45 protein-coding genes (1 of these 45 running past the window's edge) are annotated in these 57,671 nt (G+C 65.7%); 15 read left to right on the top strand and 30 right to left on the bottom strand.

Going from position 1 to position 57,671, the window contains the following annotated elements:
• The 4 genes in view from nrfB to ACIPZ8_RS25625 are tightly spaced (at most 60 nt apart) and all read left to right on the top strand, a layout consistent with a single transcriptional unit that may run on beyond the window.
• Positions 1–1,332 carry the 3' portion of a cyclic di-3',5'-guanylate-activated glycosyltransferase NrfB gene (gene nrfB, locus ACIPZ8_RS25640; protein WP_400729299.1) on the top strand. Its footprint begins 843 nt before the window's first position, so the window shows 1,332 of its 2,175 coding nt (coding positions 844–2,175); its start codon lies off the left edge, out of view; its stop codon occupies positions 1,330–1,332.
• Complete coding sequence (locus ACIPZ8_RS25635) at positions 1,329–4,331, top strand: phage receptor (protein ID WP_400729296.1); 3,003 nt, start codon at positions 1,329–1,331, stop codon at positions 4,329–4,331. The genes nrfB and ACIPZ8_RS25635 overlap by 4 nt, the downstream gene beginning before the upstream one ends.
• The gene (locus tag ACIPZ8_RS25630) at positions 4,331–5,170 is read left to right on the top strand and encodes a DUF4434 family protein (protein ID WP_400729292.1); all 840 of its coding nucleotides are present in this window, start codon (positions 4,331–4,333) and stop codon (positions 5,168–5,170) included. Before ACIPZ8_RS25635 ends, ACIPZ8_RS25630 begins: the two co-directional genes overlap by 1 nt.
• 60 nt (positions 5,171–5,230) lie before the next feature.
• The gene (locus ACIPZ8_RS25625) at positions 5,231–6,322 is read left to right on the top strand and encodes a diguanylate cyclase domain-containing protein (RefSeq protein WP_400729289.1); all 1,092 of its coding nucleotides are present in this window, start codon (positions 5,231–5,233) and stop codon (positions 6,320–6,322) included.
• On the opposite strand, the gene ACIPZ8_RS25620 is transcribed toward ACIPZ8_RS25625, so the two are convergent.
• Both ACIPZ8_RS25620 and ACIPZ8_RS25615 read right to left on the bottom strand, forming a co-directional pair.
• Positions 6,297–7,595, bottom strand: coding sequence for an ATP-binding protein (locus ACIPZ8_RS25620; protein ID WP_400729286.1), 1,299 nt, complete (start codon positions 7,593–7,595; stop codon positions 6,297–6,299). The genes ACIPZ8_RS25625 and ACIPZ8_RS25620 overlap by 26 nt on opposite strands.
• 6 nt (positions 7,596–7,601) lie before the next feature.
• Positions 7,602–8,303: a response regulator transcription factor gene (locus ACIPZ8_RS25615; RefSeq protein ID WP_060507321.1), complete on the bottom strand. Its 702-nt coding sequence runs from the start codon at positions 8,301–8,303 to the stop codon at positions 7,602–7,604.
• Positions 8,304–8,488: 185 nt separating this feature from the next.
• Between ACIPZ8_RS25615 and ACIPZ8_RS25610 the strand changes: the two genes are divergently transcribed.
• The 3 genes from ACIPZ8_RS25610 (at position 8,489) to mobA (ending at position 13,429) form a co-directional block, all read left to right on the top strand.
• The gene (locus tag ACIPZ8_RS25610; RefSeq protein WP_400729283.1) at positions 8,489–9,658 is read left to right on the top strand and encodes an efflux RND transporter periplasmic adaptor subunit; all 1,170 of its coding nucleotides are present in this window, start codon (positions 8,489–8,491) and stop codon (positions 9,656–9,658) included.
• Positions 9,659–9,669: 11 nt separating this feature from the next.
• The gene (locus ACIPZ8_RS25605; protein ID WP_400729281.1) at positions 9,670–12,792 is read left to right on the top strand and encodes a multidrug efflux RND transporter permease subunit; all 3,123 of its coding nucleotides are present in this window, start codon (positions 9,670–9,672) and stop codon (positions 12,790–12,792) included.
• Positions 12,793–12,853: 61 nt separating this feature from the next.
• Positions 12,854–13,429: a molybdenum cofactor guanylyltransferase MobA gene (mobA, locus tag ACIPZ8_RS25600; RefSeq protein WP_400729278.1), complete on the top strand. Its 576-nt coding sequence runs from the start codon at positions 12,854–12,856 to the stop codon at positions 13,427–13,429.
• Between the two features lie 66 nt (positions 13,430–13,495).
• On the opposite strand, the gene ACIPZ8_RS25595 is transcribed toward mobA, so the two are convergent.
• The 5 genes from ACIPZ8_RS25595 to peaA form a co-directional block, all read right to left on the bottom strand.
• Positions 13,496–15,169 (bottom strand): fatty acid CoA ligase family protein, encoded by a 1,674-nt coding sequence (locus ACIPZ8_RS25595; RefSeq protein WP_400729275.1) that lies wholly within the window; start codon positions 15,167–15,169, stop codon positions 13,496–13,498.
• A 119-nt stretch (positions 15,170–15,288) separates the two neighbouring features.
• Positions 15,289–16,410 (bottom strand): quinohemoprotein amine dehydrogenase subunit beta, encoded by a 1,122-nt coding sequence (gene peaD / locus ACIPZ8_RS25590; RefSeq protein ID WP_400729273.1) that lies wholly within the window; start codon positions 16,408–16,410, stop codon positions 15,289–15,291.
• Positions 16,411–16,442: 32 nt separating this feature from the next.
• Positions 16,443–16,766 (bottom strand): quinohemoprotein amine dehydrogenase subunit gamma, encoded by a 324-nt coding sequence (gene qhpC / locus ACIPZ8_RS25585; protein WP_027916687.1) that lies wholly within the window; start codon positions 16,764–16,766, stop codon positions 16,443–16,445.
• A 1-nt stretch (position 16,767) separates the two neighbouring features.
• Positions 16,768–18,198 (bottom strand): quinohemoprotein amine dehydrogenase maturation protein, encoded by a 1,431-nt coding sequence (peaB, locus tag ACIPZ8_RS25580; RefSeq protein WP_294338378.1) that lies wholly within the window; start codon positions 18,196–18,198, stop codon positions 16,768–16,770.
• A 49-nt stretch (positions 18,199–18,247) separates the two neighbouring features.
• Positions 18,248–19,813: a quinohemoprotein amine dehydrogenase subunit alpha gene (gene peaA, locus ACIPZ8_RS25575; protein ID WP_400729268.1), complete on the bottom strand. Its 1,566-nt coding sequence runs from the start codon at positions 19,811–19,813 to the stop codon at positions 18,248–18,250.
• A gap of 493 nt (positions 19,814–20,306) precedes the next feature.
• On the opposite strand from peaA, the gene ACIPZ8_RS25570 reads away from it, so the two are divergent.
• The gene (locus ACIPZ8_RS25570) at positions 20,307–21,800 is read left to right on the top strand and encodes an aldehyde dehydrogenase family protein (protein ID WP_400729266.1); all 1,494 of its coding nucleotides are present in this window, start codon (positions 20,307–20,309) and stop codon (positions 21,798–21,800) included.
• A gap of 35 nt (positions 21,801–21,835) precedes the next feature.
• Here ACIPZ8_RS25570 and ACIPZ8_RS25565 read toward each other — a convergent pair whose 3' ends face one another.
• Genes ACIPZ8_RS25565 through ACIPZ8_RS25550 form a run of 4 tightly spaced genes read right to left on the bottom strand, consistent with a single transcriptional unit; the run spans position 21,836 to position 27,430 of the window.
• Positions 21,836–23,128, bottom strand: a complete 1,293-nt coding sequence (locus tag ACIPZ8_RS25565; protein WP_400729263.1) for an NAD(P)/FAD-dependent oxidoreductase — start codon at positions 23,126–23,128, stop codon at positions 21,836–21,838.
• A complete protein-coding gene (locus ACIPZ8_RS25560) occupies positions 23,121–23,792 on the bottom strand; it encodes a S8 family serine peptidase (protein ID WP_400729260.1) in 672 nt (223 codons plus the stop codon). The genes ACIPZ8_RS25565 and ACIPZ8_RS25560 overlap by 8 nt, the downstream gene beginning before the upstream one ends.
• Positions 23,782–25,515, bottom strand: a complete 1,734-nt coding sequence (locus ACIPZ8_RS25555; protein WP_400729258.1) for an ABC transporter ATP-binding protein — start codon at positions 25,513–25,515, stop codon at positions 23,782–23,784. Before ACIPZ8_RS25555 ends, ACIPZ8_RS25560 begins: the two co-directional genes overlap by 11 nt.
• Position 25,516: 1 nt before the next feature.
• Positions 25,517–27,430, bottom strand: coding sequence for a sigma-54-dependent Fis family transcriptional regulator (locus tag ACIPZ8_RS25550; RefSeq protein ID WP_400729255.1), 1,914 nt, complete (start codon positions 27,428–27,430; stop codon positions 25,517–25,519).
• Between the two features lie 561 nt (positions 27,431–27,991).
• Between ACIPZ8_RS25550 and ACIPZ8_RS25545 the strand changes: the two genes are divergently transcribed.
• The 6 genes from ACIPZ8_RS25545 (at position 27,992) to ACIPZ8_RS25520 (ending at position 35,406) form a co-directional block, all read left to right on the top strand.
• Positions 27,992–29,320, top strand: a complete 1,329-nt coding sequence (locus tag ACIPZ8_RS25545; protein WP_400729252.1) for a hypothetical protein — start codon at positions 27,992–27,994, stop codon at positions 29,318–29,320.
• A 32-nt stretch (positions 29,321–29,352) separates the two neighbouring features.
• Positions 29,353–31,587 carry an Ig-like domain-containing protein gene (locus tag ACIPZ8_RS25540; protein WP_400729249.1) on the top strand — a complete coding sequence of 745 codons (2,235 nt, stop codon included), beginning with the start codon at positions 29,353–29,355 and terminating at the stop codon, positions 31,585–31,587.
• Between the two features lie 15 nt (positions 31,588–31,602).
• Entirely contained in the window at positions 31,603–32,073 is a 471-nt protein-coding gene (locus ACIPZ8_RS25535) for a curlin (RefSeq protein ID WP_400729247.1), read from the top strand.
• 16 nt (positions 32,074–32,089) lie between these two features.
• Complete coding sequence (locus ACIPZ8_RS25530; RefSeq protein WP_400729244.1) at positions 32,090–33,535, top strand: curlin; 1,446 nt, start codon at positions 32,090–32,092, stop codon at positions 33,533–33,535.
• Between the two features lie 258 nt (positions 33,536–33,793).
• Positions 33,794–34,438, top strand: coding sequence for a DNA oxidative demethylase AlkB (gene alkB, locus ACIPZ8_RS25525; protein ID WP_400729241.1), 645 nt, complete (start codon positions 33,794–33,796; stop codon positions 34,436–34,438).
• A 152-nt stretch (positions 34,439–34,590) separates the two neighbouring features.
• Positions 34,591–35,406: an RHS repeat-associated core domain-containing protein gene (locus ACIPZ8_RS25520; RefSeq protein WP_400729238.1), complete on the top strand. Its 816-nt coding sequence runs from the start codon at positions 34,591–34,593 to the stop codon at positions 35,404–35,406.
• Between the two features lie 39 nt (positions 35,407–35,445).
• Here ACIPZ8_RS25520 and ACIPZ8_RS25515 read toward each other — a convergent pair whose 3' ends face one another.
• The 19 genes from ACIPZ8_RS25515 to mnxG all read right to left on the bottom strand — a co-directional run bounded on the left by ACIPZ8_RS25515 (position 35,446) and on the right by mnxG (position 56,607).
• Positions 35,446–36,297 (bottom strand): CsgG/HfaB family protein, encoded by an 852-nt coding sequence (locus tag ACIPZ8_RS25515; RefSeq protein ID WP_400729235.1) that lies wholly within the window; start codon positions 36,295–36,297, stop codon positions 35,446–35,448.
• Between the two features lie 34 nt (positions 36,298–36,331).
• Positions 36,332–36,745, bottom strand: a complete 414-nt coding sequence (locus ACIPZ8_RS25510) for a curli assembly protein CsgF (RefSeq protein WP_400729232.1) — start codon at positions 36,743–36,745, stop codon at positions 36,332–36,334.
• A complete protein-coding gene (gene csgE, locus ACIPZ8_RS25505) occupies positions 36,742–37,143 on the bottom strand; it encodes a curli production assembly/transport protein CsgE (protein ID WP_400729229.1) in 402 nt (133 codons plus the stop codon). Before csgE ends, ACIPZ8_RS25510 begins: the two co-directional genes overlap by 4 nt.
• Positions 37,140–37,667 carry a type II secretion system protein gene (locus ACIPZ8_RS25500; RefSeq protein WP_400729227.1) on the bottom strand — a complete coding sequence of 176 codons (528 nt, stop codon included), beginning with the start codon at positions 37,665–37,667 and terminating at the stop codon, positions 37,140–37,142. The genes csgE and ACIPZ8_RS25500 overlap by 4 nt, the downstream gene beginning before the upstream one ends.
• Positions 37,642–38,016 (bottom strand): type II secretion system protein, encoded by a 375-nt coding sequence (locus ACIPZ8_RS25495; protein ID WP_085676884.1) that lies wholly within the window; start codon positions 38,014–38,016, stop codon positions 37,642–37,644. Before ACIPZ8_RS25495 ends, ACIPZ8_RS25500 begins: the two co-directional genes overlap by 26 nt.
• A 5-nt stretch (positions 38,017–38,021) precedes the next feature.
• On the bottom strand, positions 38,022–38,495 hold the full coding sequence (locus tag ACIPZ8_RS25490; protein WP_159410170.1) for a type II secretion system protein: 474 nt from the start codon (positions 38,493–38,495) through the stop codon (positions 38,022–38,024).
• On the bottom strand, positions 38,492–40,384 hold the full coding sequence (locus ACIPZ8_RS25485; RefSeq protein ID WP_400729223.1) for a secretin N-terminal domain-containing protein: 1,893 nt from the start codon (positions 40,382–40,384) through the stop codon (positions 38,492–38,494). The genes ACIPZ8_RS25490 and ACIPZ8_RS25485 overlap by 4 nt, the downstream gene beginning before the upstream one ends.
• Positions 40,381–40,890, bottom strand: a complete 510-nt coding sequence (locus ACIPZ8_RS25480; RefSeq protein ID WP_400729220.1) for a hypothetical protein — start codon at positions 40,888–40,890, stop codon at positions 40,381–40,383. Before ACIPZ8_RS25480 ends, ACIPZ8_RS25485 begins: the two co-directional genes overlap by 4 nt.
• Positions 40,890–41,453: a type 4a pilus biogenesis protein PilO gene (gene pilO, locus ACIPZ8_RS25475; RefSeq protein ID WP_400729218.1), complete on the bottom strand. Its 564-nt coding sequence runs from the start codon at positions 41,451–41,453 to the stop codon at positions 40,890–40,892. The genes ACIPZ8_RS25480 and pilO overlap by 1 nt, the downstream gene beginning before the upstream one ends.
• Positions 41,440–41,982: a PilN domain-containing protein gene (locus ACIPZ8_RS25470; RefSeq protein ID WP_400729216.1), complete on the bottom strand. Its 543-nt coding sequence runs from the start codon at positions 41,980–41,982 to the stop codon at positions 41,440–41,442. Before ACIPZ8_RS25470 ends, pilO begins: the two co-directional genes overlap by 14 nt.
• A 1-nt stretch (position 41,983) precedes the next feature.
• Positions 41,984–42,763, bottom strand: coding sequence for a hypothetical protein (locus tag ACIPZ8_RS25465; RefSeq protein WP_400729215.1), 780 nt, complete (start codon positions 42,761–42,763; stop codon positions 41,984–41,986).
• On the bottom strand, positions 42,747–44,429 hold the full coding sequence (locus ACIPZ8_RS25460; protein WP_400729213.1) for a GspE/PulE family protein: 1,683 nt from the start codon (positions 44,427–44,429) through the stop codon (positions 42,747–42,749). Before ACIPZ8_RS25460 ends, ACIPZ8_RS25465 begins: the two co-directional genes overlap by 17 nt.
• Before the next feature lie 60 nt (positions 44,430–44,489).
• Positions 44,490–45,023, bottom strand: a complete 534-nt coding sequence (locus ACIPZ8_RS25455; RefSeq protein WP_400729211.1) for a response regulator — start codon at positions 45,021–45,023, stop codon at positions 44,490–44,492.
• A 237-nt stretch (positions 45,024–45,260) separates the two neighbouring features.
• Positions 45,261–45,902: a SurA N-terminal domain-containing protein gene (locus tag ACIPZ8_RS25450; RefSeq protein WP_400729209.1), complete on the bottom strand. Its 642-nt coding sequence runs from the start codon at positions 45,900–45,902 to the stop codon at positions 45,261–45,263.
• A gap of 12 nt (positions 45,903–45,914) precedes the next feature.
• A complete protein-coding gene (locus ACIPZ8_RS25445) occupies positions 45,915–47,432 on the bottom strand; it encodes an ABC transporter substrate-binding protein (protein WP_400729206.1) in 1,518 nt (505 codons plus the stop codon).
• Positions 47,433–47,435: 3 nt separating this feature from the next.
• Positions 47,436–48,071 (bottom strand): SCO family protein, encoded by a 636-nt coding sequence (locus tag ACIPZ8_RS25440; protein WP_400729393.1) that lies wholly within the window; start codon positions 48,069–48,071, stop codon positions 47,436–47,438.
• A 23-nt stretch (positions 48,072–48,094) separates the two neighbouring features.
• Positions 48,095–48,751 (bottom strand): SCO family protein, encoded by a 657-nt coding sequence (locus ACIPZ8_RS25435; RefSeq protein WP_400729203.1) that lies wholly within the window; start codon positions 48,749–48,751, stop codon positions 48,095–48,097.
• A complete protein-coding gene (locus ACIPZ8_RS25430; protein ID WP_400729201.1) occupies positions 48,748–50,736 on the bottom strand; it encodes a cytochrome D1 domain-containing protein in 1,989 nt (662 codons plus the stop codon). Before ACIPZ8_RS25430 ends, ACIPZ8_RS25435 begins: the two co-directional genes overlap by 4 nt.
• Positions 50,737–50,754: 18 nt before the next feature.
• The gene (mnxG, locus tag ACIPZ8_RS25425) at positions 50,755–56,607 is read right to left on the bottom strand and encodes a manganese-oxidizing multicopper oxidase MnxG (RefSeq protein WP_400729198.1); all 5,853 of its coding nucleotides are present in this window, start codon (positions 56,605–56,607) and stop codon (positions 50,755–50,757) included.
• A gap of 312 nt (positions 56,608–56,919) precedes the next feature.
• On the opposite strand from mnxG, the gene ACIPZ8_RS25420 reads away from it, so the two are divergent.
• Positions 56,920–57,671, top strand: a 752-nt coding sequence (locus ACIPZ8_RS25420; protein ID WP_400729195.1) for a T6SS effector BTH_I2691 family protein, incomplete at its 3' end; no start/stop codon positions are given.

Here is a 57,671-nt window from a genome sequence, read left to right as displayed (position 1 = left end):
TGCATCTTCGCCCGCTACTCGGTCACCGACCCGGCGCTGGCCCTCAAGCACGAGTGGCGGCCGGGCATGAGCCGCGAGTTCGCCCAGGTGATCTGCGTGCGCGAGCACTTCCCGCGCGACTGGCAGCACGCCATCCGGCAGAAGTCGCGGTGGATCGTCGGCATCGTCTTCCAGGGCACCAGCAACCTTGGCTGGAGCCGCACTGGCGCGCTCAACTACTTCCTCTGGCGTGACCGCCGCGGCCTGTTCGCCTACCTGCTGAGCTTCCTGGTCAACCTGTTGCTGCTGGTGCTGCTGGCCATGTGGCTGGTGACCGTGATTGCCCCGGACTCCTGGCGCTTCATGTCGATTCTCAGCGACAGCCAGCTGCTCACCACCCTGCTCTGGCTCAATGGCCTGATGCTGGTCAACCGCCTGTTCCAGCGCGGCTGGTTCGTTACCCGCTACTACGGCATCTTCGAGGGACTGCTGTCGGCGCCACGGATGATGTGGAGCAACTTCGTCAACTTCTTCGCCAACCTGCGCGCCCTGCGCCAGGTCATGGAGATGGGCGATTCGCGGCGGGTGGCGTGGGACAAGACCACCCACGAGTTCCCCGCCCTCGCCTCGCCAGCGCGCACGCCACTGGGCCATCGCCTGGTGGAAAAGGGCTACATCACCGAGGAACAGCTGGAGCAGGCGATCACCAGCCCGGTGCGCCGGCGCCTGGGCCGCGAATTGCTGCTGCGGGGCTGGCTGAACAGCGAGCAGCTTGTGCAAACGTTGGCCGAGCAGCTGGACCTGCCCTGGGCCCCGCTCAACCCGTTCAAGCTCGATGCACACCTGATAGCCCAGCTGCCGCGTCGGCTGGCCACGCACTATGGCGTGCTGCCGGTCGCCGAAGACGGCAACACCCTGGTGCTGGCCAGCGAAAGCCCTGTCAGCCAGGTGTCGCTGGGGGTGATCAGCCGCCAGCTGAAACGCCCGGTCAGTTGCCGCCTGGCCCCCCAGGGCCGGGTCACCCTGGGCCTGCGCTATCACTACCCGAGCCCCTGGCAGACACCCGAAACCCACGACATGCTCGCCGTGCTGGAGCGGCATCAGAATGATGCCGAACTGCTCGAGCGGGTCAGCCACCACCAGGTGATGCTGGGCGCCCTCTTGCAGGTCCGCGGCATGGTCCCGGTCACCCTGTTCAACCAGGCACTGATCGATTTCGACTCCGAGCAGCAGAGCCTCGGCGAGCACCTGATCGCCCGCGGCATCATCACCGAAGAAGTGCTGCAACAGGCCCTCGCCGAACAAACCAGCGAACAGCAGGCTGCCTTTGACCTGATCCGGGAGGTGGCATGAAGCCGCGTCTGTCCCTCACCCTTTCCGGGCTGTTGCTGTGTTCCACCGCGCTGGCGACCCAGGCGGCCCCCATGACCGAATTCCAGCGTTTCACCAGCTACCCGTTCATGGAACGCAGCTACCGCGAAGCGAAGAAGGACAACTGGGCCGAAGTCGAACGCCTGACCCGCCATGTGCTCAGCCGCGTGCCGAACAACGACGAAGCCCGCTCGCTGCTGGTCGAAGCCCTGGCCCACCAGCGACGCTACAAGGACGCCGAAGCCATGGCCGAGCAGCTAGGCAATGGCCCTGAATACGCCAATGCCCTGCAGGCGCTGCGCCTGACCTGGATCGAGCAGGACCCGCCAGCGGCCAGCCAGGTGGAAGGCTGGCTGGCCAGCGTCGATGGCACCCAACGGGTACGCCTGTGGCAGGCCTACAGCCTGAGCCTGGCCAAGTTCGGTGGTGCCGGCAAAGCCCTCGAGTGGCTCAACCAGCTGCCGCCCCGCGACGATGGCCAGGTGCTGCGCCTGGCCCGGGCCAACTTCGCCGAGCAACTGCGTAACTGGAAGGAAACCATCGACCAACTGCAACCCTTGGCCGACAAGGGGCAATTGCCGCCCGAAGACTGGCAGCGCCTGGCCAACGCCTATGTCCAGCAGGTCGACGAAAAGGGCCTGGAAAAGCTGCTGCAAAGCGCCCCCTCCCCCGAAGTCGCCAACCAGACGCGCCTGGCCATGGCCAATCGGGCCATCGCCGTCGGCCACAACCAACTGGCGCAGCGCTGGTTGGAAAAATTGCCCACCGAGCAGTTGCAGCAACCTGAGCAACGCCAGCAGTTGTGGGAGCTGGCCCTTGAAGGGGATGACGCGCCGCTGGTACGGCAGCTGAGCAACGAGCTGCAGCGCCCTTGCCTGGAGACCGTCGACTGGTTGTCACGCCGTGACCCAGACGTTGCCCGCGAACAATTCAAGGACTGCCCGGCCAGCGCAGACCCGCGCGCTTATGCAGTGCTCAAGCAGCGTCTGTATGGCGACCCGGTGCAGCCGCCACAACCCCGCACAGCCACCGAGTGGGAAAAACGCTACCGCCAGAACGGTGACCTGGCTGCGCTTGAGCAAGCAACCTATCTGTTGCTGCAACAAGGCCAGAGCGAGCACGCCCGCACCTTGCTCGAGCAGGCCTATGACCGTCGCCAAGGGCGATTGACACCCTCCTTGCTGCAGCGCTTGGGTAATATCTATGCCCGAAACGATGGCCCGCTCAACAGCCAGCGCATGCTCGGGCTGATCCCCAGGGTCGACGCCAATACCCGCGCCCAGTTGCTCGGCCGCCTGGCTGAAAACGGCCAGTGCGACGCCGTGCGCCGGGCCATCCCGGCGAACCCGACCGAAGCCGGTCAGTTCCGGGCCCTGGGCCGCTGCGCCATGCCTGATCAACCCGGCGAAGCGGTGGTTTACTACCAGGCCGCCGAACGTCTGGGTGACAGTGGCAACCGCCTGCCCCTGGCCTACGCCCTGGAAGCGGCCGGCGATTCCGAAGCGGCCATGCCGATCTGGCGCAACCTGCCGGCCAGCGCCTGGAACGACAACGCCCGCCTGACCGCCGCCCGTGGTGCCTTGAATGCAGGCGACGCCGACGCCGCCCGCCGCTACTGGGACGCCGCCGCACACAACAGCGCCGATGACTGGGCGCTGGGTGCCGCCATCGCGCAACGTCAGGGCGACCTGCACGCGGCGCTGGGTTTCCAGCGCCAGGCCCTGGCGCACAACCCGCGTGCCGACCACTATTACGCCGCCGCCAGCACGGCACAATTGGCCGGCGACAGTGAGCAGAGCACCGCCTGGCTGGCCGAAGCCGTGCGCCTTGAGCCCAACCAGCCGCGCTATCGTGCCGACTACGGCATGCGCCTGGCCGGCTCCCAGGACAAGGCCCAGCGCCAGCAGTCGATCCCTTATCTGGAACGCGCCACCCACGATTTCCCCGAGGACTATCGCCTGGGCGAGACCCTCGCCCTGCGCTACGACGAAGCCGAGAACAGCGCCGCCGCACGCCGCGAGCTGCGCCGGGTGATCGACGTGGAAGAGAACCTGGTCGATGGCGACGACGAATACGGCAGCCTCGAAGCCCGCAAGTACCGCCAGCGCCGCGCCCACGAAACCCTGTCACGGCGCGACACCATCACCCTGGCCAGCACCTGGTCGCCCGCCGGTACCTCGACCAACGACAAGTTCCTCGATAACGGCGAGCGCAGCGGCACCTCGCGGCGTGCGCAATCGCAGAACGTGCAGCTGGCCATGTGGGACCACGCCCTGGGCGAGGAGCCCAGCCGCAACGGCAGCACCCTGTCGGTCTATGGCCGTGTGCTGTTCGGTGGGCAGAGCCGTACCGACTACGCGCAAAGCATGGGCACCGGCGTCGGCCTGCGCTACAAGCCGCTGGGCCAGGCCAACCTCAACCTGTATGCCGAGCTGTACCACCAACGGCAGATCGACGACGACCACTACAGCGGCCTGAGCCTTGGCGAACTGCTGAGCCCGGCCAAGGTCGGCGGCAACTGGGGCGACTTGCGCCACCACGCCGAATCGAGCAACGACCTGCTGCTGCGCGCCACCGCCTCGTTCCTCGACCAGGGCGACTGGCGCAACGACTGGCGGGTCGACGAAGACGACTGGAACGAGCGCTTCCTCTACCTCGATGCCGCCTGGTGGACCCGCGCCGGCGACCACGCCTGGCTGTCGCGCTACCAGCAGGGCCATGCCTGGAAGCTGCCCGGCAACTCGCCACAAACGCTCATGCCTTACGGCTTCTTCGAGTTCTCCAGCCAGGACCCGAGCAACGACTGGCGCCAGGACGCCCGTGCCGGGGTCGGTGTGCGCTGGCAATGGTGGTTCGACGACGACCGCTACAACGCCTACCGCGGCTCGCTGAAAGTGCGTGCCGAGTACCAGCAGTCGCTGGGTGGCAACCTCTACAAGAGCGCCAATGGCGTGCTGGTTGGCGCGGAGATGACCTTCTGATGCGTACGTTCCTGGCCATCTGCATGCTCGTCCTTTGCCTGCCGGCCGTGGCCGACCAGCGCCTGTTCTACCAGCCGCTCAATCGCGATGCTGCCGTGACCCCGGCGCAGTGGCAGCAACTGTGGCGCGCCACCAGGGCGCAAGGGGGCAAGACCCTGATCGTGCAGTGGAGTGCCTACGGCGACAGTGATTTCGGCGGTGCCCAGGGCTGGCTGGCCAACAGCCTGCGCGAGGCCCGCGCCCAAGGCCTGGAGCTGGTGCTCGGGCTGTACCTGGACCCGGCCTATTACCAGCGCATCGAGGAACTGGACGGTGACGGCCTGAACAACTACTGGAAATCGCAACTGGGCCGTTCGCTGGGCCAATACCAAAAGGTTCGCACGGACTGGCAGCTGCCTGTCGTCGGCTGGTACCTGCCCATGGAGCTGGACGACCTGCATTTTCGCGATGCCGATCGCCGAGAGGCGTTGTACAGCCAGTTGCAGGCCTTCAACCGGCGGCTGGACAAGCCGCTGCACATCAGTGCGTTCAGTGCCGGCAAACTGGCACCGCGGGTCAATGGCGCCTGGCTGGATCAACTGGCCGGGTTGGGCTTGACCGTGTGGTGGCAGGACGGTGCCGGGACCGGGCGCTTGCCGCCGCTGGTGCGCCAGCGTTACGAACAGGCGCTGCCGTGCCGGGTGGGGATAGTGCGCGAGGCGTTTCGCCAGATGAGTGCGCCGGGGCAGGTATTTCGGGCTGAGGCTGCGGAGCCGAAGCTGAATGCAGGGTGCCATGTCGAAGCGGTGTTTGCGCTGCGCTACCGGCCGTGGGCCCGGGGTGTTCTGCCACAGAATTGAGTCAACCTGTACCCGCGAAGAGGCCCGAACAGGCCATGCAGTACTCCCAGGAGCCCACCGATGTTCAAGACCATCGAAGAGCACGTGCGCAAGCAGGTCGCCCCCGCCGCCCTGCGCGCCGAGTTCCGCCAGCACGAATTCGAATCCATGCGCCCGTTCTGCATGCTGGTGTTCTGCGTCAGCACGCTGATCTGGCTGATCTTCGACCTGATCGTCAGCTTCCTCGGAGACCAAGGCTTCAGCGGGCTGTCCTACCTGTTCATCGCCCTGCTCGGCAGCCTCACCGTGGTGCTGCGCTTCACCCGTCGCAGTCACCATTTCGACGTGCTCAACCTGCTGTTCATCAGCGTCATCACCCTGGGCATGCGCCTGGTGATCGATGGCATTCCCGAGCCCCAGCGCCCGGTGTGGCTGGTGCTCGGCGTATCGACCGTGCTGTATGCCGTGTCGGTGCTGCCGGTGCGGCGCTGGTCGTTTTTTTGCGCCATGGTCATCACCTGGGTGATGCTCAACCCGTTCTACCACACCCGTATCGACGCCGATCAACTCGAAGGCGCCATGCTCATCAGCTACGCGGTGTTCCTCAGCGGCCTGGTGATCTACAGCTACCTGCAGATGCGCCAGGCCAAGCTGCACAACTTCTACCTGTCCAAGGTGCTGCTGGAGCAAGCCTACGTCGACGCCCTGACCGACATCCCCAACCGCCGCTCGTTCATGGCCAGCGTCGAGCGCCGGCTGCAACAGGCAACAGCCAGGCAGTACCTGGCGATGATCGATATCGACAACTTCAAGCGGGTCAATGACCGCTTCGGGCATGATATTGGCGATGAAGTGCTCAAACGGGTGGCGATGCATATCAAAGCAGGCGTGGCCGGCCATGAGTTCGCCCGCCTGGGTGGCGAGGAATTTGCGATCTTTTTCGAAGGGCTGGACCAGCAAGGGGCCGAGCAACGGGTCGGCGCGCTGTGCGAGCGCGTGCGCGACGACCTTGGCGTGCCGCCCGTGACCATCAGTATCGGCCTGGCGCGGGTCGAAAGCGGGGAAAACCTGAGCATGGCGCTGGTACGCGCCGACCAGGCGCTGTACCAGGCCAAGCACAACGGCAAGGACCGGTTCGTGCTGTGGACTAGCCCGCTGGCAAGCGAATCCTGAACTGCGCCCCACCCAAGGCAGACTGCGCCACGCTCAGCGTCCCGCCCTGCCCTTCGATTGCCCGGCGGCTGATCGCCAGGCCCAGGCCGAAGCCGCCGGTATTGCGGTCGCGGCTGCGGTCCAGGCGGTAGAACGGCTGGAAAATCCGCTCGCGCTCCTCGGCCGGGATACCGATCCCGTCATCTTCCACGGTCAACAGGCAGGCACCGTCCGCCTCCAGGCGCAACCTCAGCAACAGGCTTTCATCGCAATAGCGCATGGCGTTGCGCACCAGGTTCTGCACGGCCCGGGCGGTCAGTCGCGGGTCCAGCACGAAGCGTGGCAAGTTGTCCTCGGCCTGCACTTCCCACTGGATACCCCGCGTATCGAGCTCCTCGGCAAACCCGCCGAGCACGCTGTCAACCAGCTCCAGCAACGACACTTCGACCCGTTCCCGCACCTGGTCGGCATTGTACAGGCGGCTGTACGACAGCAGTTCGAGCACCAGCTCGTCCAGCTCGCGTACATGCCCGACCAGTTCCAGCAGGCGCTTGCGACTGGTCGGTGGCACCTCGTCGAACAACAGCACCAGGCCGAAATCCAGCCGGGTCAGCGGTGTGCGCAGCTCGTGGGAGACCGCGTTGAGCAGCTCGCGCTGCTGGTTGACATGGCGTTCGAGGTCGCTGGCCATGGTGTCGAACACCCCTGCCAGTTCGCCGATGTTCGAGTGCGGCGAGATGTGCGTGCGCTCGGCCATCTGCCCCTGGCCCAGGCGCCGGGCGGTTTCCTTCAGGCGCTCCAGGTCACGCCAGTGCGGCCACACCCACAGCAGCAGGCAACCGAGCATCGCCGCGCCGATCAGCACGGTCACGCCCCAGGACAACACGTTGATGTCCAGTGGATCTGGCGGCGAATGCAGGCTGACCAGCCAATCCTTGTCCAGTGGTGCCAGCACGGTTTGGTAGTAGCCCCAGTCACCGATGCGCACGGCGTACTGGCCCTGTTCCAGGCGCGCCTGTTCCTCCGGGCTCAGGCCTGCCTTCTCGCTGCGCAGCAGCTTGACTTCCAGTGGCGCGAAGGCCCTGGCCAGGTCCTCCTCCACCGCTGGCCATTGCGCTTCTGGCGCCTGGCGGAACTGACGGACGATCAGCGACTGCACACCTTTGGCCTGGTCCAGGTTGTAGGCCATGAAGCGGTCGTGGAACAGGCCGACAATGGTGTCCGGAATCAACAGCAGCGCCCCGGCGTAAGCGACGATGATCACCAGATACAGGCGCACCAGGATCTTCAACATGGTGCGTCAGCACTCCCACTCGACACGGCTGAACAGGTAACCCTTGCCCCACACGGTCTTGATCTTGCGCGCCTCGCCGGCACTGTCGTCGAACTTGCGGCGCAGCTTGGAAATGGCCACGTCCACCGAGCGGTCGGTGCCGTTGAACTCGATACCGCGCAGTTGCTGGAGGATACGGTCACGGCTGAGCACCACACCGGCATTGCGGGCCAGCACCACCAGCAGGTTGTATTCACCGCTGGACAGTTCCACTTCCTCGCCGCGCCAGCTGACCAGCCGCTCGGCGAGGTCGATGCGCAGGCCACCGATGAGGATCTGGTGGTTGTCCAGGCGCGGTTCGTTGACGCTGCTGCGGCGCAGCAAGGTGCGCACGCGGGCCAGCAATACCCGTGGTTCACAGGGCTTGGTCACGTAGTCATCGGCGCCCATCTCCAGGCCCAGCACCTGGTCGTGGCTGTCGTCGCGGGCAGTCAGCATCAGGATCGGCAGGCTCTGTGATTCCTGGCGCAGCAGGCGGCACAGTTGCAGGCCATCGATGCCGGGGAGCATCAGGTCGAGAATCACCAGGTCGGGGTTGTCTTGCCGAAAAGCATCCAGCACGTGGTCGCCACGGGCGATCACCCGGACATGGAAATCGTTGCGTTGCAGGTAGCTGGCGATCAGCTCGGACAGCGCACTGTCGTCTTCGACCAGGAGAATGTTGGGCATAGAAGTTTGCTTGTGTAGGAGCGGATTTATCCGCGATAAGGCCAGCACTGGTCTATGCAGAATATAGAAACCCACAAATTGGTAGGACTGTTCTTAACACTTTTTCACACAGGTCCTACAGGTGTTAACAGCCGTCCGAGGAACGGTTGCCTTAGGATAGGCACGGTCATCATCGGAAGATCCGCATGCCTATTACCCTCCCCCCGCGCCTGCGCCCCTTGGCGCTCGTGGCGCTGCTTGCCCTGCCCCTGGCCGGTTGCGACGACGCGGCCGAGCAGGACGAAAAACAACCCGTACCCCAGGTCCGGGTCGAGACCCTGCAACTTCAGCCCCTGGCCATCAGCACCGAGCTGAGCGGGCGCATCCTCGCCCCGCGCACGGCAGAAGTGCGCGCGCGCGTCGCGGGCGTGGTGCTCAAGCGGGTGTACCGCGAAGGCAGCGACGTCAAGCAGGGCGATGTGCTGTTCCTCATCGACCCGGCGCCGTTCAAGGCCGACCACGACAGCGCCCGTGCGACCCTGGCCAAGGCCGAGGCCACGCTCTACCAGGCGCGCCTGCAAGCGCAGCGCTACCGCCAGCTGGTCGACGACAAGGCAGTCAGCCGCCAGGAATACGACAACGCCCACGCCGCCTTCCTCCAGGCCGACGCGGCGGTTGCCGAAGCCAAGGCGGCGCTGGAGCGCGCCCGCCTGAACCTGGGTTATGCCACGGTCACCGCGCCGATCTCCGGGCGCATCGGCCGTGCCCTGGTCACCGAAGGCGCCCTGGTCGGCCAGAACGAGAGCACGCCGCTGGCGACCATCCAGCAACTGGACCCGATCCACGCCGACGTCACCCAGTCGACCCGCGAACTCAACGCCTTGCGCCGCGCCTTGCGCGCGGGTGAACTGCAGCAGGCCGGCGATGGTCAGGCCCGCGCCACGCTGATCCAGGACGATGGCAGCGCCTACCCGCTGCCGGGCAAGCTGCTGTTCTCCGACATCAGTGTCGACCCGAGCACCAACCAGATCACCCTGCGCAGCGAATTCCCCAACCCGGACCTCGACCTGCTGCCGGGCAGCTACGTGCGCGTGCGCCTGGAGCAGGCGGTGCAGCCCAAGGGCCTGAGCGTGCCACAGCGCGCCATTCTGCGTGACAGCGCCGGGGTGCCGAAGGTGCTGGTGGTCGATGCCCAGTCGCGCATCAGCGAACGCCAGGTGGTGCTGGGCAACGCCCAGGGTGATCGCTGGCGGGTCACCGAGGGCCTGGCGCCGGGCGAGCGGGTGGTGGTCGAAGGCCTGCAGCACGTCAAGGCGGGCGACCAGGTCCAGGTCGACCCCGGCGCCCAGTCCATCGTCCAGCACACCGGCCAGTGAGGGCCTGATCCATGCCGCAGTTCTTCATCGACCGCCCGATCTTCGCCTGGGTGGTCGCGCTGTTCATCCTGCTTGCCGGCGCCCTGGCCATCCCCCAGCTGCCGGTGGCGCAGTACCCCAACGTGGCGCCCCCGCAGGTGGAAATCTACGCCGTGTACCCGGGCGCCTCGGCGGCAACCCTGGACGAAAGCGTGGTCAGCCTGATCGAGCAGGAGCTCAACGGCGCCGACAACCTGCTGTACTTCTCGTCGCAAAGCAGCCTGGGCAGCGCCACCATCACCGCCACCTTCGAGCCCGGCACCCACCCCGACCTGGCCCAGGTCGATGTGCAGAACCGCCTCAAGGTGGTCGAGTCGCGCCTGCCGCGCCAGGTGACCCAGCAAGGCCTGCAGGTGGAGAAGGTGTCCACCGGTTTCCTGCTGCTCGGCACCCTCACCTCGGAGGACGGCAGCCTCGATGAAACCGCCTTGTCCGACATCCTCGCGCGCAACGTGATGAACGAAATCCGCCGCCTCAAGGGCGTCGGCAAGGCGCAGTTGTACGGTTCCGAGCGCGCCATGCGCATCTGGATCGACCCGCAGAAGCTGATCGGCTTCAACCTCACCCCCAATGACGTGGCCGAGGCCATTGCCGCGCAGAACGCCCAGGTCGCCCCCGGCAGCATCGGCGACCTGCCCGCCCGCGGCAGCCAGGAAATCACCGCCAACGTGGTGGTCAGGGGCCAGCTGAGCACGCCCGAGGAATTCGCCGCCATCGTCCTGCGGGCCAACCAGGACGGCTCCAGTGTCACCGTCGGCGATGTCGCCCGGGTCGAGATCGGCGCCCAGGAGTACCAGTACGGCACCCGCCTGAACGGCAAGCCGGCCACCGCCTTCAGCGTGCAGCTGGCACCGGGTGCCAACGCCATGGAAACCGCCACCCTGGTGCGGGCGAAGATGAAAGAGCTGTCGCGCTACTTCCCCGAAGGGGTCAAGTACGACATCCCCTACGACACCTCGCCGTTCGTCAAGGTGTCGATCCAGCAAGTCATCAACACCCTGTTCGAAGCCATGCTGCTGGTGTTCGCGGTGATGTTCCTGTTCCTGCAGAACCTGCGCTATACGCTGATCCCGACCCTGGTGGTGCCGGTGGCGCTGATGGGCACCTTCGCCGTGATGCTGGCCATGGGCTTCTCGGTCAACGTGCTGACCCTGTTCGGCATGGTGCTGGCCATCGGCATCCTGGTCGACGACGCCATCGTGGTGGTGGAGAACGTCGAGCGGATCATGGCCGAGGAAGGCCTGCCGCCCAGGGAGGCCACGCGCAAGGCCATGGGCCAGATCAGTGGCGCCATCGTCGGTATCACCCTGGTGCTGGTGGCGGTGTTCCTGCCGATGGCCTTCATGAAAGGCTCGGTGGGGGTGATCTACCAGCAGTTCTCGCTGTCGATGGCGGTGTCGATCCTGTTCTCGGCCTTCCTCGCCCTGAGCCTGACCCCGGCCCTGTGCGCCACCCTGCTCAAACCGCTGGCCAAGGGCGAGCACCATGAGCGCAAAGGCTTCTTCGGCTGGTTCAACCGCCGCTTCGACAGCATGAGCAACGGTTACCAGCGCTGGGTGCTGCAAGCGCTCAAGCGCAGTGGCCGCTACCTGCTGGTGTATGGCGTGCTGCTGGCCGTGCTGGGTTATGGTTTCAGCCAGTTGCCCACGGCGTTCCTGCCCACTGAAGACCAGGGCTACACCATCACCGATATCCAGCTGCCGCCGGGCGCCAGCCGCATGCGCACCGAGCAGGTTGCTGCCCAGATCGAGGCGCACAACGCCGACGAGCCGGGTGTGGGCAACACCACGCTGATCCTCGGCTTCAGCTTTTCGGGCAGTGGCCAGAACGCCGCGCTGGCCTTCACCACGCTCAAGGACTGGTCCGAACGTGGCGCCGACGACAGCGCCCAGTCGATCGCCGACCGGGCAACCCTGGCCTTTACCCAGCTCAAGGACGCCGTGGCCTATTCGGTGCTGCCACCGCCGATCGACGGCCTGGGCGAATCGACGGGCTTCGAATTGCGCCTGCAGGACCGTGGCGGCATGGGCCATGAGGCGCTGATGGCTGCCCGAGACGAACTGCTGGCCGGGGCACACAAGAGCAAGGTGCTGGCCAACGTGCGCGAGTCGTCGCTGGCCGAAAGCCCGCAGGTGCAGCTGGAAATCGACCGCCGCCAGGCCAACGCTCTGGGCGTGTCGTTCGCCGACATCGGCTCGGTACTGGACGTTGCCGTCGGCTCCAGCTACGTCAACGACTTCCCCAACCAGGGCCGCATGCAGCGGGTGGTGGTGCAGGCCGAGGGTGACCAGCGCAGCCAGGTGGAAGACTTGCTGAAGATCCACGTACGCAACAACAGCGGCAAGATGGTGCCCCTGGGCGCGTTCGTCCAGGCCAAGTGGGTCAGCGGCCCGGTGCAGCTGACCCGCTACAACGGCTACCCGGCGGTGGCGATTTCCGGTGAACCGGCGGCGGGCTACAGCTCGGGTGAAGCCATGGCCGAAATCGAGCGCCTGGTCGCCCAACTGCCGGCCGGTACGGGCCTTGAGTGGACCGGCCTGTCGCTGCAGGAACGTCTGTCTGGCAGCCAGGCCCCGCTGCTGATGGCGTTGTCGTTGCTGGTGGTGTTCCTGTGCCTGGCGGCACTGTACGAAAGCTGGTCGATCCCCACCGCCGTGCTGCTGGTGGTACCGCTTGGCGTGCTCGGCGCAGTGCTGGCGGTGACCCTGCGTGGTATGCCCAACGATGTGTTCTTCAAGGTCGGCCTGATCACCCTGATCGGCTTGTCGGCGAAGAACGCCATCCTCATCATCGAGTTCGCCAAGCACCTGGTCGACCAGGGCGTGGACGCCGCTGAGGCCGCCGTGCAGGCCGCCCGCCTGCGTCTGCGGCCGATCATCATGACCTCGCTGGCGTTCATCCTCGGCGTGGTGCCGCTGGCCATTGCCACGGGCGCCAGCTCGGCGAGCCAGCAGGCCATCGGTACCGGGGTGATAGGCGGGATGCTCAGCGCCACGTTGGCCGTGGTGTTCGTGCCGGTGTTCTTCGTGGTGGTGATGCGGTTGGCGGGGCGCAGCCGCGCCCAGGCCGATCAGGCGCAGGCCAGCGAAGCCTGACTGGACAAGCCGGGCGTTGAATGAGAGGGTTCCGGGCATTGACTGCCCGGAACCCTTTTTCATGCCTGATGCCCTGCCCCCCTGCTCTGTCCTGATCCTCGCCGGTGGCCGCGGCCAGCGCATGGGCGGGCGTGACAAAGGCCTGCTGGAGTGGCGCGGTGAGCCTTTGATCGCGCATGTGCACCGTACCGTGCGGCCACTCACTGATGACCTGGTGATTTCCTGCAATCGTAACCAGCAGATGTATGCCGCTTATGCCGACCAACTGGTGGGCGATGCTGAGGTGGACTTCCCCGGGCCGCTGGCCGGGGTGATTACTGGGCTGAAAGTGGCGAAGCATGACTGGGTGGTGGTGCTGGCCTGTGATGCGCCGCTGGTTGACCGGGATCTGCTCGATGCGCTGCGGCAAGTGGCGGTGACCAGCGGCAATGCCGCAATGGTGCGCCAGGGCGGCTATTGGCAGCCGATGTTCAGTGTCTTGCCGCGCACCGTGTTGACGGTGCTGGAACAGGCCTGGGCGGCGGGTGAGCGGAGCTTGCAGAAGGCTTTGCTGCGGGAGGCGGTGCGGGGGGTTGAGTGTGCCGAGGATGATCGCAGGTTGAGTAATTTCAATAGTCCGGATTTGCTGAAAAGCTGAGTTCTTTACCGCTCGTACCGGCCTATTCGCGGGTAAACCCGCGAATAGGCCGGTACAGGCGATACATCAATTGGCAGTCAGTTCCTCGATACTGATCTCGCGCATCCTGAACTTCTGCACCTTGCCGGTCACCGTCATCGGGAACTCGTCGACGAAGCGGAAATACCGGGGCACCTTGAAATGCGCGATCCGCGCCCTAGCCCACTCGCGCAGCTCGTCCGCGCTCGCGCTGTGCCCCGGATGCAGCCGCACCCAGGCGACGATCTCTTCGCCATACTTGCTGCACGGCACGCCGATCACCTGCACGTCGGCCACCGCCGGGTGGGTGAAGAAGAACTCTTCCAGCTCCCGCGGGTAGATGTTCTCGCCGCCGCGAATGATCATGTCCTTGCTGCGCCCGACAATGCGCACGTAGCCCTGCTCATCCATCACCGCCAGGTCGCCGGTATGCATCCAGCCGTCACCGTCGATGCTCTCGGCCGTGGCCTTGGGGTTGTTCCAGTAGCCCAGCATCACGCTGTAGCCACGGGTGCACAGCTCGCCGATTTCGCCACGTGGCACGGTATTGCCGTCGACATCCACCACTTTGCTCTCCAGCCGGGGCTGGGTGCGGCCGACACTGGTCACACGGCGCTCCAGGTCATCGTCGGGGCCGGTCTGCAGCGACACCGGGCTGGTCTCGGTCATGCCGTAGGCGATCTGCACCTCGGCCATGTGCATCTCGCCGATCACCCGGCGCATCACCTCGATCGGGCAGGTGGCGCCGGCCATGATCCCGGTGCGCAGGCTCGACAGGTCGAAGTCGCCGCGCTGCGGGTGGTCCAGCTCGGCGATGAACATGGTCGGCACGCCATACAGCGCCGTGGCCTTTTCCTCGGCCACGGCGCGCAGGGTGGCCAGCGGGTCGAAGGCATCATTGGGGTAGATCAGCGTGCTGCCGTGGGTCATGCAGCCGAGGTTGGCCATGACCATGCCGAAGCAGTGGTACAGGGGCACCGGTACCACCAGCCGGTCGTGTTCGGTCAGGCCCAGGCTTTCGCCAACCATGTAGCCGTTGTTGAGGATGTTGCTGTGGCTGAGCGTGGCCCCCTTGGGGAAGCCGGTGGTGCCGGAGGTGTACTGGATGTTGATCGGGTCGTCGCAGTGCAGTTGCGCCTGGCGCTCGGCCAGGGCCTCACGGCTCACGGACCCGGCACGGGCCTGCAGGTCGTGCCAGGCAAGGAAGCCAGGCGGTGGTGAGACAGCCAGGCTGACCACCCCGCGCAAGTCGGGAAAGCGCTCGCAGACCAGGGCGCCGGGTTGGCCGGCCGCCAACCCCGGGATCAGCCCCAGCAGCATGGCGTGGTAATCGGAGGTCTTGAAGGCGTCGGCGCAGATCACCCAGCGGCAGCCGGACTGGCCGAGGGCGTAGTCCAGCTCGCTGGAGCGATAGGCCGGGTTGATGTTGACCAGGATCGCGCCGACCTTGGCGCTGGCGAACTGGGTGATGCACCATTCGGCGCAGTTGGGCGCCCAGATGCCTAAGCGGTCGCCGGGTTGCACGCCCAGGGCCATGAGGGCACGGGCGTGCTGGTCGACGGCGTCGGCCAGCTGCTGCCAGGTGTAGCGCAGGGCCTGGTGGCGGACCACCAGCGCTTCGCGCTCGGGGAAGCGGGCGACGGTGCTGTCGAAGGCGTCGCCGATGCATTGGGTAAGCAGGGATTTGTCCTGATTGCCCTGGGAATAGCTTGGCTGGGGCATGGGCGCACTCTTGTTGTTCTTGTGTTGTCTGGACTGGCCCTATCGCGGATGAATCCGCTCCTACAGGATCACCGTTGACCTGTAGGAGCGGATTCATCCGCGATGAAGCCAACACCGGCTTAGCGGATGAACACCTGCGGCGTGGTGGTGGACATGTCACCGCCCGGCAGCTTGATGTTCTTCACCTTCTCCAGGGTGTCCGGGTTGAACACCGCCAGGTCGTTGAAGGTACCGCCCAGGTAAAGCTTGTCGCCCTTCTTGTCGAAGGTCACGCAGTAATAAGTGTGCTCCAGGTTAGCCGCCTTGATCAGCTTGCGCTGCTTGATGTCGTACTTGGCCAGGCGGTTGAGCACGCCGTAGATCTGGTTCGGATCCTTCGGCGAACGCAGGCCGGTGAAGTACAGCTCGGTGAGGTCGGCGAATTCCTGGGTGTGGGTCTTGCCGGTCTTGAGGTCGACGCTCAGGTAGCCGTACAGCAGCTCGGCCTCGTTCGGGTCCTGCTTGGCATCCTTGAACTTGGCAATGGTATAGAGCATCGAGAACTCATGGCGCGGGCTCTGGTGCGGCCAGAAGTACAGCACGTCCGGGGCGCTGTAGCCCTTGCGGTTCCAGTTGCGCAGCGGCAAGGCCACGGTGTACTTGCCGGTCTTCACGTCCATCTTGTAAATGTCCGGCCCGGCGACGAACAGGCTGCCATCGTCGGCGGCGCGCATCAGGTAGACCTGGCGCGGCATCGGGAAGGTACGCACCGGCTTGGCCTCCAGGCCATCAGCAGTGCTGTACACCTCCAGGCGCGGCGGCTTGACCACGTAGTGGTCATTCAGGCGCTGGGTCGGGTTGACCGTGGCGTACACCTCTTTGCCGTCGGGGCTCAGGGCGAACGAGTACATCGACTTGCCGACTTCGCCCGGCACGCTGGACAGATTGGCGTGGAAGGTGGTCTTGCAGGTGTCCAGGTCGATGCCATAGATGTCGGCATAGTGGTTGTTGAGCACGTAGGCGGTGCGGTTGTCCGGCGCCATCATCGCGGTGCCTGGGCCGAACTTGTCGGGCATCTGGCAGCTCTTGTACAGCGTGTCGCTGGCCACGTCGATGACGTGCAGGTTGTTCGGGTAGTTGGTGGTGATCAGGTATTCCTGGCCAGCCTTGAGGGCCGGCCCGGCATCATCGGCCTGTACCGCCCAGGCGCAGGCCGTGGCGGCGATGGTCAGCGCGAGTTGCGCGCAGCGTCCAGCTTTCATGCGGTTTCCCCTTGTCATTCTTGTTGGGCCGGTCACTTGTCTTTCGGGAACACGGTGCCGAGGTTGCGCCAGTCTTCCTGGGAGTTGTTCGCCTGGGCGTTCCAGTCCTGGTAGGTGCTCATCATGTCCGGCACCTGGGCCGGCCACCAGCAAGGGTCGGAGCAGCCATAGAGGTCGGCCTCCATCGGCTGGCACAGCGAGCTGACGCCGCCAAAGGCGTCTACTTCCCAACCCGGGTCGGTGGTGGCCGTGCAGCCGGCCACCGCGCTCATGGCCATGACTTCTTCGACGCGGTCTTCGGCGGCGGCCTGTTCGAGGATGCGCGCCTTGTTGTTCAGGGGCTTCAAGTGCTTCATGTCAGTGCGCCTTCCGCGGGGTGATGTAGCGGTCGATGAAGGCCGGGTTGGCGGCCATGATGCGGCTGTAGACCTCGATGCCGAAGTCGACCCAGTCGCGCATCAGCTCGCAGTAGTGATAGGTCGGATGCTGCGGGTCGCCGTAGCGGGCGTAGCTCTCGTGGTAGCAGCCGCCGGAGCACAGGTTGCGGATGCGGCAGCTGTCGCAGCCGGTGTTGCTGCGGTCCAGGCGCTGCGACAGGAAGTCGTTGAGCTGCGCCTGCTTCACGCCCTGGTGCACGTTGCCGAAGGTCGGCAGGCTGGAGCCGGTGAAGCGGTGGCACAGGTTCAGCTCGCCCTCGTGGTCCACCGCCAGCATTTTCAGCCCGGCACCGCACGGCAGGGCCTTCTTGTGGCCTTCGTGGATGTCGGTGATCAGCTGGTGCAGGTTGGAGAAGCCGATGTTGCGGTGCTCCAGCGCCGCCTCCAGGTACTTGCGCCCAAGCGCCTTCATGTTGGCGAACACCTGCACCAGTTCTTCGCCGGTGAGGTTGAAGTCGGCCATGTCGCCGGAGGTGACCGGGGCAAAGCCGACTTCGGCGAAGCCCATTTCGTTGAACAGGTGGTTCCAGATGGTCTCGACGTCGGTGATGCCACGGGTCAGGGTGACCCGCGCGCCCACCGGGCGGCTGGTGTAGCGCGACAGCAGCAGGTCGGCCTTGCGCCGCACCACGTCATAGGTGCCCTGCCCGCCCACGGTGATGCGGTTGCGGTCGTGCACGGTCTTCGGGCCGTCGATGCTGATCGACAGGCCGAAGCGGTGGGCGTTGAGCCAGTCGATGATCTCTTCGGTGAGCAGGGTCGCGTTGGTGGTCATGATGAACTCCACCTGCTTGCCGGCTTCGGCGAAGCGCCGCTCGCAGTAGGCGACCATGTGCTCGATCAGCGGCCGGTTGGACAGCGGCTCGCCGCCGAAGAACACCACGCTGTAGCGCTCCTCGTTGGGCGACTCCTTGAGCAGCATCTCCACCGAGGCTTCGGCAGTGGCGGTGCTCATCTTCTTGCCGGCGGACGGTTTGTCCAGGTCTTCCTTGTAGCAGTAGGTGCAGCTGAGGTTGCAACCGGTGTTGACGTTCAGCACCACGGTGTTCAGCGCCGTGCGCTCGACCTGCTTTAGGGCGATTTCCGGGGTCAGCGGCGAGCCGTCGCTGACCAGTTCCAGCGCGATCAGTTCGCGCAGGGTGTCCTGGATATCGTCGCCGGCAAACTGCTGGCCAAGGCGCTGCATCAGCTCCTCGGCCGAGCAGCCTTGCTGGCGCAGGGTGTCGATGATACCGCCGGTCACCGCGTCGGCGGTGAACAGCGAACTGCTGGGGATGTGGAACAGCATGCGGTCGGCATCGACCTGCACTTCGTGCAGGTTGCGTTCGACCAGGTTCAGTAGCGCGCCCATGGCGACCTCCCGGTAATCGATCCGTTGGAAAACCCGTTACGCCCTGCCCTTACGGCAAAGGCGGGTTGTTCCAGCGCTGGACGGTGACGATCATGTGGCCTTCGCCGCTCTGGCCGCCGTCAGCCAGCGTGGCGATGACCTTCAGGTTGCCGGCGTTGTTGGTCATCATTTTGCGTGCCGGGTTCGGGCCGGCACCGCCTGGCACGAACACCCCGTCGGCCTGCATCTGGCCGGCGAACTTGACGTCCTCATCCTCGACCGCACGCTCGTTGAACGGCTCGACCTTCCAGCTGGCCGGCAGGTAGCCGATGCGCAATGGCTGGCCGCTGGCGTCCTTGCCCCAGGCTTCGGCTTCGAAGCGCCCCTGGACCTTTGGCACCGAAGCACCGTTCTCGCCGATACGGGCGATGGAGAATGCCGGCACCACCTTCACTTCCTCGACCTTGTCGTAGACCGCCAGGTTGACGCCCTTGAGCTCACCCACGGCCACGTCGCGCTGGCCAGGCTTGGCGTCGGCCGCAGCGCGGGCCTTCACCCGCACCAGGGTCGGGGTCTGTTCCAGCACCTCGGTCACCTCCACGCCAGCCCCCAGGTCAGGCTTGCCGGTGAGGCCAGTACCGACCAGGGTGATCTCGCTTTCAGCACCGGCCTTGATGAACGCTGGCTGCACGGCCAGCAGACGGGCCTTGCCTTCTTTTGCAGCCGTGAAGTCCAGGCCGCGCTCGTCGTGATCGGCCTCGAACATGCGGCCTTTCATTTCGCCATCCAGCGCAGCGAAGACCTGGCGCAGGTTGCTGTCGCCGACCTTCACATTGCCGCGCCATTCATAACCGTTGTAGAGCATCGCCGTGCCGCTGCCATTGAACGGCGTGCCGTCGGCATAACTGCCTTTGACCTCGACCTTGAAGGTGTCACCCTGGTCGGCAACCACCGTCATCACCCCACGCACATCGCCCTTGGCCAGCATGTGGCCGCTGAACGCCCACTGCCCTGGCAGTGCGTCGGCGGTCGGCTTGGCCTTCTGCCAGGCCGCCCAGGCCGGGCTGTCCAGCGGGAAGCGCTTGGCCAGGTCCGGTACCACTTGCTTGAGGGCGATTTCCAGCCAGTCGCGGTCACGCGCCTGGGCCTGGTATTCGAGGGATGGCCATTGGCCGAGGTGGAAGTTGACCAGATGTTCCCATTCCTGCGCCGGGCGCCGCTGCAGGGCGACACGGGCACCGGAGTGGCAACGGCCACAGGTTTCGCTGAGCTGGGTGTCGAAGTGTTCGACGGTGTTGAGCCGGCGCTCCATGGCGTAGCGCACGCCATCGGTCTCGCTCGGCGCCAGGCCCTGCTTGTCGGCCAGGTACTTGACCAGGGTACGACGATCGTCGTCGCTGATCTGCAGGCCATGCATGACCTGCATGCGGGCGATGCTCATCAGCCAGCCTTCCGGGGTCTTGCGCTGGTGGCTGATGCGGCTGTAGGTATCGTTGCCCTCGGGGATATGGCACCCCATGCACTTGTTCTGCAACAGGCTCGGGCCCTGCTCGGCCGCCATGGCCTGGGTGCCCAGCAGTGCGGCGGCGACCAGCGCCAGTTTGCCCGCATGCCGCCGGAGTCGAGTCGTCTTCAAGGTCAGACCTCCACGGTTGTTGTTCTTATCGTTCTCGCACGCTTTGGTACAGCAGGTGTGCATGTGACGGTTGTGATACAGAAACTGTGCCAAGTGCTGTAAAGGCGTTGTATTTCAGGCTTTTAGCTCCTCAGTTCAGCTATGTGGCCCTGCTGGCCACGTGGCCGGAGCGTGCCATTTCGCGACAAGGTGTTTCATCCTGAGACAGGGCCTGCTGCGCAGGCCATCGCAGGCAAGCCAGTGCCCACAGAAACCGCGCAGAGCCCGCGTTCAACGCTGTCGCTGTGGGAGCGGGTTTACCCGCGAAGAGGCCATCACAGCCACTGTTTCATCACCGTCTCACACCGTCTCAATGTGCAACAGCGCAGCCCTGCAATCCCAACCTTGCATCACGGCAAAACCCAGGCAGTTCAGCACCTTGCAGCCATCGGCCGACCTTGGCACGGCCATTGCGCCTACACCGGTCACATCCAATGACAAGAGGCACAGCCCCATGCTTTCCGAACTGCCCATCCTGCCCGCCACCCGCGCCTTCCTCGAGCGCAAGCTGAAGATGCGCATCGGTGCCGACTGGCAGGACGCCGCCAGTGGTCGCACCCTGGCGTTCCGCAACCCGGCAACCGGCGAAATCCTCGGTGAAGTGCCCGCCGCCGAGCAGGAAGACGTCGACCGCGCCGTGCGCGCCGCGCGCCAGGCCTTCGACGACTCGCCATGGAGCCGTGTGCGCCCGCGCGAGCGGCAGAACCTGCTGTGGCGCCTGGCCGACCTGATGGAGCGCGACGCGCAGCAGCTGGCCGAGCTGGAATGCCTGAACAATGGCAAGAGCGCCGCCGTGGCCAAGGTCATGGACGTGCAGCTGGCCATCGACTTCCTGCGCTACATGGCCGGCTGGGCCACCAAGATCGAGGGTAGCACCGTCGAAGCGTCCATGCCGTTGATGCCCAACGACCAGTTCCATGGCTTCGTGCGCCGCGAAGCCGTGGGTGTGGTCGGCGCCATCGTCGCCTGGAACTTCCCGCTGCTGCTGGCCTGCTGGAAACTCGGCCCGGCCCTGGCCAGCGGCTGCACCGTGGTGCTCAAGCCGGCCGACGAAACCCCGTTGACCGCGCTCAAGCTGGCTGAACTGGTAGACGAGGCAGGCTACCCGGCCGGGGTGTTCAACGTGATCACCGGCACCGGCCTGAACGCCGGCGCCGCGCTGAGCCGCCATCCAGGCGTGGACAAGCTGACCTTCACCGGCTCCACCGAGGTGGGCAAGCTGATCGGCAAGGCGGCCATGGACAACATGACCCGTGTCACCCTGGAGCTCGGCGGCAAGTCGCCGACCATCGTCATGCCCGACGCCAACCTGCAGGAAGCCGCCGCCGGCGCTGCCACGGCGATCTTCTTCAACCAGGGCCAGGTGTGCTGCGCCGGTTCGCGCCTGTACGTGCACCGCAAGCACTTCGACAACGTGGTGGCCGACATCGCCGGCATCGCCAATGGCATGAAGCTCGGCAGCGGCCTGGACCCGGCGGTGCAGATGGGGCCGCTGATCTCGGCCAAGCAGCAGGACCGGGTCACCGGCTACATCGAGCTGGGCCGCGAGCTGGGCGCGACCATCGCCTGTGGCGGTGAAGGGTTCGGCCCGGGTTACTTCGTCAAGCCGACCGTGATCGTCGACGTCGACCAGCGCCATCGCCTGGTGCAGGAAGAGATCTTCGGGCCGGTGCTGGTGGCGATGCCGTTCGACGACATCGACGAAGTGGTCGCCATGGCCAACGACAACCCTTACGGCCTGGGCGCGAGCATCTGGTCCAACGACCTGGGCGCGGTGCACCGGATGATTCCGCGGATCAAGTCGGGGTCGGTGTGGGTCAACTGCCACAGCGCCCTGGACCCGGCGCTGCCGTTCGGCGGTTACAAGATGTCCGGTGTCGGGCGTGAGATGGGGGCTTCGGCCATCGAGCATTACACCGAGCTCAAGTCGGTGCTGATCAAGCTCTGATAGCCACCCTGGGGCTGCTTTGCAGCCCCAGGTTTTCAGCTGTAACCCTGGTCTGTCAGCCAGCGCATCAACATCTTCAGATGTTCTGCCGACAGGCCCGCCATGGCTTGCACGGAAGACCGACCAGCCAGCAACTCACGCACTACCGGCGCCAGCTCGATCCCCTGCAAATGCCAAACCCCCAGCGGCTGATCCGCCGTCACCACCACCTCGGCCTCGTCCACCCAGCCATCCCGCAACACCGGCCGCCGCGCCACCCGCACCGCCGCCCAGTCCGCCGCCAGATGCAACGGCTGCGCATCCGGCCAAGCCCGACGCCGTTCCCAGAATGGCTGACCTGCGCGCTCAAGCTCCTGCCCATAGAAATCCCGCCCGATGCGGGCAAAGCGCAGAAACAGCTGCTCGATCCGCTGCTGATGAAACTGCTTCGCCAGTGCCGCACGCTCGGGCCGACGCAGCAAGGTGTTGATCACCACCGGCGCCTGCAGCGCCGATGACAACGACTGGAAAATCCCGTTCCCCGACAGTGGGTCAACCGCCATCGCCGCATCGCCCACCCGCACCCAGTCATCCCCCACGCAGTCGCCGGCGAGGATCGCCGTGCTGCTGCGGGCATGCACCTGCGCAGGTTCCAGCGCTCGCGCATCGAACAACTCGGCCACCAGCGCAGAAGCCCGTCGGCGTGCGGCGCAATATTCTGGCAGCGCCGCCTTGCCCGGCAGCCCCTCGGCGTCCAGGGTCACCTGCCAGTAGCAGCGCCCGTCGGCCAGCCTGGCCATCCAGGCCCAGCCATCGTCCAGGCTTTCCACGGCCGACGCAGGTGTGCCTGGCTCAGCCTGCCAGAGGTTGAGCAGGCTGACCGTTTCCGGGCCGCGCAAACGGTCGGCCGCCAACGGCGCCTGACGGCCACGCGCCTCGACCAAGAAGTCGCTCTGCAGCAGCTGCCCGTTATCCAGCCGAACCTGATAGCCCTCTGTGCGCGCAACCTCCCGCACACGCCCTTCCACCAACCTCACCCCTGCGCGAAGCAAGTCATCGCGCAACGCCCGATCGAAGCGCTGGCGGTCAAGCAGGTATTCCTGATTGAGTTGCAAGTGCTGGCCATTCCAGCGCACCTGGCGTGCCGCTGGTACCGCGGCCTCGGCCAGGGCGCCGCCCAGGCCGGCATGGCGCAGCCCTTCCAGCACCCGCTGCGAAACCCCTTCCACGGCAGCAAAGCGCCGCCAATCGGAGACCACCGTCACCGGGTAGCCCAGCCGGCGCAGGCCAAGCGCGGTAGCCGCACCGGCAGGCCCGGCGCCCAGCACCAGAATACGTGGTTCAGGCATCCGCCACTCCTCGTCGCTCCGGCCCGCGGTAAGCCGCATGAGCCTGTAGCCAGGCGTAGACTTCTTTCCGGTCCAGGCCGGGCTGCTGCTGCAACAATGTCGCAATCCGCCCGCTCACCGCCGCACACCCCAGACTTGCACCGGCCCGGCCGCCCTCACCCACATGGCCACCAAAGTCGGCCTGGGCGCTGCCGAGCCACGACCACTGCCCCGGCGCGCAGCGAGCGTCGCCGGTGATGCGGATAACCCCCGGATACGCAGCCGGGTACACCGCACTGCCCTGCGCCGGGCTGGACGCGCACAGCAGCACACCGGCCTGCTGCACTTCAGCACAGGCCTGGCGCAACACTGCCCGGTCCTGCAGCAGGCCAAGGCTGAGATTGATCAGCGTCACGCCCTGCTCCGCCAGCCAGAACAACCCGGCAGCGACCTGCAGGGCGCTGGTGCTGCCTTGCTCGGTGAAGACCTGAGCCAGCAATAGCGGCAATGCGCCAGCCTCGGCTTGCAGGCTGGCCAGCACGGCGCTGCCATGGCCGAGCCGGTCAGGTTGCAACTCACCGTCGCACAGCACGCCCTCGTCCAGCCAGAAGCGTCGGGCAGCGACCAGCGCCTGCGCTGGCGCACAACCACTGTCGATCACGCCGACCTTGAGTTCAGCGGCCATGCCTGATCGCCTCCTGAGGCAGTACGTGCAGCTGCCCACCTTGCAGATGCAGGTGCAGGTCGGCATCGGCCAGGGTCGAGGCGCGGTGGCTGATAAGGATACGCGTGCGCCCGGCGAACAGTTCGTCGATGGCGGCAATCACTTCGCGCTCGGTGGCTTCGTCGACCGCCGAGGTAGCCTCGTCGAGGACCAGGATCGAAGGCGCCTGCAACACCGCCCGCGCGATGGCGATACGCTGTTTCTGGCCGCCGGAAAGCTGCTGGCCACGCTCGCCGAGCAGCCCGTCCAGGCCCAGCGGCAGGCTTTCGACCAGGCTGTCGAGGTGGGCCAGCCGCACCACCCGCTCCAGATCCCCACGGCTGGCCTGCGGCGCGCCATAGGCCAGGTTCTGCGCCAGGGTGCCGCGAAACAGCACGATGTCCTGGCTGACCACGGCGATGCGCTGGCGCACGGCGGCCAGGTCGAGTTCGCGCAGGTCGGCGCCGTCCAGCAGGATGCGCCCGGTATCCGGGTCGTAAAAGCGCTGCAGCAGGTCGATCAGGGTCGACTTGCCGACGCCGGAGGCACCGCTGATGGCGACTTTCAGGCCACCGGCGATACAGGCATCGACCTGCGCCAGCACCGCGCCCTGGCGCCCGTCATGGGCAAAGCTCACGCCTTCCAGGCGCAGCTCGCCCGGCCCTTCCGGCATGGGCCTGGGCGAGTCGGCCTCACGCACGGCCACAGCTTCCTGCTTCAGCTCCATTACCCGGCCCAGGCTCACCGCCATGCGCTGCACCGCCACGTACAGGCCCAACAGGCTCTGCACCGGGCCGACCGCCATGCCCATGTAGGTGGAAAACGCGATCAGCGCGCCGAGCTGCCAGGTGCCCTGGATCACCCACCAACCACCGACCAGGAACGCGCAGGCGCGGCACCACGAGGTCAAGGTGCCGGGAATTGCCTGGGTAAAGAATTCAGTGACCTGCACCTTGAGCAGTTGGCGCATGTAGCCCTGCCCCAGCTGGTCCAGGCGCCCGGCTTCGCGGCCTTGCTGGCCGGCGGCCTGAATGAACTTCATCGCCGGCAGGGTCTCGACCAGGAACGACGACACGTCCGCCGAGCGCTCGCGCAAGCTGCGCACCTCGCGCTCGACCTTGCGCCGCATCCAGCGCAGCCACAGCACTTCGATCGGGATCAGCAGTGCCAGCAGCAGCGACAGTTGCCAGGACAGCATCAGCATCAGCGCCACCGCGCCCACCAGGCCGATCACCGCCGACACCGCCGAGAACAGCGAATCCACGGCAAAACGCTGGATCTCGGCGACATCGCCGTCGAGCCGCGAGAGGATGTCGCCGGTACGTCGGCGCCCGTAGAATGTCGGCGACAGCTGCTGCAGATGGCGATACAGGTCATCGCGCAGGGCGAACAGGATGCGCCCTGACAGGCGTGTGTGCAGGTAGCGGTTGACGCCCGCCAGCACCGTGCCCAGCAGGCCGGCGCCGATCATGATCGCCGCCATGTGCCAGAGGGTCTGGTAATCCTTGGCCAGCAGACCTTCGTCGATCAGCGTCTTGACCAGCCAGGGTTGCACCAGGGCCAGCAGCGAGGCGCCGAAGGACAAGCCCAACAGCACGCCGATGGCCCGTTGATGGGGGCGGACGAAACCATACAGCCAGGCCAGGGCCTGGCGCATGAGCAGCGGGTTGCTGGATTCCACCAGCCTGGCGAACAGGTTACCCATGTCAGCCGCGCAACTGCTTGAGCTTGCGGTACAGCGTCGCACGGCTGATGCCCAGCGCTTCGGCGGCGGCCGAGACATTGCCCTGGTGGCGCGCCAGGGCGCCACGGATCAGCTCCAGTTCGTTGTCCTTGAGGCTGCCGGAGGGCGTCGTGCCACTGGCCAGTTCTTCCAGCAGGCAATCGGTCAGGTGATCGAGGGTCAGCACCTGCTCGCCGTCCTCGCGCATGGCCAGGGCGGTGCGCACGACCATTTCCAGCTGGCGGATGTTGCCCGGCCAGTCGAAGCCTTCGAGCAACGCCGCCAGGGCCGGGTCGAGGCTTACGCCCTTGGCCCCGGACTTGTCCAGCAAGCCCTCGATGATGCTCGCCAGGTCATCGCGCTCGCGCAGCGCCGGCAGGCGCAGCGACACGCCGTTGACCCGGTAGTACAGGTCTTCGCGAAAGTGCTGTTCCTGTACCAGGCGCTTGAGGTCGCGGTGGGTGGCGCAGATCAACGCCACGTCGATGTCCTGCTCGTCGCCCGCGCCCAGCGGTGCCACCCGGCGCTCCTGCAGCACGCGCAACAGCCGCGCCTGCAGGGCCAGCGGCATGTCACCGATCTCGTCGAGGAACAGCGTGCCGCCATGGGCCTGCATCAGCCGCCCGACCATGCCGCCCCGGCGCGAGCCGGTGAAGGCGCCCTCGCGGTAGCCGAACAGTTCGGACTCGATCAGCCCCTCGGGAATCGCCGCGCAGTTGACCGCCACGAACGGCTTGTCGGCCCGCGGGCTGGCCTGGTGCAGGGCACGGGCCACGACTTCCTTGCCGGTACCGGTCTCGCCCAGCAGCAACACCGGCAAACCGTTGCCCAGGCCCTGGCGGGCCATGCGCAGGTTGCGCGCCAGCCGCGCATCAGCGCCGGCCAGGGCATCCAGCGCGGGTGCCTTGTTGGCCGCTGCCGGCCGGGCCTGCGCCGCAATGCCATTGAGCGGGCTGTGCCGCGGCAGCTGCAGCGCCCGGAAGAAGAACTCGCCCTTGGCCGTTTGCACACTGCTCACACCGCCCTGCCACAGGCGGGCGATGAAGGCCGGTGAACGCTCACCCAGCAGGTCGCTGCTGCGGCGCCCGATCAGGCCCTGGCGCGGCAGCTGGAGCAATTGGCAGGCGTTGTCGTTGGCGGCCAGCACCTCGCCGTCCAGGCTCAGGGCCAGCAGGCCGTGCCAGGCACTGTTGAGGTATTGCGGGCGGCTGTGGAAGGCCAGCACCAACTGCTCGGGGTGGCACAGGCCGAATAGCCTGCTCTCGATATTGCCAGCCGCCAGCATCAGCATGCTCAGGCTGTCCTGTGGCTGGGCCATGACCCCTTCGCGGGTGATGTCGAGCACGCCGATCACTTCGCCGCGCGGGTCGCGCAGCGGTACCGAGGTGCAGGAGAACGGGCTCAGGCGGTCCAGGTAGTGCTCGCCGCAGTTGATCAGCGTCGGCCGGCCTTCGACCACGGCGGTGCCGATGGCGTTGGTGCCGCGCAACGATTCGCTCCAGCAGCTGCCGGGGTGCAGGTCGCGCAGGCCTTCGCGCTCGAGCACATGCTTCTGCCCTTCGATGGCCAGCACGTTGGCCTGGGCATCGCCGAGGATGATGATGCCGGCCTTGCCCTGGCGCGAGACCAGGTAGTCCAGCTCGGGGGTGACCGCGTCCACCAGCAGCCGGTTGCGTTCCAGCAGCGTGCGCAGGTCATGGCCCTGCTCCAGGCCCAGGCCGACCTGCTCGCCTTGCAGGCAATCCAGGCCATGGCCGAGGCTGCGGCGCCAGGAGGCGTCGATTTCGTCGCGCAGCATGCCCAGCGGCAGCTCGCCTTCGCTGGCCAGGCGCATGCGTGCCTGGCGGGATTCGTGCAGCGGGTCTTGGGCGTTTGTTATGGGAAATTGTCGCGCCATTAGTTGCTCCAGCTGTGGCCCTGGGTCAGGGCTTCGGGCTTGGTATTTTTTCCGCAGTGTGCGGGAGAATTTGGTGGGCGTCGAGGTGCATGCCTTGAGCGGTGTAGCGCCTGGGAGATCGAGCGCCGCCCGCGCGGCGCATCGCAGGCAAGCCTGCTCCTACATCTGTTTCGGGCCAGTGAATCCTGCGGCACAGGCGCGCGTACCCCTTGGCGTATGGCTCGATATCGCGTCGTACAAGCAAGGGACCGCGCGCCAATGGATGCAGGAGATACTGGCCCGAAACAGATGTAGGAGCAGGCTTGCCTGCGATGCGCCGCGCGGGCGGCGCTCGATCTCCCAGGCGCCACACCTCTCAAGACATACTCTCCCAGCCCCACCGCTGCCCCCAATCCTGGGGAACACCGCCCACCAAAAAGCGTGTCAAAAGCATCGGCCAACACCTCTGAAACCCAAGCCCCACAAGGCCTGCAGCCCAATGTGAAAAAATTGGCACGGCTGTTGCCGTAGTCCTCCCAGACGCCCCAAGTCCATGGGCCCGTTAGCAGGAGGAACCGACTCATGCTCCGACCGATACCCAACACGCTGGCAGTGGCGATCGTCGCCGGCCTGTTCCAGCTCCCGGCGCAGGCAGCGCTGTATGCCGTCGACACTGGGCCCTACACACCTGAAAACGGTCACTACGCCGCCTGGTACCAGGACACCCATGGCCGCACCCTCGACCTGTGCCTGTCCAAGGCAGTGAGTTCACGCGTTGCCGGCGCCCCCGGTGCACCGTCGTACATGTGTACCCTGTTGCCTGCGCCCGGCATTTTCGACGACACCCAACCGTTGGTCTTCCCGACCAACTGGCCGGATGAATCCTTCTGGTTCACCGCCGATGCCGCCATCACCGATGCCGCCCGCGGGGTTACGCTGAACTACGGCACCGCCATCGAGGCAGCGTTCGGCGGCGGTGATCCGGCCGAAAACGACCAGATCAGTTTTGCCCGTGTGCGCATCCGCGTCGACGTTCCCGCAGCCGGTACCTACGTGGTCACCCACCCCTACGGCGTCGAAGTGTTCGATGTACCCGCCGCCGGGCGCCGGGCGATCAACATGACCCGCGACATCGGCATCGGCTCCGCCGGCACCTTTACCGGCGCACTGAAGGGTGATGTCGGGCCGTTCCTGCGCAGCGTCAACGGCCCCTACACCGAAGGCAGCGAGAAATTCATCGGCGACCCCAACCTCAACGAGCGCGTCACCGGCAGCCCGTTCAACACCAACTTCGTGCGCATCGAAGGCCCTAACGGCATCGACCTGCGGACCGACCTGTTCGCCGTTTCCGGCAAGCTCTCCGAAGTGGTCCGGCCAACGCCGTTGATCCCCCTGCGCAGCACTTATTCGCGGCACACCGAGAACGGTGACCTGCGTGCACAGCAGGACATGTTCGTGCTGGCCCCACCGCCACCTGGCAGCGCCACCCTGACCAGCCAGACCCCCAACCTGCCGCTGACCGAAGCCAACGGTACCGGCACCTGGTATGCCCAGTCGGCGCTCAACCCGGCGCTGCCGGCCAGTCTGCTGATCAGCGCCGACAACAGCGTGGCCATTCCCACCAGCAGCGTGACCACCGCCAGCCTGCCGCTCACCGACCTGGTGACCATCACCAGTGCCGAGTACAGCCTGGCCAACGCCACCCTGACCGTGATCGCCACCAGTAGCGACGAAACCAACCCGCCGGCCATGACTGCACGTACCGGCAACGGCACCTTCATCGGCAACTTCACCGGCGACGGCGCACAGAAGAGCCTGGTCGCCAACCTGTCGCCGATCCCGCCGGCCAAGGTGCAGGTCTCCAGCGCCAATGGCGGCAGCGACATCGAAGACGTGGTGCTGGTGCCATGAACAGACAAAGGCTTGGCCTTCAAGGAGGCAGCATGAACACTTGGCAACGCCGTGCGCTGTTGGCCGCCGGTTTCTCCCTGACGATCAGCAGCGCGGCCTGGGCTGCCCTGTCCGACGTCGACCCGGGCCCCTACACCTTCGCCACCGGCGGCTATCCACTGTGGTACAAGGACGCCGACGGCCTGTCGCTGGAACTGTGCCGCTCACGAGCCGTCAGCACGCTGGTCGCTGGCGCACCGGGTGCACCGGCGTATATGTGCACCCTGCTGCCGGAGCCGGGTATCTACGACGATACCCTGCCCCTGGTTTTCCCCGACAACTGGCCACCGGAGATGTTCTGGTTCCTGGCAGAAACCAGTATTCCGGCGGTGGGCAACAGCGGCTATGAACTCGACGCCTATGTCGCCGGCCTCGAAGCCGCGTTTGCGGCCGAGAACCCGGTCGACGGCGACCAGCAGAGCTTTGCCCGCATCCGCATCCGCGTGTCGGTCCCTCGTGCCGGTACCTACACCATCACCCACCCCTATGGCGTCGAGACGGTCAACGTCACGACCCCCGGGCGGCGGGCAATCAACATCACGCGCGACATCGGCATTGGTGCACCCGGCAACTTCACCGGCGCACTGGCCGGCGCCCTTGGCCCGTTCGTCCAGGGCGTGGGCGCTCCCTATACCGCCGTGAACCCGGATACCGGCACCACCGACACCTTCATCGGCGACCCGAACAGGCCGGAGGGGATCAAGGGCAGCCCGTTCGGCACCAACTTCATTCGCATCGATGGCCCGCCCGGGCGCATCGAAACCAGCCTGTTCACGGTGTCCGGCAAGGTGCTCGACCAGCGTCCGCAACTGCCGGCATCACTGGAGCGGGCGACCTACTCGCGCAATGGCAGCGGCACCCGGGTGGAAGTGTTCGCCAAAGCCCCGACTGGCGCCAGCGTCTGCTTCCGTAACGGCCTGGCCCTGGTCGGTACGCCGCCATCGGCTTGCCAGTTCAGCATGCTCACGGACAACAGCGGGCTGTTCTTCAGCCAGCAATTGAGCCAGGTGGCGCCGCCGTCGGTGGTGGTGGTGACGGCCAGCAGCAGCGACATCAACACGCAGCCGACCGCTATTTCGAGCAAGCTTTCCGATGTGGTCAAAGTCAGCACGGCGCGTTACGAGTGGAACAACAAGCGGCTGACCATCGAAGCGCGCTCCAGCGATGAAGTGGTGATCCCGGACATGGTCGCCCAGGGCTACGGCCGCCTGTCCAAGTCCGGCACCCTGCAGACCCTCACCGTCAATGACGTCAGTCAGCCACCGGCCACCGTCACGATCAAGTCCAGCCATGGCGGCGTCGATGTGGAACCGGTGGTGGTGGTCGGCAACGCGCCGGTCGAGGCGGCCAACAAGCCACCGCTGGCCCAGGCCGATGTCGGCAGCACCAGTGTCGGCGTGCCGCTGAGCTTGAACCTGCTGCTCAACGACAGCGACCCGGACGGCAACGTGCCGCTGAGCATCACCGACCTCACCCAACCGGCTACCGGTCAAGGTACCGTGGTCCTCAACGGCAGCACCGCGGTGACCTACACCCCGCCACCAGGTGCGACTCAACCGGTGGTGGCCACCTTCACCTACCGGGCGATGGACGCCAAGGGCCTGAAGTCGGAGCCGGCCACCGTGACCGTCAACGTCGCGCCCAACCAGGCACCGACCGCCAACCCGGAAACCGTGACCACCCTGGCCGCACCGCTGGTCATCAACGTGCTGACCAACGACACCGACCCGGAAGGCAATACGCCGCTGACCGTCACCAACCTTAGCCAGCCAGCAACCGGGCGCGGCACCGTAAGTACCGACGGCACCACGGTCAACTACACGCCACCGGCCAGCGTCCCGACGGCCTTCACCACCACCTTCACCTACCAGGCACGTGACTCCCTGGGTGCGGTCTCCGCGCCAGCCACCGTCACGGTCAACGTGCAGCCACGACCACCGGCTGGCGAGACCTTCGCGGTCACCGCCGCCACCGTCCTGGCCCGCTCGAACAACCGTTACAACTGGGATGTCAGCGGCACCTCGTCGGTGACCACCGGCAACACCATCACCGTGCGCGTCACCACCACCACGGGCGTGCAGACCCTCGGCACCACCACGGTCCCGGTGACCGGCCGCTGGCGCCTGACGGTGAGCAACAGCACCACGATCGTCCCGACGGCCGCACCGACCGCCACCGTGACGAGCAGCCAGGGCAGTACCCGTACTGTCAACGTGACTGTGCAGTAAGGCCAGGAGAACGCCATGAAGCGCCTGTATCCACTGCTGCTGAGCCTGGCCCTGGCGGGCCAGGCCGGGGCCGATGACCTGATGGACAACGCCGACCTTGCGCCCGGCAGCGACCTCGGTGAACCGGTGATCATCCGCCTGCTGCCGGTCGGTGCCGGCCAGGCGGCGGTGATCGAGCAGCAAGGCAACGGCAACCGTGCCGCCCTCGACCAGAACGGCCAGGCCCTGCTGGGCCGCATCGTCCAGGCCGGGGGCGCGCAGGAGGCGTACATCCTGCAGGAAGGCAGTGACCTGATGGCCAACATCAGCCAACAGGGATATGGCAACAGCGCTGCGATCCGCCAGAGCGGCACCAGCAACCGCGCCAGCATTGAGCAGATCGGCAACAACAACAGCGCCAGTATCGAGCAGGCCGGCTCAGGCCTGAGCAGTTCAGTGACCCAAGCCGGCAATGGCCAGCACGTTCAGATCACCCAATACCGATAGACCTGGAGGCTCCACCATGTTCAAGCTCGCCCCCCTAAGCGCCGCTATCGTCCTGGCCTTGGCCGGCCAGGTCATGGCTGACGACAGCACCTCGAACCAGTCGCAGAACGGTAACCAGAACATCGCCGAGGTGCAGCAGACGGTTGCGCCGTTCGCCGCGGCCACCCAGACGCAGACCGGCAAGGGCCACAACCACCTGGCGGTGCAGGAAAACAGCACCAGCACTATCGACCAGACTGCCAGTGGGTCGTATAACGCCGGCTACGGCGAGCAGCTGTTTGAAAATGGCAGCCAGATCACCCAGCAGGCCAGCGGTAGCTACAACGATGCCTTCGCCAGCCAGTCGGTGGGCGAAAACAACCAGTCGCTGCAGAACCAGCAAGGCAGCGAAAACCGCTCGACCGTGTGGCAGGACACTCAGACCGGCAGCCAGGTCACCACCACCCAGAGCGGCCAGCGCAACGAAGCCTTCGTCGAGCAGCTGTTCGGCGGCAGTAACAACCGCGCCAACATCACCCAGGATGGCCAGGATAACTACGCCACTGCCGAGCACATCCTGCACAACGATGGCTATGTGCAGATCTACCAGCAAGGCAAGCAGAGCTTCGCCTACGGCGACCAGCGCGACGGCAACGGCGGCACCATCAACATCGACCAGTACGGCACCGGCCACTCGGTGGAGGTCTGGCAGGACACCCAGACCGGCGCCAGCGCCACGGTCAACCAGACCGGCCAGACCAACGAAGGCTACATCGACCAGAGCTTTGGCAAGGACAACGTCGCCAACCTGTATCAGCAGGGCCAGTCCAACGCCAGCTGGTCGGATCAGTTCGAGACCAACAATTCGAACACCACCGTCTCGCAAAGTGGCAAGACCAACAGCAGCTTCACCTACCAGACCGGTGACAACCAGAGCCTGACCATCAACAGCAAGGGCACTGGCAACAAGGTCCTGGCCAGCAACTGGAAAGGCGACAAGATGGGTGGCCAGTTCGGTAAGAACCAGACCGCCAACATCAACCAGAACGGCACCAACAACAGCGCCAACCTGACCCAGAACGGCGAGTACCAACTGGCCACGCTGAGCCAGAAAGGCACCGGCAACACCATGGAAACCAAGCAGGCCGACAGCTACAACGAGTTGTACTTCGAGCAGAACGGCAGCGACAACAGCCTGGTTGCCGACCAGCGCGGCACCGACAACTACGCCTACGGCTCGTCCACCGGCAGTAACAACAGCATCAACCTGGACCAGTCCGGCTACGCCAACCAGAGCTACACCACCCAGCTGTACGGCAGTGGCAACAGCGCCACCATCAAGCAGGCTGACAGCGCCAACGTCGCCTACGTGACCCAGGGCGGCAACAACAACACAGCCAACGTCAACCAGAGCGGCGCCTACCAGAGCGCCACCATCAGCCAGATGGGCAACGGCAACACGGCCACCGCTACCCAACGCTGACCAGCTCCCCCCTTGAACCGCGGCGTCTCCTCTCCCTGGCGTCGCGGTTCCTTTTTATCTCCCTGCATTGCACATGAGTGATGACACGGTCCTTGTAGGAGCGGCCTTGTGTCGCGAAAGGGCTGCGAAGCGGCCCCGGGATATCAGCAGCTCACAAATTGCAGGGGCTGCTTTGCAGCCCTTTCGCGACACAAGGCCGCTCCTACAAAGACCGCGTTGGGCTTACACTATCTTGCACTCACCCACGCCACCGCCCTGATGATCCAGTCCGACCTCGACCTGTTCGGTCCCCAACCGCAACGTTTGGCCAGCCACACCGTGCTGCTGCCCGGCTTCGCCCTGGCCGTCATCGAGCCGCTGCTCGACGCTCTGCGCCCGGTGCTGCGCGCCGCGCCGTTCCGGCACATGCAGACACCGGGCGGCCTGAACATGGCCGTGGCGTTGACCAATTGCGGGTCGCTAGGTTGGGTCAGTGATGCCAAAGGCTACCGCTACAGCCCCACCGACCCGGTCAGCGGCCAACCCTGGCCCGCCCTGCCCCAGGTCCTGCTCGAGCTGGCGGGTCGAGCAGCAGCAGCGGCCGGCTTCGAGGGTTTTGTGCCTGATGCCTGCCTGGTCAACCATTACCTGCCTGGCACCCGCCTGAGCCTGCATCAGGACCGTGACGAGCAAGATTTCGACCAGCCGATCGTGTCGATTTCACTGGGTTTGCCGGCGGTGTTTCTGTTTGGCGGGTTGCAGCGTTCGGACAGGACTCAGCGGATACCGTTGAGCCATGGTGATGTGCTGGTCTGGGGCGGCGAGGATAGGCTGCGCTTTCATGGAGTGTTGCCGATCAAGCCGGGTGTACATCCCAAGATGGGCGAAAGGCGGATCAACCTGACTTTGCGCAAGGCAGGGTAATTTCAGGTCATACGATGGATGTTCAGGGTCTGTGAGATCGAGCCAACCACCAAAGCTATGCCCAATCTTCTGCAAATAATTGCAACTGGCACTTCTGACAGTTGCATCGTACTTTCGCCAGACCTACGCTTGTTTTCAAGGAGAAACCTGGCATGCATGAAACCGAATTCCCGACCCATGACAATAGCACAGCAGCCGCTAGCGCAACCCGCAGCGACAAAAAAGCCTGTGTTATAAATTACACCTCCCATGGGTATACAGGCAGCGCTGAAAACAACCAATCCATACTTCTTTATAACGCCGAGATGCTCCTTGGCGGCCTCTATTTTCTCGGGGCGGGCTATAGAGCATACAACCCAATATTGAGGCGCTTTCATTCAGCTGACGAGTACAGCCCTTTCGGCATCGGTGGGCTGAATGCTTATGCCTACTGCCTTGGGAATCCATTAAATTGGATTGATCCAAGTGGAAAAGTCCCCGTTAAACCACGGGTTGCGCACGTGCCCAAAACCCACCCTAACCCTAGCACGTCTCAACAAACATCACAAAATTCAAAATCTACGAACGCGGCACATTTGACTTCAACACAAACGACCTCTAAGCCCCTCAAAGACTCAGCGCAAGAAAAGTACCGCAATAACATAGGCATCACGAATCATCTCTTTGACGCCAACAGGACAAAACGGGGAACACCACTCATCACCAAGAGAGAGGCATTTCTCCTGCACTACTACAACAAAAACTTCGTGAAACAGGATGGTGACGCCTACAGCCATAGACAAATTATCATGTTCACCATCATCAGGTCCTGGAAAAAAGGAGAAAGCCCAATGACAAACGTTCGAAAATTAGAATTCGGATTAACTAACGGCGAAATCATGGCGCATGTTACTGACCTACGAAAAGAACGCGGAAAAATAAGAGCCGGCCATCCCAGATATGACGCGCGGTACGAAGCTCCGAGATAAGAGTGGACTTTCAAGTCCACTCGCGAAGATATTATTCAGTCACTGCGGCTGGTTCTGGCTAAGGAACTTGTCCACCTCGGCCTTGCCTTCCCCCGGATCCCCCGCCACCTGCCACAGCCGCCGTTCGATCCCCTGGGCCAGCAGGTGCCCCACCGCCGCCTCGATCGCCGACAGCACGCACAGCTGCGCCGGTTCGTTGGTGGTGTACCCCACCTCAGCCTCCAGCAGCTTCTTGAACTCGATGAACTTGAACACCCCGGCATTGCGGCCGATCGAGTAGATGGTCTTGCTGGTCATCACGTTGGCCAGCACCTGCCCGGTGCGCACGTCCACCGCGCGCAGGTTGACCGTAACCTGGTCGACCCGGTACTCGCGGGAGATGTCGACGCCCAGGTAACGGGCCCCCTCGCCGCCGCTGCGCACGTTGGTGTCGTAGGCGATGATGCCGCCTTCAAGCATCAGGTTGGCAGCCTGCAACGGTGGCAGTTCGCTCATGATGTTCTCGGGCACGTCGGGCTTCTTCTGCGAAGCACGGATGATCTTGCGTTCGGTCAGCAGGTTCTGCAGGCCTTCACGCTCCAGCACCACGAACCAGCCGCTGGCATTCAAGGCATCCATCAACATGCTCGCCGCCCCCTGGGTGACGCTGGTGGAGAACGAGCTGGCCGGGGTCGGCTTGTATTGCCCGGTCTGGTCGCGGAAGCCGTACACCACGGCCATCAAGCGGCCCTTGGGGCGCGGCATGTTGATCAGGTCGTAATAGGTCGAAGCCCGCGGCGTCAGGGTCGGGGTTTCCGTGTCCTGTTCGGCCGGCATCGGCTCGCGCAGGCCGCAACCTTGCAGGCCCGCCAGCGCGGCGACAATCAGTAAGGTGCTCAGCAGACGTTTCATGGTGCTCTCTCCCCAGCTAAACGACCCGTCCCTCTCAGGGGTTCAGGCCACTGACCTCAATGAGCGAAGTTTCTCCTGTGGCGCGGTCGGTGACCTTGATGCTCAAGGCACCGGAGTCATCGATGACATCGATCAGGAACGCGTCGGTGGCCATGCTGCCGGTCTTGCCGTTGCTGATGTTGTCCATCAGCTGCGACAGCATCCGCGACTCCAGCTGGTTGCTGAAGCGCTCCAGGGCCGAGGTGCCGCCAAAGGCCGAGGTGCGGTCCTTGAGGTCCGGGTCGTCGTAGTCGTTCTGCGCCTGGGCATTGTTCAGCAGCCAGGTGCCGTTCAGCGGGTTGCCGCCGAACGCCGGGTTGACCGGGGTGTACACCAGTTCGGTGGCGTGGCCGGCGCAGGCACCGAGCAGCAGGCCAGCCGCAAGGCAACGGGGTATGCAAGTGTTCATAGCTCATCCCTATCCAGATCAGTGGTGTCCTGCAGCAGACGTTGCAGCTTGCGCTGAATGACTTCCTGCTTGACCAGGTCGGCGGCCGCGACGGCCTCTTCTTTTAATTGGGTGACGTTCGGCGGCAGAAAGCGCCGGTACAGCACGTCACGGTCGAACTCTACGGTCACCAGGCTGCCCCAGCGGGCATCCGGGCGCTCGCGCACCACCAGGTTGAAGTCCAGGCGGCTGGTGGCGCGCAGGCGGTCGGCGAAGTAGTAGTAAAAGTCGTGGCCGATGTGCGAGATGGTGTTGTCGACGATAAAACCCTTCATCTCGTCCTCAGCGTCGGCCATGGCCGCGCCCGGCAGCCCGCCTGCCAACAGCAGGCACAGGTACAGGGCATGCAGGCGCTTCATGGCGTATCTCCCGGGCCGGCATGGGTGCGGGCGCCGCCGGCACTTTCGTTGAAGGCCTGCTCGGCGACGAACTGCCAGTCGCTGTAATGCTCCAGGCCCTCAAAGCCGGAAAACTGCATTTCAAAGCCACTGCGCTTGAACGGGGTGGCATCGGAGCGGCTGTGCACGCCGGTGATACGGCCATCGATGGCGCGCAGCAGGCCCCAGTCGTCGCTGTTGGTGATCGGGTCCGGGTACAACCGGCGGATATGCCGCTTGGCCTCCGGGAAGCGGTTGTCCTCAAGCAGGTCGGCAAGCTCTTTGGGGTACTGGGCCAGGCCTGGCGACGCGCGATAGTAGCTGCGCAGGGCCTGGGCATACTGGCCACCCACCCACAGCAGCTCGCGCTCGTGCTCGCGCTGGGCGACGCTCGACCACACCGTGCCGGTGGCGGCCAGGGCCACGCTGCTGATTGCAATCAGCAGCAGCACGCCCAGGTAGGTGAAGCCGGCGCTGGCCTTACCATTCCGCGAAGAGGCTGCCATCACGCGCCCTCCCTGTGGCACCGCTCTTGATGTCGGCGACGCCGCCGGCCACGCCTTCCGGCGGTGGCACCAGCTGCCAGGCATCACTGCGCTCGGTGATCGGGTCGACCGGGGTGTTGCGCAGGTAGCGCTGCTCGACCAATTGTTCCAGCGAGTCCGGATAGTGGCCGGTGTCGCCGTAGTAATGGTCCAGGGCTTCGCGCAGTACCGCCAGGCTCTGGCGCAAGGTGGCTTCGCGGGAGCTGTCCAGGCTGTTGAAGTAGCGCGGCATGGCGATGGTCATCAGCGTGGCGATGATCGCCATCACCACCAGCAGTTCGATCAGGGTGAAGCCTCGGCTGCGTTTCATGGCCGTCACCATTGCCCGTAGGGGATGTTGTTGAGGCCCTTGCCACGGGCCTTGGAATACACGTCGAAGACGTCTTCGCCTTCGCGTGGGTTGTCCGGGCTGCTGGCGTACGCGCGCAGCCCCCAACCGCCTTCGTCCTGGTTCTTGGCCGCCACCAGCGGGTCATGCGGGATACGCCGCAGGAAGTAGAACTTGGCACCCTTGGCACTGCGCACATCGCGCACGCCTTCGACCAGCACCTGCAGGTTCGGTGGATAGCCGCTGGCATCCAGGCGTTTTTCGATGAACCCGGCGTCGAAGGCGCGCTTGTAGGCGTCGATGGCGTCGCGGATCTGGTACAGCGCCTCGCGCAGCTGCTGCTCCTTGCCACGGCGCACCACCGTTTCGGTCAGGGGTGCGGCCATGGTCGCGAGCATCCCGAGCAGGGCCAGGGTCAGCACCACTTCGATCAGGCTGAAACCCTGCTGGCGGCGTTTCATGGCCGTGGGCTCACTGTGACGGTGGCCGGGGCAGCGGCTGGGGCACTGGCTACCTGGCTTTGCACCACCGGCGCGCTGTCCTGGCTATCGCTCGGTACGTCGCCCGGCACGTCACGCGGTGGCAGCGGCATCGCCTGGCGCACCTGCATGCTCGATTCGGTGCCGGTGCCGAATTCCATGTCCGACGGGCTCTGGTACGGCAGGTTGCGCACGATGCGCGGGGTGATCGCCAGCACCAGCTCAGACTTGCTCATGTCGTCCTTGTTGCTGCCGAACAGCCGCCCCAGGCCCGGGATGTCACCAAGGCCGGGGATCTTGTTGCCAGCGGCGTTGTGGTCGTTGCGCACCAGGCCGGCCAGCACCTGGGTTTCGCCATCGTGCAGGCGCAGGCTGGTCTGAGCGTTGCGGGTATCGACCTGGACCGGGATGGTGCCCTGGCGGGTGGCTTCCAGCGGCGTGGCGTTACTGACTTCCAGCGCCACCTTGATCGCCACTTCGTTGTTCAGGTGCACGGTGGGCTGCACTTCAAGTTTAAGACCGACGTCCAGGTAGGTGACGCTTTCGGTGATCACCGGGCCCTGGGTGGACGGCACCGAGGTGGCGCTGATGATCGGTACCCGCTGGCCGATATGGATACGCGCCTGCTCACGGTTGCTGACGCGGATCACCGGGCTGGCCAGGGTGTTGATGTCCTTGTCCTGGGCGTTGATCTTGGCCTGCGGCGCCGGCGCGATGCTGATGCGGCTGGAGTTGATGCCACGCAGCTGGTCGAGCACGCTGACCGGGTTGCCGTCGTTGTTGAGCACGCCGAAAGTGTTTGGCCATTGCAGGCCAAGGTCGAGGATGCGCGAGGTGGCCACTTCCATCACTTCCACTTCCAGCACCACTTCGGGGTTGGACTGGTCCTGGGACTGCAGCAGCTTCTCGGCCATGCGCACGGCGTCGGGGGTATCGCGCATGGTCAGGGTGTTGAGGCGTTCGTCGACGAACACGTCCCGGGTCTTGAGCATGGTCTTGACCATGTTCAATGCGGTGTTGGCGTCGATGCTGGTCAGGTAGAAGGTGCGCATGACCAGTTCCTGGTAGTCCTTGGTCTTTTGCGGCGAATCAGGGTAGATCAGCAAGGTGTTGTCGTTGACGATCTTCTGCCGCAGCTGGTTCTGCTCCAGCAGCAGCGCCACGGCGTCCTCGATGCGCACATCGCGCACGAAGATGGTGGCTTTCATGTCCGGGCGCAGGTCCTTGTCGAAGATGAAGTTGATGCCGGCGACCTGCGACAGCACTTCGAAGATGGTCTTCAGGCCTGCGTCGCGGAACTCCAGGGTCACCGGGCGCTCCAGCTTGCTGCGCAGTTGCGGGAACGGCGTGGCGGTGCGCGCCTGGACGTTCTCGATGTCGGTGCGCAGGGCAATGCCCTTCTGGTTCTGTGGGTCCAGGCGCAGCACTTCACGCATGTAGCGCTCGGCGCCGAACAGGTCGCCCTGGCGCAGCGCGGCCTGGCCCAGCGCCACGCGCTCGTCGAGGGTGCGGATCAGCTCCAGTTGGCGGAGGCCTTCCTGGGCGCGGCGGTTGTTCGGCTCGATGGTCAGCACCCGGCTGTAGCCCATGCGCGCGCTGGTGAAGTCGTGGCGGATGCGGTCGGCGTCGGCCTGGCTGATCAGCGCTTCCACCGCGGTCTGGCGACCATGGGCCAGGGCGATGTTCAGCTCGGTGTCACGCGGGCTATCGCGCAGGGCTTCTTCGAGGCGGGCGATGCCAGCCTCGTACTGGCCCTCCTTCATCAGCTCGGCGCTGTCCTTGCGCACGGCGCTGGAGCCGCAGCCGGCGATGGCCACGCACAGCGCCAGGAGCATGAACGGAGCAGGCTTGCACATCTTCGACGACTTCATGGTGCGCTCCCTACAGACAAGGTCTGTGACTGATGCAAAGGCAGATAAACCAGGTCCAGCTCGTTGGCCGAGACTCTGTCGAGGCGATAAGTACTGTCGATCACGTCGCCCTTGCGCACGACGTACAGCTTTTCCCCGCTCTGCAGGAAGATCTGCAGGTCGTCGCGGTCGCCCATGCGGCCGACGAACTGGAACGGCAGCGCCGGGGCGGTGGGGGCCGCGGCTACGACGGGCACGGCGGCTACGGGTTGTTCGGTGACGGTGGCCAGGGTTTGTGGCCTGGTCCATTGCTGGGCTGGGAACAGATCTTTGGAGGCCTGTTCCGGCCCCTTCGCCGGCAAGCCGGCTCCCACAGGTTCTGCAGGCGACGCCAACCCTGTGGGAGCGGGCTGGCCCGCGATGGGAGCGGCGCTGTCTTCCTGGCCGAACCAATGCCCCGGCGCCCAGGCCAGCGCTGCCGACACCCCGAGGAACCCGACCCACATCACTGCGCGTTGTGTGTTCATCACGACCTCGACAGGTAGAGGGTCAGGCGCACCCGGCCGTTGAGTTCGGTGTCGCCGATGGTCTTGCGTTTGAGTTCAAGGTCTTCCAGCACCAGGGTCGGCAGCTGGCCGATCAGGCCGCGCAGGAAGCCGCGGATCTGCGGGTAGCTGCCGCGTACCGGCAGGATGATCTGGTAGCGCGACAGCTGGGTCTTCGGGTCGACGCCCAGGGCGTACTCGCCGCGCGACAGGCTGATGTGCTCGGCGCTGGCCAGGTGGTACAGGCGCTCGATCAGTTCGCTGGCTTCAGGCTGCCCGGGCAGTTGCTGGCGCAGGCTGTCCAGCGCCTGCTGCTCGGGCTTGACGGCGATCTTCAGTTCGCCGCGCTTGACCCGTTCGACCTGCACGCTGGCATCCGCTTCGCTGGCACGCAGTTCGCGCACGGCCAGCCACTCGGGGACCACGCCGGCCATGGCGACAGCGACGGCGAGCACGGCGACGGCGGCGGCGCCCAGGCCGACCGGGCCGATGCGGCGCAGGCGTTCCTGGAGGACCAGGCTGTTCACAGCATCAGGGACGCGCATGGCCAATCTCCCAGGTGGCGGTAAGGTTGAAGCGCACCGGGTGCTCAGGCTGCCCGGCCACCACTTCGTGGTTGAGCAGCGAGACATCGCTGAGCTCGTCGCTTTGCTCCAGGCGCTGGTGGTACTGCAGCATCGCTTCCAGGTTGCGTGCCTCGGCGGTGATGCGCACCTGGCCCTTGCGCGCATCCGGGGTCAGGGTCAGCAGTGCCACGTCTTCCTGCGGCTGCGCTTCGAGCATGGCGAACAGCTGTTGCCAGGGCCGTTGCAGTTGCTGCGAAACGCTGCGCATCTGGGCCAGGCGTTCGGCCTGTTCGCGGCTGGCGGCGCTGTTTTGCGGGGCGACCGGAGCCGGGCGGCGGCCCAGTTGCCGTTCCAGGCTGTGCACGCGGGTTTCCAGGTCTGCCTGCTCGACCTGTAGCTGCTGTTGCAGCAGCACCAGCCCGACGACGGCGACGCTGCCAAGGGCCAGCAGCGACCAGGCCAACGGGCCACTGCGACGGGGCTGGAATTCCAGGTCGAGGCGGCGCATGTCAGGCCACCGCCCGCCACATGGCGCACAGCGGGTCGCTGTCGCCGGCCGGCTGGCACAGTTGCACCGCCGCCAGTTGCGGCACGTCGCCGCGCCCCGGGGCATGCAGGTAGACCCGGGGCAGATGCTCGCCGTACAGCTCGCAGGTGCGCTCGATCAGCGCCTGCAGGGCCTGGTCGCTGTCGGCGCAGCCCTGGGCCAGCACCTGTTGCCAGGCACCGCCGGCGGCCAGCAGCAGCACGCTGCGGCGGGGCTCGGCGAGCACGAACAGGAAGTCGCCCTGCTCCAGTTGCGCCGAGCAGCGGTTGTAGGCGGCCATCAGGTAAGGCTGCACCGAACGCAGGTTCAGGCGGCATTCCCGGCCCAGGCTCTGCAGGCCCTGCAACAGGGCTTCGGGCAGCGCGGTGGCGATGCGTGCGGCCCCGGCTGGCTCGGGCGAGAGGACGATGCGCCAGTCGTCCAGCGATTGGCCGTAGAGGTTCTCGAAACAGGCCCGGGCGTAGGCATCCAGCTCGCGTGGGTGGCCGATGGCATCACTCCACGGCACCAGGCAGAAGCGGCTGTAGCGGGCCGACAGCAGCACACGCAGCTGGGCGCCTTTGACGGCGTGGTCGGCGAGCAGTGCGCTCAAGGCTTGCAAGGCCGCTTCCCAGGCCGGTTGCGCGGCATCGCAGGTGAACGCGCGGCTCCCAAACCATTGATGTTGATTGGCGTGCCAGCGACCGAGACCGACCCCTTCAGCACCCAGCACAGCACAGAAACGCTCAGATGAATGTGACACGGTTGATCTCCTCGAGAGTGGTACGGCCATCACGGACCAGGTCCAGGGCCGAGGCACGCAGCAGGCGCAGGCCGCGCTGGCAGGCCAGCTGCTTGATCTGCGAGAGGGGGCGGCGTTCGACGATCATCTGCCGCAGGTCGTCGTCCAGGTGCAGCAGCTCGGCAATTGCGCTGCGGCCGCGATAGCCGCTGCCACGGCACTGGCCGCAGCCCTGGGCGCGGACGAACTTCCAACCGGCTACCGCTTCGCGGGTCAGGCCCGAGGCGGTCAGGGTTTCGTCGTCGGCCTCGCACGGGGTGCAGCAGTGTGGGCAGGCCAGGCGAATCAGGCGCTGGGCCAGCACGGCGTTGAGCGCCGAGACGAAGCTGTAGGGGTCGACCTGCATCTGGCTGAAGCGGCCGATCACATCGAACACGTTGTTGGCGTGGATGGTGGTGAACACCAGGTGGCCGGTCAGTGCCGACTGCACGGCGATCTGTGCGGTGTCGGGGTCGCGGATCTCGCCGACCAGAATCTTGTCCGGGTCGTGGCGCAGGATCGAGCGCAGGCCGCGGGCGAAGGTCAGGCCCTTCTTCTCGTTGACCGGTATCTGCAACACGCCGGGCAGCTGGTACTCGACCGGGTCTTCGATGGTGATGATCTTGTCCACGCCATGGTTGATCTCGCTGATCATCGCGTACAGGGTGGTGGTCTTGCCGCTGCCGGTGGGGCCGGTGACCAGGATCATGCCGTAGGGCTCGGCAGCCAGCCGGCGCAGGGCGCGCAAGGTTTCGTCGGCAAAGCCAAGGGCCTGCAGCTGCACGCCACTGACGCGGTCGGACAGGTCCTGCTTGTCGAGCACCCGCAACACCGCGTCCTCGCCGAAGATGCTGGGCATGATCGACACCCGGAAGTCGATCTGCCGCTCGCCGATGGCAACCTTGAAGCGGCCATCCTGAGGGACGCGCTTCTCGCCGATGTCCAGCTCGGCCATGACCTTGATGCGCGAGATCACCTGATCGGCAAAGGCGCTGCCGCTGGCCTTGCCAGCGCCATTGAGCACGCCGTCGATGCGGTACTTGATGACCAGGCCTTGGCCGGTCATCCCCAGGTGGATATCGCTGGCGTGCTGCTTGAGGGCGTCGTAGAGGGTCGAGTTGACCAGCTTGACCACCTTGCTCTGGTCCTCGCTGATGCTGGTCAGCGACAGGCGTTGCAGCGGGTCGATCTCACCGCTGGCCTCGGCGTCATGGTCGAGGGCGTCGACGGCGTGGAAGCTTTCTTCGTGGCGGGCCAGGAACGTGGCCAGGTCGGCAGCGTGAACCAGGTACAGCGGCGCGCCCGGCAGGTTGTCGTCGATCCAGGCCAGGCGAGCGTGGTCGAAGGGGTCGGCGAAGACGCCGATCAGCTCGCCCTCCTGCTCGATCAGCACGAACTCGCGCTTCAGGCACTGGGCCAGGCTGACCTTGTCGAAGCGCGGGCTGCTGGCCAGCAGGGCCTGGGTTTCCAGCACCGGGTAATGCAGGGTCAGGCCAAGGCGGCAGATGAAGCGGTCGGGGGTTTCGTTGGCCAGGCGCTCCAGGCAGTTGAGCAGGCGCTCGTCGCCCGCTTGCAGGCGGGCCTGGGCCAGGAGTTCGCGGGGGTAGGCGCTGTGCTTGCCTGCACGTGTATCGAGTACGTCTGACATGGCCTGCGACTCCGCTCAGGGGCGCGTCGCAGGCTGGCTTGGCCAGGGCAGCGGGCGCCGCTATTCCCCGGTGAGCAGTTGTTCGTCGTCAGGTCCTGGGGGCTTGGCGCCATTACGGCGGCGATCGGCCAACACCCAGCTGCCATCGTACAACTGCAAGGGGAACGATTCGTTCCTGTTCTGGCGTCGTTCGACAAACCCTTCGGCTGGATCGTCAGTGGCCCTGCGCTGGCGCTCGATGCCCATCAGGTCGAAGATCGCGCGGGCCAGTTCCGCCAGCGGGAACGGCTTGAACAGGACATGACTCACGCCAAGTTCGGCGGCCCGCTCACGGACTTCGACAGTCGGGTGGGCGGTGATCAGCACGAAATGGCACTGCCTGTTCTTGCGCACGGTCTCCAGGACCTGAAACCCCTCCATGTCGGGCAAGCGGTAATCCAGCACAATCACTTCCGGTGCCAGGCTTTGAGCCTGCTCGATACCACTGGCACCGTCGTGGGCGACGTGAACTTCCAGGCCTTGCGCTTGCAGGTACGCTTGCAGGTTCTGCGCAAGGGTCTGTTCGTCATCGACTACCAATACTCTGTTCACCAAGGTCGACTCCCAAGTACTGCCCGGTTACCCGGTTTGCGAAGTGCGGCCTCGACAAGGCTTGAGCAGGCTTCGTGCCAGGCGTGAATAGTCATCTCGCACCACTGTAAGTCATTGATCTTGCAAGGCCGTGCCAAACCCTGCAACACAGGCGAAGGCCCGGTTCCCCACATCCGGGGGAAGTGATGGCACTTTGCCAAACCGTTATTCCCCAGCTTTGGGGAAATCCGTTGGCGGGCCTCAGTCAGCGATCTCCACTGTAGCGGATTCGCGCAAACGTTGGCGCACGGCTTGGCGCGCCTGCGCCTGCATCTGGCCGATGAGTGCAGCCTTGGCCAGCTCCAGGCCCGGTTCGGGTATGACCGACGTACTATCACTTTGGTTCTGCGCTCCTTGCAGGATTTGCCGGTTGGCCTGGTAGAACGCCTCGACGTCGGCCTGGCTGGGCTCGTCTACCACGCTGAGCTGGGCGTACAGCTGCTGCGCGGCCAGTTCGTGGCGCATGTAATCAGCGTACCCTGCCCGATCGAAACCTGCATCTGCCAGGCGCCTTTCGAACAGCGCCGGGCTGCCGAAGGCGGCTTCGATTTCGCCAACCTGGGCAGATACCTGCTCATCACCAATGTGAATACCCAAACGTTGCGCCTCCTGCCAGAGCAGCTCCTTGTCGATCAGTTCGTCCAGTGCCTGGTCGCGCAGGCGCTTGTACAGCGTCGGGTTGCGGATGCTGGTCAGTGCCCTGCCCTGGGCTTGCAGGTATTCGGTGAAATAGCGCTCCAGGCGCATCAGGTCGATGTTCACGCCGTTGACCCGCGCAGCGGGCACGTCGGCCCAGCTCGCCTTGGCGACCACCAGCAACAGGCACAGCAACAGGATACGCATGGCCACCTCCGTTCAAGGGCTGTCCGGCAACGGCCGGTACGGGGCTACTGCGGTAAAGCGCGGCCCGGGCAGCGTCACCGCAACGACATGGGCACCGGCCATGCCCTGGCGCCTGCCGGGGCCGAAGCCCAGCGCCGGGGTCAGGCCAGTGTCGACATCGTGCAGCCCCTCCAGGGCGGCCACCAGCTGTTCGCGGCTGGCATCGCGGCCAATCTGTTTCAGCGCCTCGGTCAACAGCCTCAGGGCGCACAGGGTGCTGACCTGCAGGGATGCCTGGCGTGGGTCGAGGCCCTGGCGTTGTTGCAGGCCGGCCAGGGTCGCCATGCCCCGCTCGGTCCAGTCTTCCGGCACGAACGGATAGGCCAGGAATACCCGCTGCGACCACAGCGCTGGCAAGCCGGCCACGGCTGCCGCCACCTGGCCGGAGGCCGCGAACAGGTAAGGTTCACGGCCTTCGGCCTGCAGTGCCTGGGTCAGCGCAGCAAACGCCTGGGCGCGGCCGACGAAGACGATACCCGGCCCTTCCACGGCCTGGCCGTCAAAGGCCTGGATCGCTGGCGGTGCCCAGCCTTGCTGGCGCAAACGTTCGCGCACCTGTTCGGCCAAGGCAGCCTGTTCGTTGCCGGCGTACACCACGCGCAAGCCATCGGGGGCCAGGCCCAGGCTGCTCCTGGCATGTTCGGCCAGACTCAGCAATTGGCTAGCAATACCCGGCAAGGGGTCGAAAATCTGTGAACTGCCACCGCTGCGCGGCGTGCTGCCGATCAACGGCACACCCCGTTGTTCGAGCAGTGTCGGCAGTTGCTGATCGAGCAGGGGCGCCAGCGGCGCGATCAACGTGAAGACCTGCTCCTGGTCGAGCAAGCGTTGCAAGGCGCGCTCGGCACTGTCCTGGTCAGTGCCGGTATCGGCCACCACCAGTTCCAGGCGCCGGCCATGAATGCCGCCCTGCCGGTTGATCTGTGCCACGCCATCCTCCAGCACGGCACGCACGACATGCCCGGCGTCTGCCAGCGGGCCATTGGCTGGCAGCAGGGTGCCCAGGCGCAGCACTCCTTCTTCCACGCCGGGGTCGCGCTCCTCGCCCAGGCGCTTGAGATAGGCCGTGAGGTTGCGCTGGTCGGCCAGGGTCAGCTCGAAGCGCGGCATGGCTGGGTCCAACCGCTGCCCCGCAGGATCGACACCGTGCTGGATGGCACGGGCCAGCGAACCGTCGCTGTAAGCCGGGTAGCTGCGGCCATTGGTTTGCCGCTCACCCTGCCCCAGTGCCAGGCGCTGCCAGTCGAGGCTGGGTGGGCGCACCCCGCCTTCGGCGCGCCCGCGCCCGTCTGTGCCGTGGCAACTGGCGCAGGGCAGCACGCTGGCGGGGACGCTGATGTCGCTGGCGCCGACCCGGGCCATCAGCTGTGCGTCGCTGCTCGATACCCCTTGCCGGTACAGGCGCTTGCCGGCCTGTTCATGCGGGGTAAGGTCGAGCGCCAGCGCCGGGCCACAGAGGGCCAGGCTCAGCAGCACTGCCCAGGGTTTCATGGCTCAACGCCCGGCCAGCGGTTGCGCCAGCAGCTGCATGCGCTGGGCGATGGCCGCGGGCGGTGCATCCGGGCGGATCTTGCTCCAGCGCTTGCCGGCCACGTCACCGGCAATCAACTGGGTCGAGTGCTGCTCGGGGCTGGGCAGGAACTGGCCGATGCGCCCCAGCACCAGGTCGACATCGGCCTTGTCGCCGGTGAGGAACAGCCAGTTGGCACTGTCCACACCTTGCTTCTCGGCAAAGGCCTTGAGCGCTGCCGGGGTGTCGTTGAGCGGGTCGCTGCTGATCGACACGAAGATCACCTGGCTGGCCAGCTCCGGCCCCATGGCATCGCGCACATCACGCAGCTTGCGGGTGATCAGCGGGCAGGCGTCGGTGCAGTGGGTGAAGATCACGTTGAGCATCACCACCTTGTCCTTGAGCACATCGCTGTAGAAGCGCAGCGCGCGGCCGTTCTGGTCCTTGAGCACGGTGTCGGTGAACCAGGTCTGCGCATCGCGGGTGCCACCGCCGCTGGTCATGGTCGGCGGTGCCGGTTGCGGGCTGGGGCCCTCCGGTGCATGGCCCTCATGGGCGAACGCGACCGAGCTGAGGATCCACAGCACGGCCACCAGGGCCAGCCAGTCGGTGCTGCGCATGGTGGTGTGGCGGGCTGCGCTGCTCATGGCTGCACCTCACTGTGTTCGGCGATGGCGGTGCTCTTGGCGTGCACGCGGCGGGCACTCAGGCGGTTGATTTCCTCGACCAGCACGGCCGGGTCGGTGAAGCCGTAGTAACGGGTCCAGTGGCCAGTGCGACCGTCCCCCACCAGGATCAGCGGCGGATGCTGGCTGAGGTCGGCACTGAAGCTGCCAAGGCCCTTGAGGGTTTCGGTGATCGCGTACTGCGAGCCGGTCAGCCAGCTCCAGCCCGGGCCGTGCTGGAAGGCCTTGGCGTAGTTCTGCAGGCGTTTGGCATCGTCACGCTGCGGGTCGACGCTGATCGACACCAGCTGGATCTCCTCGCCCACACGCCCGCCCAGCTGTTGCTGGACCTTGCCCATGATCGACGACACCACCGGGCACACCGTGGTGCAGCTGGTGTAGATGAAGCCCATGACCACCAGGTGCTCGCCCACCAGGTCCTTTTCCAGGCGTACCGGCATGCCGTTCTGGTTCAGCAGCGAGACATCGGCAAAGCGCACGCTGGCCTTCTCCTGGTGCGCCGCTGGCGGCTGCCCGGCGTGGCCGTCGTGGTCATGGCCGGCATGGGCCAGGGCCAGGTTGCTGGCCAATACCAGGCTCAGGGCAAGCAGCTGGAAAGAATGCTTGGCGTTCATCGCACATTCCTCACTTCGGTCTGGGAAGCAGTAGCCGCAGCGGCGGGCAACACGCGCAGGCTGGTGTAGTTTTCTTCGGCGAACTTGCGCCCGAGCGACGGCGACTGCACATGCAGGTACCAGGCACCGGCTTCGGGCAAGGTCAGCGCCGCCTGGTACACGCCCTCGCCCACCTCTACCAGCGGCAGGTTGCGCGGCAGCGACGAAGGCGCCAGGAAGTAGCGCAGGGTCAGGTCGTCCAGGCCCACCCGTGGCCGGCCGTCGTCGCCGACGATGCGCACCTTGGCGGTGAACACCGTTTGCTGCGGCATGGGCTGGTCAAGGCCGATGAACTCGGCATGCGCCCCCCGGCGCTTGCTTGCATCCGGCGCGGCGGCGACCTCGGTGCTGAAACAGTGGATGATCTGCGGCTGGTTGAGCAGAAAAGCCACATCGAAGGTGCCGGCTGCCGGCATTTTCACCGTCGAGCCATACACCCCGGGGGCCAGTTCGCGCAGGCTGCGGTCGATGACCAGGGTCGCGCGGGCCTGGTGGCCACGGTTGTTGTAGCCGGACATCGGGGCGTTCATGCCCTCGGCGTAGAAGTAGGTGGTGTTGTCCACCGGGTTGACCACGAACACCGAGTTGTCGTCCCGCGACACCGACAACCCCTGGGCCAGTGGAAGGTCACCGGCCTGGCGTGGCGCCGCAGGGCCGGCTTCGAAGCCCTGCACGATCGGCTGGCGCCCTTCGCCCAGGCTGCTCAGGTTGATCATGCTGACCTTGGGCGAGGCCAGGCCGCGGATGTAGGCATAGCCTTTGGTGAAGGTCAGCTGGTACGGCTCGGCCGCCACCGGCACGCGGTGGATCAGCGTGTCGGTACTGGCGTCGATCACCAGGGCCTGGTTGTCCAAGGTGTTGAGCACGATGCCCCAGCGGCCATCGCTGCTGAAGCGCATCGGCCCGAGGCCCTGCTCGGCCTTGACGATGTGGCGCAGCTGATGGCTGCGGGCATCGATCACCCGCACCGTGCCTTCTTCACCGTCGGCCACGTAGACAGCCTGGGACAGCGCCGAGTAGGCCACCGACAGCGGGTGCGGGCCGACTTCCAGGGTCTTCACCAGGCGCATCCCGGGGATGTCGATGATGCTCAGCGTGCCACCGTCGCGGTTGCTGACAAAGGCATAGCGCGAGTCGGCACTGAAGGCGATTTCGTGGTGCCCGGAGCCGGTGGCGAACGACTTCAGGGTACTGCGCGCGGGCACGTCGATCACCGTCACCCCGCCTTTGGCCGGGTCGCGGCTGTTGTTGCCGACCCACAGCCGGTGCTGGTCCGGCTGCAACGCCATGCGCACCGGTGATTCGCCGGCATCCAGGGTGGCCACCCGGGTGAAGGTCTCGGTATCGATCACCGCCACCTGGCCACGCTCCGGAATCGACACGAACACCTGCTTGTCGTCCCCGGTGGCCACCCAGTCCATCGGCCGGCCCGGCAGGTCGATGCGCGCCAGGGTACTGGTGATGCCGCCCACCGAAACCGTCGGGTCGATCACGGTCAGGCTGGCGTCCTTGTTCAGCACCAGCAGGAAGTAGCTGTTCAGGTCCAGCAGCGGGCGAGCACCGATGCTGCTCTTGAGGAACAGCGCAACGCGGGCCTTGCAGCTCTGGTCACGGTTGCCGCCTTCGAGCGGTGCCGCCTGCGCCGGGTCGATCCAGGCACCCGGCGCCATGCCCGACAGCGGCTGGCCGCTGGCCTGGTCGGTGACCTTGAAACGGATGTTGGCAAAGGCCCCTTCACGCAGATCGCTGCCGGCCAGTGGCCGCGCCTCGAACTCCACCGTCACGCCATCGCGGCTGAGCCGGTGCAGGGCCTGCGGGTCGGCAGGCTCCTGCAGCAGTTCGCGCGGGTCGCACCAGAGCTTTTCATACGCCACACCCAGGCCGATCAGCGCCACACCCAGCATCATCCCCAGTACCGCGGGCCGAGTCTTCTTGTTCTTGTTCATGCTCGCGCTCCCCTTGCCTTACTGGCTCGCCGCAGTTGCTGGCGGCGCGTCGTTGGTCACCCGCAGGATGCCCCACAGCCCCGAGAGGTTGCCGTAGGCGGCATAGTCGCGGAACAGGTAGTCACCCGGCACTGCGTTGGCGCCACCGGCGCTGGGCAGCATGAAACTGAAGTGCGCCGCCGGCAGCACGCTCTCCTGGGCGCCGATGTACATGGCCATCGGGTTGTAGCCGAAGCGCACCGAACCGATGCCAGGCAAGTTCATCGGGTAACCATCGAGGTCGTTCTTCTCGGCCTGGTAGTTGTGCAGCGGCCACAGGTGACCGTCGAGCTGGTAGGTGATGCCGCGGCTGCCACCGCTTGGCATCAGCACATGGCTGCGCACCGGCTGGCCAGGCTTGGCATACAGCACCGGGGTTTGCGGGTCGCCGCCGACCAGTGCATTGCTGTAGGCCATATGGGCATTGGGCACGTCGGCGAAACCGAAGCCATCGGCATGGCCGAACGGTGCGTCCGGCGCCAGGCCAAAGCGCAGCCACAGCGGCTCGGTCTTGTAGTTCAACGCCATGTTGCCGTTGTCCTTCGGATCGCCCGGCACGCCATTGCCTTCGGTGGCGATGCCCTCCACCGGGCGGCCATCGGCCCAGCGCATGTTCATCGAGCGCTGCCACACCGTCACCAGGTCACGGTAGTCGGGTTGGCCGCTGACCTTCACCGTGGCCTGGGCGCGGCTGGCGTTGTCCTCGGTCCAGGTCGCGGTCTGTGGCAGCACGCTCATGCCGGCGACCAGGCCCTTCTGCGGCTGCTTGATGACATCCGCCGGGGTCAGGTTGAGGCCACCGAACTCGATCGCCGTGGTGTTGATGTTGTCCACCGTGCGGCCCAGTTGCAGCAGCGGCTTGCCTTCGCGCTCCAGGTGGCCGGCGTAGTACTGGTACACCCGGCTCGGGTAGGCACCGCTGTTACCCGCCCGGGGCGGCACGGTCTGCACCGGGTTGGCACCGACGTTGACGCCGTCCGACTTGGTGATGTCGTAGGCCAGCAACTGCGCATGCAGGCCGACATGGCTGGAGGGCCGCATCAGGTTGTTGTTGAAGGCGGTGGAACCTTCGCTGTCGAAGCGGTCACGCTTGACTACGTTCTGCATCACCGCCGTGCTCGGCAAGTCAGGCATCACCAGCGGCAGGCGGTTTTCCAGGGTGATGCTGATGCAGTCGCCGGCATTGGCACGCAGCACCAGCGGCTCTACCGGGACGCCAGCCTTGAGCTTGCCGGTGGCCGTGTCGAGGTCGGCCTTGCGCACATACAGCACGGCAGTCGGGTCATGCAACGGCGCGCTGTGGCCGCCGACGGTGAAGGTGGTGCCGTCCTCCTCGTCGACCACAGTCACCTGCGGGATGCTTGTGCTGCGGCTGTTGAACACCAGGGTGCCACCGTTGGCCTTGAGCGGGCCGCCGACATGCTGGCCGATACCGGCCGGGTCGTTGATGCTGACGCCGGTGCGGTTCTCGAGAATGTCGTTGGCCAGTGCGGCGACGATCTCGTAGCTGCGCTTGACCGTCGGGCGGGTGCCGATGCCATTGGGGTTGGCCGTGGTTTTCGGGCAGATGCCGTCGAAGTTGACGGTGTTGCGCATGGCCACCGGTTGTGGGTTGTTCGGCAGCGGGAACAGGTCGGCGCGTTGCGCGGTGTAGTTGCGCATCACGCCCCAGATGCCGTTCCAGTAGCCTTCCAGGGCAGCATCCATGCTGTACAGGTAATCACCGTTGGTGGCCGCAGAGCTGGAGATCATCGACACCGGCGCCATGAAGCCCATCTGCTCGGAAATGCCGATCATCTGCGAGGCCTTCCACCCTGAGTTGGAGCTGTTGCCGAAGCCGGAGCCGTTCTGCAGCCACTTCACACCGTGCAGGGTGACGTTGTGCTCCTCTTCATGGCCGCCGGCGTGCAGGCGCAGGCGCACGTTGTCGCCGGAATAGGTACGCAGCATGGGCGTGAACGGGTCACCCGGCTCGCTACCGGCCTTGTTGATGTGCGGTGGGAACAAGGTGGTACCACCGGTTGGCCCGACCGCCGACGTGATCGCCGAAGGCGCCAGGTTCATGGCCGGGATCGCCCGGTCGGTGCGGCTTTGCATGGCGTAGCTCAGGTCACCGCCGAGGCCGTCGGCCTGCATGCCGCGCTTGCCATCCGGGCCGACCTTGTTCGGGTCGAACACGCGCAAGGCCAGCGGTTCGTTGCGGTAGTTGACGACGAACATACCGGGGTCATCCACCGAAATGGCCTGCGGGCATGGCCGGCTGGGGCAGCCTGGGCTCAAGCCGCCACGGGACTCGACCACCGACTCGAGCAGGTTGGAGGCCTTCTGCCGCACAGGCGGGTTGATGGCGTAGCGGAAGCTGTCAGCGGTGGCCGGATAGGCCTGGCCGTTGGGCATGCCATCCGGGCCGGCGCCGACGTACACGCCCGCTTCATAGGCATGCTGGAAGTCGCTGTACTCCAGGAAGAACTCGCGGTAGCTGTCGTTCTTGCCGTCGCCGTCATGGTCGCCGGTCTGGATCACTGCCTGCCACGACGTCGGGCCGCCGTCCTGGCGGGTAGCCGGGTTGTACAGCTTCTCGCCGGTTTCGGCGTGGTACCAGGTGGAACCGGCCGGCTCGGCCAGCACGGTGGCGTACAGCCCCAGTTGCTGGTGGGTCGAGGGGCCGAGGTGGTCATGGGTGAAGATGGTGCCCAGGCCCCGGTCGACGTTGTGCACGTTGACCAGCGGGTCGGCGAACCAGCGCTGCATGGCGGTGCGCGCGCCCAGCCAGTCGGCCCGGCCAAAGCGCCCGAAGTACGGGTGCTGCCTGGCTTTCGGGCAAGCGGCCGTGCCATCGCGGGCATCGCCCTCGGTGCAACCGTTGAAGCTGCGAATGGCCTGCACCCGTTCCACCACGCTGCCGGGCGAGAGAATGCCGTCTTCGTAGTTCCAGCCATTGGCCGAGCCGTCGGCGGCGGTCAGGTCCCACTTCGGCAGATGGATGTGCTGGCCGATCACATCGGTCGGCGTGCGTACCTGGTAGTCGTCCATTTCGTAGTACGACGGGATCAGGTTGGTGTGGGTGTACATCGTGCAGTCGAAGGTGTTCATGCGCATCACCAGCGGCTCAGGCGGGCGCTGCTTGGTGATCACCGGCCAGGCGTCTTCCCAGAGCGCCAGGATGCGCGCCTGCGGGAAGTGATAGCCGACCTTGTTGTACACCGCGTCGAACTGGATGTTGGCGCCCTTGTAGATGCGCGGGCGGTCAGCGGTGAAGGTGGACGCGCCACGGAAGCTCATGCCGGTGAGGCTCTCACCGCTGAAGAACTCGCCAACACCCGAGGACTGGGTCAGGCGCTTGCCGCGGTCGTCCATGCAGGGCTCGTAGAACGGCGCGCCTGCGGTCGGCAGCGCACCGTTGGTACGGAATGCCTTGGCCACCGGCTGGCTGCCGGGGATCAGCGCAAAGCTGGCGTGCTCGGGCTTGGCGTGGAACTGCATGGCGGCCTGTTCGACGTCGGTGCCCTCTTCCGGCAAGTAGATCGGCTTGGCCTTGTGCACCACCTTGGAAAAGTCGAGCTTGGTGGTGGTGGTCACCGCCTCACCACCGGCAGAAACCCCATCCAGCGCGTGGCGACCCAGGCCACCGTCCCAACCGTCGACCTGGTTCGGGTCGAGGTTGGCCCACAGGGCCTTGCCGCTCTCCTTCAGCTGCTTGGCCAAGGCCGGGTCGAGCATGTCCAGCGGCGGGGTTGGCGGGCGGTTGCCGACGCTGCTTTCCATGCCGCCGATCCAGAACGGGTAGCCAGGGTTCTTCAAGCTGCCGTCGGCGTTGCGGTTGGCTTCGCTGCGGTCGACCAGGGCCAGCGAGCCGACCGCCTTGGGCGCCGCAGGCTCATGGGCGTGATCGTCGTCGCCCTCCACTTCGGGCGCATCGTCATTGGCGGCCACCTGCTCGGCGGCGAGTTTGGGTATCACCACCACCTTGCCGGGCATCGGTGCCATGGCCTTGCCAGGCAACGGGACGATGGCCGGGATCGGCGTACCAGCGACGATCTCGCCATCGGGCAAGGCCCGTGCGCCGGCTGCCGGCTTGCCGCTGCGCAGGGCGAAGGGTGTGCTGTGGTAGCCATTCTGGCCTTGCCCGCTGACTTCCAGGCGGGTGCCTTCCTCGAACACGTCATGCACCCGCCACATGGCCCACATGCCCTGGGCGAAGTGCGGATAGAAGTGGCAGTGGTAGATGGCGTCGCCAGCCACGCGGTTGCGGTTGCCCGAGCCACCGTTGGCGATTTCGTAGGTGTAGCCGATGCCCGGCCCGATGCCCTGGGCATCGATGTAGTCGGAGTTGTCATCGTTGGGGTTGAACAGCCACTGATGCCCATGCAGGTGGAAGATGTGCTGCTCGTGGCCGTTGTGGGTGTTGCGGAACTTGGTGAAGTCGCCGATGTAGCTGTGGTGCACGTTGGCCGGCTCCGCCGGGTACAGGGCCATGCTGGCCTTGACCCCGGTGGCGCTGGCCGGCGGCACCTCGCCCGGGCGGATGTGCTCCAGGCCGACGTTGGCCGGCACATCGACCAGGGTGCCGATATCGCCTACGGTATGCGCGCTGAGGAAGAACTCCTCGTAGGCGCACGACAGGCAGTCATGCATCGGCCCGACGCCCAGGCGGTTGGCCACCACCTCTGCGCCCATGCCTCCGGAGCCGTAGTTGATCATGAACGAGTCACGGGTCGGTTCCAGCACATGGCCCATCACCGGGTCGGCCCAGTAGCCCGGGAAGGCCTGGGTGGCAGCCACTTCGTCGGCGAACTGCGAGGCAAAATCACGGAACGCCTCGAGGCGGTTGGGCAGTGCCGGATTGCGCTTGCCGATGCTCTCCAGCGGATAGGTGGTCTTGGGGAAACTGCCATCGGGGTTGGGGCCCATGACGATGGCATCGGTTTCGCTGTTGAGGATCTCATTGCCATCGATCATGGCGATGATCGGCTTGCCGGCCTTGCCTTCGCTGAGCCATGGCTCGGTTTGCGGGTACCGCGCCTGGTAGTCGATCACCGGCTGGCCGGTTGCCGTGCGCCCGGTAGTTGCCAGGCGCATTTCTTCTTCAGTGAGGGTATTGCGGAAAGTTCGCCCACCTTTGGGGACGACCACCACTTGGCCGAACAGGCCGTTGGCAACGTTGCCGGCGCCCCCCTGGCCGCCGAAGGTCGCGCCTTGACTGGTGGCGGCGAACGCCCCTTCACGTTCGGCAAACAGGGTGTAGCTGCGGGTGTTGCCGGGGGCCACCAGGAAATTGCCGTTGCGGCCGGTGTTGGCGGCGATGTCGCCGATGCTGTTGACCGCCTGCATGCCGTTGACCTGGAAGCCGACGTGGCGGTCGGTCACCTGTTCATCGGCAACGAAGTGTTCACCGCCCCCGTTCTCGACGTCGGTTTCCGGGCCCTCTACCTCGCCCTCCTCGCCGTCTTCAGGGTCGATCCCGTGCTTGTTGGGGTTGGCCTTGTAGTCGAGCAGGTTGGTCAGGTTGACCGTCAGGCAGTCACCGGCGGCCACCCGCAGCACGATCGGCCGCGGGCGCTTGTCGGGGCGCAGGGTGACCTTGCCCGGCACTGCCGCGCCGCCCTTGCTCAGCGGCACCTGGTGGTCGTCCACCACATCCTCGCGCAGGGCGAACATCATGCCATTGGCGTTTTGCGCGCCCAGGCGGTTGAACATCAGCGGCTGGTCCAGCGCCACCACATTGGCCACCAGGGTGCGCTGACACTGCACGGCGGCCTCGGCGGGCGCTTCCCAGCCAAACAGGGCCAGGACGAAGGACGTCAGGACGGGGCCTTTGTACGGGGTCGACATGCTGCACCTCCGGGACACAGGGACACTGCGAAGAGGTCAGCAAGGTGTGTGCCATAAGGGAGAGGCGTTTAATTTCAGTTAGTTAGAAAGAGAAGCGGAACCGATTGGGGAGGATTACCCATGGGAATTCCCCGAATTGGGGGATGATAGGCATTGGCGTTTGGGGGGATTGAATCACTGAGGGATTACGTGTCGACAATTCCTTCAACGTAATAGGAACAGTGGTGCTCCCCCAAGAATGGCTTCCTCGTTAGTGTTCGGCCTCAGCGTAATTGCAGCTGATCGCCGATTGCCAGCCCAAGGAATTACCGGATGAATGACGCCACCGTAAGCCGCGCCGCATCACCCCCTGCCTGCAGTGCACGGGTACCGATCCTGCCAGTGCGCTACGCCATCGTGCCACGTACCGGCGCTGCCCCGTCCTGTCGCTACACCGATTCCGGCTTTGACCTGGAGCAAGGCTTCCCTCCACTGCAGCACTCCGCCTACACCCTGCGCGCCCTCCGTCCGGGCTATGTCTACGTGTTCATGAAAGGCACCCAGGGCGAAAAACTGGTCATCCACGAATACGACGGTGAAGGCCAGTACAAGGAATTGCGCTACCGGTGCCTGGAGCACTACCAGCGGCGCGACCGCTACTTGTCCGGCCGGGCGATGGGCTGGGTCTGGGCCGACACCTGCGAGGCCAGCGCCAAGGAAGTCTGGATCGCCTACAGCCCGCACCTGTGGACCAATGCCGTGACCGCACGTATCACCGGCTCGCTGGCCATGCGCAAACGGCACTTGCGCCAGCTGCACATGGCCGAGCTGATCGCCGGCAACCAGGCGCCGTCCACCCAGGCCCATGTGCTGCCGGTCAGCGCGTTGCACACCTGGGTCGAGGACTTCAAGCCGGACGCGCAACGCATGTCGCTGAGCTGGAGCAGCCAGCCACGCACTTCGGCATTGCTCGCCGGCAGCCTGCACGCCGTTGCACGGCACTACCCCTACACCCAACCGAAGATCCCCGCCGTGGTGGTGCTCAGCGACGCCGAAGGCCTGGCCCTGGACCTGAGCCTGTCGGT

This window comes from Pseudomonas sp. NPDC089422 (assembly GCF_044749405.1).
In the GTDB taxonomy this organism is placed as follows: Bacteria; Pseudomonadota; Gammaproteobacteria; order Pseudomonadales; family Pseudomonadaceae; genus Aquipseudomonas.
The sequence above is the reverse complement of the archived record's forward strand: the minus strand, read 5'-3'. Positions and strand labels throughout refer to the sequence as shown.

Excerpts from the sequence above, each read along its gene's own strand:
- pilO (WP_400729218.1), bottom strand. The coding sequence starts at position 41,453 with ATGCGCGTCCCTGATGCTGTGAACAGCCTGGTCCTCCAGGAACGCCTG.
- peaD (WP_400729273.1), bottom strand. The coding sequence starts at position 16,410 with ATGAAAGCTGGACGCTGCGCGCAACTCGCGCTGACCATCGCCGCCACG.
- ACIPZ8_RS25530 (WP_400729244.1), top strand. The coding sequence starts at position 32,090 with ATGTTCAAGCTCGCCCCCCTAAGCGCCGCTATCGTCCTGGCCTTGGCC.
- ACIPZ8_RS25545 (WP_400729252.1), top strand. The coding sequence starts at position 27,992 with ATGCTCCGACCGATACCCAACACGCTGGCAGTGGCGATCGTCGCCGGC.
- ACIPZ8_RS25480 (WP_400729220.1), bottom strand. The coding sequence starts at position 40,890 with ATGAACACACAACGCGCAGTGATGTGGGTCGGGTTCCTCGGGGTGTCG.
- ACIPZ8_RS25550 (WP_400729255.1), bottom strand. The coding sequence starts at position 27,430 with ATGGCGCGACAATTTCCCATAACAAACGCCCAAGACCCGCTGCACGAA.
- ACIPZ8_RS25445 (WP_400729206.1), bottom strand. The coding sequence starts at position 47,432 with ATGAAACCCTGGGCAGTGCTGCTGAGCCTGGCCCTCTGTGGCCCGGCG.
- ACIPZ8_RS25625 (WP_400729289.1), top strand. The coding sequence starts at position 5,231 with ATGTTCAAGACCATCGAAGAGCACGTGCGCAAGCAGGTCGCCCCCGCC.
- ACIPZ8_RS25615 (WP_060507321.1), bottom strand. The coding sequence starts at position 8,303 with ATGCCCAACATTCTCCTGGTCGAAGACGACAGTGCGCTGTCCGAGCTG.
- ACIPZ8_RS25595 (WP_400729275.1), bottom strand. The coding sequence starts at position 15,169 with ATGCCCCAGCCAAGCTATTCCCAGGGCAATCAGGACAAATCCCTGCTT.
- ACIPZ8_RS25440 (WP_400729393.1), bottom strand. The coding sequence starts at position 48,071 with ATGCGCAGCACCGACTGGCTGGCCCTGGTGGCCGTGCTGTGGATCCTC.
- csgE (WP_400729229.1), bottom strand. The coding sequence starts at position 37,143 with ATGAAGCGCCTGCATGCCCTGTACCTGTGCCTGCTGTTGGCAGGCGGG.
- ACIPZ8_RS25555 (WP_400729258.1), bottom strand. The coding sequence starts at position 25,515 with ATGGGTAACCTGTTCGCCAGGCTGGTGGAATCCAGCAACCCGCTGCTC.
- ACIPZ8_RS25485 (WP_400729223.1), bottom strand. The coding sequence starts at position 40,384 with ATGAAGTCGTCGAAGATGTGCAAGCCTGCTCCGTTCATGCTCCTGGCG.
- ACIPZ8_RS25605 (WP_400729281.1), top strand. The coding sequence starts at position 9,670 with ATGCCGCAGTTCTTCATCGACCGCCCGATCTTCGCCTGGGTGGTCGCG.
- ACIPZ8_RS25460 (WP_400729213.1), bottom strand. The coding sequence starts at position 44,429 with ATGTCAGACGTACTCGATACACGTGCAGGCAAGCACAGCGCCTACCCC.
- mobA (WP_400729278.1), top strand. The coding sequence starts at position 12,854 with ATGCCTGATGCCCTGCCCCCCTGCTCTGTCCTGATCCTCGCCGGTGGC.
- ACIPZ8_RS25430 (WP_400729201.1), bottom strand. The coding sequence starts at position 50,736 with ATGAACAAGAACAAGAAGACTCGGCCCGCGGTACTGGGGATGATGCTG.
- peaB (WP_294338378.1), bottom strand. The coding sequence starts at position 18,198 with ATGGGCGCGCTACTGAACCTGGTCGAACGCAACCTGCACGAAGTGCAG.
- ACIPZ8_RS25570 (WP_400729266.1), top strand. The coding sequence starts at position 20,307 with ATGCTTTCCGAACTGCCCATCCTGCCCGCCACCCGCGCCTTCCTCGAG.
- ACIPZ8_RS25495 (WP_085676884.1), bottom strand. The coding sequence starts at position 38,016 with ATGAAACGCAGCCGAGGCTTCACCCTGATCGAACTGCTGGTGGTGATG.
- ACIPZ8_RS25490 (WP_159410170.1), bottom strand. The coding sequence starts at position 38,495 with ATGAAACGCCGCCAGCAGGGTTTCAGCCTGATCGAAGTGGTGCTGACC.
- ACIPZ8_RS25535 (WP_400729247.1), top strand. The coding sequence starts at position 31,603 with ATGAAGCGCCTGTATCCACTGCTGCTGAGCCTGGCCCTGGCGGGCCAG.
- ACIPZ8_RS25630 (WP_400729292.1), top strand. The coding sequence starts at position 4,331 with ATGCGTACGTTCCTGGCCATCTGCATGCTCGTCCTTTGCCTGCCGGCC.
- ACIPZ8_RS25515 (WP_400729235.1), bottom strand. The coding sequence starts at position 36,297 with ATGAAACGTCTGCTGAGCACCTTACTGATTGTCGCCGCGCTGGCGGGC.
- ACIPZ8_RS25565 (WP_400729263.1), bottom strand. The coding sequence starts at position 23,128 with ATGCCTGAACCACGTATTCTGGTGCTGGGCGCCGGGCCTGCCGGTGCG.
- ACIPZ8_RS25450 (WP_400729209.1), bottom strand. The coding sequence starts at position 45,902 with ATGCGTATCCTGTTGCTGTGCCTGTTGCTGGTGGTCGCCAAGGCGAGC.
- ACIPZ8_RS25620 (WP_400729286.1), bottom strand. The coding sequence starts at position 7,595 with ATGTTGAAGATCCTGGTGCGCCTGTATCTGGTGATCATCGTCGCTTAC.
- ACIPZ8_RS25470 (WP_400729216.1), bottom strand. The coding sequence starts at position 41,982 with ATGCGCCGCCTCGACCTGGAATTCCAGCCCCGTCGCAGTGGCCCGTTG.
- alkB (WP_400729241.1), top strand. The coding sequence starts at position 33,794 with ATGATCCAGTCCGACCTCGACCTGTTCGGTCCCCAACCGCAACGTTTG.
- ACIPZ8_RS25510 (WP_400729232.1), bottom strand. The coding sequence starts at position 36,745 with ATGAACACTTGCATACCCCGTTGCCTTGCGGCTGGCCTGCTGCTCGGT.
- ACIPZ8_RS25435 (WP_400729203.1), bottom strand. The coding sequence starts at position 48,751 with ATGAACGCCAAGCATTCTTTCCAGCTGCTTGCCCTGAGCCTGGTATTG.
- ACIPZ8_RS25635 (WP_400729296.1), top strand. The coding sequence starts at position 1,329 with ATGAAGCCGCGTCTGTCCCTCACCCTTTCCGGGCTGTTGCTGTGTTCC.
- ACIPZ8_RS25540 (WP_400729249.1), top strand. The coding sequence starts at position 29,353 with ATGAACACTTGGCAACGCCGTGCGCTGTTGGCCGCCGGTTTCTCCCTG.
- ACIPZ8_RS25610 (WP_400729283.1), top strand. The coding sequence starts at position 8,489 with ATGCCTATTACCCTCCCCCCGCGCCTGCGCCCCTTGGCGCTCGTGGCG.
- ACIPZ8_RS25560 (WP_400729260.1), bottom strand. The coding sequence starts at position 23,792 with ATGGCCGCTGAACTCAAGGTCGGCGTGATCGACAGTGGTTGTGCGCCA.
- mnxG (WP_400729198.1), bottom strand. The coding sequence starts at position 56,607 with ATGTCGACCCCGTACAAAGGCCCCGTCCTGACGTCCTTCGTCCTGGCC.
- ACIPZ8_RS25520 (WP_400729238.1), top strand. The coding sequence starts at position 34,591 with ATGCATGAAACCGAATTCCCGACCCATGACAATAGCACAGCAGCCGCT.
- ACIPZ8_RS25500 (WP_400729227.1), bottom strand. The coding sequence starts at position 37,667 with ATGGCAGCCTCTTCGCGGAATGGTAAGGCCAGCGCCGGCTTCACCTAC.
- qhpC (WP_027916687.1), bottom strand. The coding sequence starts at position 16,766 with ATGAAGCACTTGAAGCCCCTGAACAACAAGGCGCGCATCCTCGAACAG.